Genomic DNA, 57671 nt, shown 5'->3' with positions numbered 1-57671 from the left:
GCAACCCCTTGTGACACGTCAAGGTGTGCCAATCAATATTAGAGGTCAAATTGACCGCATTGATACTTACACCAAAAATGATGAAAGCTTTGTTAATATTATCGATTATAAATCGTCAAAATATAGTGGCACTTTAGATTTAACAAAAGTATACTATGGCATGCAAATGCAAATGATGACGTATATGGATATTGTATTGCAAAATAAAACGCGTTTAGGGTTGAATAAAGTTACGAAACCGGGCGGCTTATTATACTTCCACGTGCATGAACCACGAATTAAATTAGCTTGGAAAGAACTGCAAGAAGAAAAAAGGACATCCGAATTTTTAACTGCATTTAAATTAAATGGGTTATTAAACAGTGATACCAATGTATTAGATGCGTTGGATGATAGAATTGAACCAAGTTATACTTCCGACATTGTACCAGTAGGATTGAAAAAAGATGGCACTGTTAAAAGTAGTAGTAAAGTGGCAGACGAATCAACGATTTATAAATTTATTGCTCATAATAAACAAAACTTTATAGATACTGCAACGAATATTATGGATGGTCATACAGAAGTCGCTCCACTTAAATATAATCAAACATTACCATGTCAATATTGTAACTATAAATCTGTCTGTCACGTTGATGGTATGATTGATCAAAAACGTTACCGTCAAGTAGACGAAACCATCAACCCTCTTGAAGCAATTCAACAAGTTGAGATAGAAAGTGAGGAAGACGAGCAAAATGATTAATATACCAACAAAGCCAAGTAATGCACAATGGACCGATAATCAATGGAAAAGTATTTATGCTAAAAATCAAGATATTTTAGTGGCTGCAGCCGCTGGTTCAGGGAAAACTGCGGTATTAGTAGAACGCATTATTCAACGCATATTACGTGATGAATTAGATGTTGATCGCATGCTCGTCGTTACCTTTACTAATGCTAGTGCGCGTGAAATGAAACATCGAGTCGAAAATAGAATTAAAGAAGCTGCTTTAGAAGACCCGTCGAATGAACATTTAAAAAGTCAACGCGTCAAGATTCACCAAGCACAAATTTCAACATTACACAGCTTTTGTTTAAAATTAATTCAACAGCATTATGATGTGTTAGATGTGGATCCAAACTTTAGAACGAGTAGCGAAGCGGAAAACATATTACTATTAGAACAAACAATTGATGAAGTGTTAGAACAGCACTATAACAAATTAGATGCTGATTTTGTAGACTTAACAGAACAACTGTCATCCGATAGAAATGATGAACAGCTGAGAGAAATTATTAAACAGTTATATAACTTTAGTGTAGCCAATCCTTATCCTTTTGAATGGTTAAATTCGCTTGCAGAACCATATCACAATGAAGACCAACAAGACAACTTGTTACAATTACTCAGTGACTTGGCTAAAATATTTTTAACTTCGGCAGAAGAATCAATAAATAAAAGTTATGATTTATTTATGATGTTAGAAGAGGTTGATAAGCAAGTAGGTGTTGTGCAAAGAGAACGTCAATTTTTAACGCAAGCCATGGAAGATGGCGTATTAAACACTGAATTAATTGCGAACCATCAATTTGAGCCGCGTTTTCCTGCTAAAAATAAAAAAATTAAAGAAGCTAATGAAGCAAACATAGCAGCATATGATAGTGCTAAAGCGCATTATGACAACTACAAGTCTTTAGTGACAAAAGTGCAGGATGATTATTTCTCAAGAGATGCAGATAGTCTTAAAAGCGATATGCAACAATTAAAACCACGTGTGCGTTATTTGGCTCAAATTACAGCCGATGTTATTGAACAATTTAATCACAAAAAAAGAACTAGTAATCTTATTGATTTTGCTGATTATGAGCATTTTGCGTTGAAAATATTAACAAATGAAGACGGTACACCATCTGAAATAGCACAACAATTAGCTACACAAATTGATGAAATACTCGTAGATGAATATCAAGATACGAATAGAGTACAAGAGCATATTTTAGCTTGTATTAAAAAAGGAAACGATCATAATGGTAATTTATTTATGGTTGGGGACGTCAAACAATCAATTTATAAATTTAGACAGGCTGACCCTAGTTTGTTTATAGAAAAGTATAATCGCTTTAATGTAGAAGGTAAAAATAGTGGTTTACGTATTGATTTGTCCCAAAATTTCAGATCGCGTAAAGAAGTATTAAGCACGACTAACTATTTATTTAAGCATATGATGGATAGCCAAGTAGGTGAAATTGAATATGATGAAGCAGCACAATTATATTATGGTGCCAACTTTGATGATGCTAATGTACCATTGCACCTAGACATGTTAATAGAAGATGGTGAATCTGATTTAACAGGTGCTGAGCAAGAAGCTGAATACATCGTCCAACACGTACAACAAATTATGAACGAACGTGAAGTTTATGATGTGAAGTTAGGCAAGTATCGTCAACCTACATATAAAGATATTGTGATTTTAGAACGATCATATGGTCAGGCTAGACGTATCCAACAAGCCTTTAAGGACCATGACATTCCTTTCCATGTAAATAGCAAAGAAGGCTATTTCGAACAGACTGAAGTGCGATTGATATTGTCATTTTTAAGAACTGTCGACAATCCTTTGCAAGATATTTATTTAGTTGGGTTAATGCGTTCTGTAATTTATCAATTTACTGAAGATGAATTATCTAATATTAGAGTGTTTAGCCCTAACGATGATTATTTCTATCAATCAATTCATAATTATATGAATAATGCACTTGCTAATAAAAAGCTCGTACAAAAATTGCAATACTTTATGGACGACTTAGCTATGTATCAAACCTATAGTCAAAGTCATCCAGTTTACCAATTAATTGATAAATTTTACAATGATCATTTTGTTATTCAATATTTTAGTGGATTAATTGGCGGTAAAGGTAGAAGAGCTAATTTATATGGTTTGTTTAATAAAGCAATAGAATTTGAAAACTCAAGTTTCAGAGGATTGTATCAATTTATTCGTTTTATTGACGAATTAATAGAGCGCGGTAAAGATTTTGGTGAAGAAAATGTAATTGGACCGAATGATGATGTAGTACGAATGATGACAGTCCATAGTAGTAAAGGACTAGAGTTCCCATTTGTAATATATTCAGGACTTTCAAGAAAATTCCGAAGGGACGCTTTAAGTAAACCTGTCATTTTAAATCAACAATATGGTTTAGGAATGAGTTATTTTAATGTCCAACAAAACGTAAGTTATCCTTCGTTGGCTTCTGTTACTTTAAAAGCTATTGCAGAAAAAGAATTAATTTCTGAAGAGATGAGACTTATCTACGTTGCATTAACGAGAGCAAAAGAACAATTGTATTTGATTGGTAGAGTGAAAGATAGTAAAGAATTGGAACAATGGGAGCAAGTATCAGTTTCCAATGATTATTTACCTGTGAGTTATAGATTGACGGCTCAGCGACCCATAGACCTTATCTACACAATATTAGCAAAATATCAATCAACTGCTATTCCAGCAGATCTTCAATTCGAAAAAGATATCGATGCGTTAGACGCGAGTATAAGACCGAATGTGAATATTAACATTCACAATTATGAAGATATCGCTAGTGAATATGTCGCTGACACATCATCGCAACGTACTGTTCATGATATATTAAACGAAGCAACAAATGATAAAACGTTACAAGCGCAAATTCATGAACAATTAAGTTATGAATATCCATATCAAAAAGACATGCATAAAGCGTCTAAACAATCTGTTTCAGAATTGAAGCGACAACTCGAAACTGAAGAAGCGGGTACGGATTACAATCGTGTTAGACAATATCGTGTTGGTTCAACTACGTATGAACGACCAAACTTTTTAAATCATTATACCAAGCGTAAGGCAAATGAAATTGGAACTTTAATGCATACGGTTATGCAACATTTACCGTTCAAAGCAGAACGATTAAATACTGAAGAAGTGAACGCATATATCGATGACTTAATTAGCAAAAACATCATAGCTGAAGATGCTAAACAAGACATCAACATTACTGAAATAGAACAATTTATTGACAGTGATTTATATTTAGCTATCGCTAATAGCGACGCAGTATATAGAGAATTACCATTCATTGTAAATCAAGGCAGAGTTGATCACGTACCAGAGGATGAAGCAGATAGTTCTATAATTCAAGGTATGATAGATTTAATTTTCGTAAAAGAGGGTTTGTATTATTTTGTAGATTATAAAACAGACGCTTTTAATCGACGTAGAGGTATGACCGATGAAGAAATAGGTAAACAACTAAGAAATCGTTATAACATACAAATGACTTATTATAAAAACACTTTAGAAACAATATTAAATACAGAAGTGAAAGGTTATTTATATTTCTTTAAATATGGTCAATTATCATTAGATGAATAAAGGTTAACTGATAGTTACGAATACTTCTGGAGCGTTTAAATTACACCGAAATATACATTTTCTTTAAAAATTAACGCATAAAAAATTGAACTTAGGGAAAGATGAATAATAATAGGATACGATTGTGTTATTCATTAGATTTGATGTTAAATTTTAATGATTTCAACCTATTCATTTATTTGTTATTTACTTAAAATTATAGTTATAATATGAAGTAAGTTAAAAGTTGAGGAGCTGATATTGAATGAAATTTTTATCATTCAGACATGAAGGACAAACATCCTATGGCGTTAAAGTAAAACGTGAAGAAGCAGCATGGGATTTAAAACGTGTATTTGCAGACTTTGCTGAAGGTGAATTTCATCCGAAGACGTTGTTAAATGGTTTACAACAAAATCAATTAGTTGATTTCCAAGAACAAGTTAGAAAAGCAGTAGTCGCTGCTGAAGATAGTGGTAATGGTGATAATTATAAAGTGCCATTTTCAGATATAGAATTTTTACCACCAGTAACACCAACGAATAATGTGATTGCTTTTGGACGTAATTATCAAGATCATGCTAATGAATTAAATAATGAAGTTCAACGTTTATATGTCTTTACTAAAGCGGCATCTTCATTAACTGGTGATAACAGCACAATACCAAATCATAAAGATATTACTGATCAATTAGATTATGAAGGTGAGTTAGGTATTGTTATCGGTAAAGATGGTGAAAAAATTCCTAAAGGCTTAGCTTTAGACTATGTTTATGGTTACACTATAATCAATGATGTGACTGATCGTACTGCACAAAAAACGCATGCGCAAGCTTTCTTATCTAAAAGTTTAACAGGCGGTTGCCCAATTGGACCATATATCGTAACTAAAGATGAATTACCAACACCTGAAGACGTTAATATCGTCACTAAAGTAAATAACGAAATACGTCAAGATGGCAATACTAGCCAAATGATTTTAAAAATAGATGAACTTATAGAAGAAATTTCTAAATATGTAGCCTTACATCCGGGAGATATTATTGCTACAGGAACGCCAGCTGGTGTAGGTGCAGGTATGAATCCACCTCAATTTTTACAACCAGGTGATGAAGTAAAAGTAACAATCGATAATATTGGCACATTAACAAATTATATTGCTATAGATGAATAATGGGTATATGACGAGTCTGGGACATAATTCCTAACTCAAATTAAATAACACCTCATTCTACTGATTTATTCAGTATAAATGAGGTGTTATTTTTTATAATCTACGATTTTGTCGTGCATGCTTGCCTTGATGTAGGATAGTATGGCTCGAACCTGTAGTCTCTCACTCATACGATTCCCTCAGGCGTCAGCACTTTACAAAAGCGTTACAAATTTCCAATTTTATACAAAAAAAGCACGCTCATATAATTTAATTAATCATGACAAAAACAAATTAACGAGGTGCCTTATGTATAGAGGTTATAACATGCCAAAATATTTCCGTCTCGTAATCGTTTGTTCATCAGTAATCAAAAAGACCGATTGAGTAATAGGGGATATATGATAAAATAGCTGTAGAAAGATAAAGTTGTGTGGAGGGATAGCATGATACACATGCACATACTAAGTTGGGTATTAGCGATTATTTTATTTTTCGCTGCTTACTTTAACTTATCACAGACGCAAGGGCCAACACCTTTCTATAAACCAGTACATATGTTGTTAAGACTATTTATGGTTTTGGTGTTGTTCTCAGGATTATGGTTACTTATCCAAGAGTTTTCAGCTGGAAGCAATGGTGGAGGCCATATGTTATTAACATTTAAAATGGTAGGCGGTTTTGCAGCAATTGCTTTAATGGAAGTGACATTAATTAAAAGAAAAAAAGGGCAACCGACGACAAGTTTGTTATGGTGGACAATAATTGTTATCGTCATCACTATGGCATTAGGCGTTATTTTACCATGGGGACCAATAACAAAGCTTTTCGGGCTATAATTAAAAAGTGTGGATATTGTGACCACTTTAAATGGCAATCAATGTATTTGATTTATAAATGCGTTGATTGTTTTTTTTCATCTATAATGCTTTTGACAATGTATAAAACAATGTTTATAAATAAATACAAAAAAATCAATTTCTACAAAAAGTAGAAATTGATTATAAATATTTTATTTTTCACGCGCGGAGTAACCAATGAGATTAATTAAATCTTTAGGATGGCTATAAGGTGGGGCATAAGCTGTTTCAACTTCTGTCAATTCATCGACGGTTAGGCCATGCATCATTGCCATTGTTAGAATGTCTATCCGTTTATCTACATCCGCTAAGCCTGTTGCTGCTGCGCGAATAATTTTCCTAGTCTGTTTATCGAAATACACACGCAAGTGTATTTTACTATTTCCTGGGTAATAATTCGCATGCTTACCAGCATTAATTTCAAGCATCTCATAATCAAAGTTTGATAATTCTTGTGGATTTACGCCCGAACTAGCTAATGTATAATCAAAAAATTTAACGATATTAGCGCCAAGATATCCTTTGAACCGAATATCACTGTTACCAGCGATTTGTTCAGCAATGATACTTGCTCCACGATGTGCGCCCCAAGCAAGTGGTACATGTGCACGTAAATTCACATGTCTATAATGTGATGTAATAATATCGCCTAATGCATATATACTCTCCACGTTAGTTTCGAATTTATCATTGACAGGGATGTATCCTTTATCGTCAAGTCGTACATTTGATGATTTAACAAAGTCAGAATTTGGTGTAATACCTACACCAGTAATAATGATGTCGTATGATGCTTCCTTTCCAGATTTAAAGGTAACTTTATTGCCATCAACTTTACTTATTTCTTCATTTAAATGGTAGGTGATGTTTCTATTGTTTAATTCATCAAAAATAGGCTGATTCATATCTTGGTCCATTAATTTATTGACTTGAGTTGAACGATGAATAAGTGTCGTGTCAATTCCACGATAATGTAGATTATCTAAAACTTCTAAGCTTATATAGCCAGCACCTACGACTAAGGCACTTTGAACATTATTAGTGGTAATAAAGTTTTCGATAGCGTCAGTATCTTCCATATTGCGTAAAGTAAATACAATATCACTATTTAAAGGTAGCGTATTTGCACTACAACCTGGGCTTAATATTAATTTATCGTAGGGTACTATTGTGCTTTCTGAAGTTAAGTGATTATAAACTGACACTGTTTGATTTACATCATCAATCGCGGTAACTTCATGGTGCGTTTTAACAGTAATATTTTTCTTTTCATAGAAAGCTTCAGGTGTTGTAGCAAGTAGTTTATCTCTTGAATCGACGACATTGCCAAGATAGTACGGTAAACCACAATTGGCAAAACTCATGTCTCTATCTTTTTCGAAAATAGTAATGTTACTTTGTTTATCTATTCTACGTATTTGACTTGCGACAGTTGCACCTCCCGCTACAGCGCCTACGACAATTATCTCGGTCATATAATAACCTCCTACTAATGGTAAGTATAAAATTTAGTGATTGGTAATAAATGTTAAAATTCTAAAATTATACTTTACTATTTATATATTGTTCCTGTTTAATGTTTAACTTAAAGAAGTCATTTAGATAATGAGCAACGCCATCTTCATTATTAGTAAATGTAGTAGCATTGGCTATATTTTTTAAATCAGTTAAACCGTTACCCATAGCAATGCCGTGCTCTGCGTATTTAATCATTTCTAAATCATTGTCTTCGTCACCAAAGGCGATAATGTGTTGTTGATCAATGTCTAAGTGTGATGTTGATGTTTCTATACCACGTGCTTTGTTGATGTTTTTACCTACGATTTCAATTACTGGAAAAGGTGAGCCCCAGCGACGATGTTCTATGCTTTCTGTATAAAAGCTTGATAACATTTGCTTAATCCTAGGAATCATTACTTCTTCAGCTTCTACTAAAATTGACGTAGGTGACGTATTTAAATTTTGTAGTAAATTACCAGTTTCTATTTTAGGATTACCCATTGAAAAACCGTCAAATAATTTTTGGTCAAAATTTTCGATAAATACATGGTCTTTAATTTCGGCTATCATATTACTAACACCATAGTCTTTTAAAGATTGAATGATACTTGTAGCTAAGTTTAAATCAAGTACTTGATGTTGTTCTTTAAACGCTTTGTTTTTAGGGTGGTGAACGTACGCACCATTAAAATTGACGATAGGTGTATCCATATTTAATTCATGGTAATATATTTGACTTGCACGGTATGGACGACCTGTAGCAATCATTAATTTATGGCCTTGTGCTTGTAAAACAGTTAGTACTTTTTTTGTGTAAGGTGTAATGATTTTTTCATCATTTAATAACGTTCCGTCTAAATCTAGACAAATTAAATAAGGTTGCATAACTTTCTCCTTGAAATGAGTATATTAGATTGTAACAACATCATAGCATTTTATTGGCGTTTTGTAAGATATTTGATATATTGTTAAGTAAGATTAAATACAAAGAGGTGAGACAAATGGATGAAGGTTTAAAAGATAATATTTTAAATGCCTTAGAAATGGTAATTGACCCTGAGTTAGGTATTGATATCGTTAACTTAGGTTTAGTATATAAAGTAGATGTAGACGATGAAGGTTTATGTACGGTAGAAATGACATTGACTTCTATGGGCTGTCCTCTTGGACCGCAAATTATTAATCAAATTAAGATGGTATTAGCTGAATTACCTGAAATTCAAGACACAGAAGTAAATATCGTATGGAATCCACCATGGGATAAAGAAATGATGTCTCGCTATGCAAAAATAGCATTAGGTATTGGATAATAATTTAATTGATACATGATAAAGCTTAGATGATAATTGCAGTCATTTGTGATTATTATCTAAGCTTTTTATGTTTAAAAGTAGAAGATTTAAATTTTAGTTGTGCAATTCATTAAAATAATTGCAATTTCATTACAAAAACATTACAATTTATAAATGCCTGACATTCAATAAATTTTAAGGAAAGATGTTTATTAATGAAAACAAACAATACAACTAACAATCGTAAACGTTATCCTAAACGCTATATGCCTGGTTTAGATGGATTAAGAGCGATTGCCGTTATTGGTATTATAATTTATCACTTAAATAAGCAATGGCTTAGTGGTGGCTTTTTAGGTGTTGATACCTTTTTCGTGATTTCTGGGTATCTTATTACCAGCTTATTACTTAGCGAATATGAAGCAACAGGAACGATTAAAATAAAGCAATTTTGGCTCAGACGTATACAACGACTATTACCAGCTGTGTTGATTTTAATTTTTACAGTTATCATAGCTACTCTTATTTTTAAACCTTCTCACATTGTCCAAATTAAACACGACGCATTTGCAGCCCTTTTCTATATGTCAAACTGGTGGTACATAGTAACTGATGTAAATTATTTTGAACAATTTGCATTTATGCCATTGAAACATTTATGGTCATTAGCTATTGAGGAACAGTTTTACTTATTTTTCCCATTCATTTTAATATTATTATTATTTAAATTTAAAAGTTATAAAAAAGTAACGCTTATATTATGGATTGTGTCGCTATTATCATTCATTTTGATGATCACAATTTCACTAATGACGACGGGAAATTCACGTGTTTATTTCGGTACTGATACACGTTTACAAACAATATTATTAGGAGTGATTTTAGCTTTTGCTTGGCCTCCATTTAAATTAAATGCTCAACCACCAAAAATTTTACAAATAATAATTGGTGCTGTTGGAACAAGTGCGTTGCTTATTTTAATAACTTTATTTTTCACTGTGGAGGATGACAGTGCGTGGATTTATCATGGTGGCTTTTATTTGATTTCAGCCCTTACTTTATTAATTATTGCAAGTGCCGTACATCCTTCAAATATTTTTGCTCGCGTATTAGGCAATAAAGCATTTGTATACATAGGGCAAAGATCATATAGTTTATATCTCTGTCATTTTCCTATAATAAGCTTTATTCATTCATATTACGTAGCAGGGCAATACCCGCTTTATGTCTTTGTTTTGGATATGATGCTAACTGTCGCTTTTGCAGAAATATCATACAGATATATAGAAGTACCATTTAGAAAACATGGATTCCGTATATTTAGCTTTAACCGCTTATTAAAGAGTTCTTTAATTAGAACAATTGTTGCATTATGTGTTTGTGTGCCTACGATATTAGTATTTTTAGGCGCTTTCGACAAATTAGGTAAAGATGATATAACACATAAAAAAACAACATTTCAGTCAACTCATAATGATAAGAAACTTGTAAAACCCAAACATATAGATAACAATGAAGCTACAGATAAGCAATCGACATCTAAAAAAGATGTAAAAGATTTATCTCCATTATTATTAGGCGATTCTGTAATGGTAGATATTGGAGATACATTCAAAGACAAAGTACCTCATGCAGATATAGATGGCAAGGTAGGAAGAAACTTATATGAAGCATTGCCATTAGTTACTAGTCAGTATAAAGATAAAAGTCAAAAGGGTGACCAAGTTGTGCTCGAATTGGGTACGAATGGAGATTTTAGTAAGCGTCAATTAAATGAATTAATTAAAAGATTAGGTGAGGCAAATATTTATTTAATTAATGTTAGAGTGCCAAGACCGTACGAACAACATGTGAATGATGTGCTAGCTCAAGCTGCTAAAGAACATTCAAATGTTAAATTAATAAATTGGTATGAAGCTTCAGAAGGTCATACTGAATACTTTGCTCCAGACGGCATCCATTTGGAACAAAAAGGTGTAGATGCGTTAACAGAACAAATCATTAATGCGCTAAAAAAATAACAGTAAACCGGTAATCGTGTACGTTAAACGTTACCGGTTTATATATATCGTAATGAGGAAATAAATATGATAAGAATGATGTAATTTTTAATGCTTTCGAGTTGATTCTTTATACAAAAGGGTCTATAATAAAACTAAGGTCAAAGAAAGTCAAAGTCAAAAATAATTTGATCTAACGCTAATTGTATAGGGGTGAAAATATTGGATATAAATCAAATGACCTACAAAGTGCAAAGCGTATTACAAAATGCGGTTGAGCAAGCTCAAACATATGAATTACAAAATATTGAAATTGAAGCCATACTCATATCAGCAATGTCTGAAACTGATAGTTTATATCATAATGTTTTAGAAAGAGCCAATATTGATACAGAACAATTGACAACACAATATGAAAATAAATTAAAAAATTATCCTTCTGTGCAAGGAGATAATATTCAATACGGACAGTACATTAGTCCAAAAGCAAATGAGCTTTTGACTAAAGCCGAATCATATATGAAAGACTATGATGATGAATATATATCTATGGAACATCTACTGTTAGCTGCAATAGCAATAGACGACACAACAAAACAAGCAGTAGCAAATAAAGCAGAAGTAGTAACAGAAATTATTAAAAAAATTAGAGGAGGGAATCACGTGACATCACAAAATCCAGAAGTAAACTATGAAGCTCTAGAGAAATATGGACGTGATTTAGTTGAAGAGGTCCGTCAAGGTAACATGGACCCTGTTATAGGTAGAGATGAAGAAATTCGAAACGCTATAAGAATTTTAAGCAGAAAAACGAAAAATAACCCAGTATTGATCGGTGAACCTGGTGTAGGTAAAACTGCGATAGTTGAAGGCTTAGCGCAAAGAATCGTACGTAAAGACGTTCCAGAATCATTACTTGATAAAACAATCTTTGAATTAGATTTAAGCGCACTTGTAGCCGGCGCTAAATATCGCGGTGAATTTGAGGAACGATTAAAAGCAGTACTTAAAGAAGTTAAAGATTCAGATGGCAGAATTATTCTATTTATCGACGAAATACACATGCTCGTTGGTGCAGGTAAAACAGAAGGAGCAATGGATGCTGGCAACATGTTAAAACCAATGCTAGCTAGAGGGGAATTACATTGTATCGGTGCGACAACTTTAAATGAATATCGTGAATATATCGAAAAAGATTCTGCATTAGAACGTCGTTTCCAAAAAGTAAATGTTTCAGAACCAGATGTTGAAGACACAATTTCTATTTTAAGAGGTCTAAAAGAACGTTATGAAGTATATCATGGTGTTAGAATTCAAGACCGTGCATTAGTGGCTGCGGCTGAATTGTCAGATCGTTATATTACAGATCGTTTCTTACCGGATAAAGCTATCGACTTAGTCGACCAAGCTTGTGCGACGATTCGTACTGAAATGGGTTCAAATCCAACAGAATTAGACCAAGTTAATCGTCGCGTAATGCAATTAGAAATCGAAGAAAGTGCACTGAAAAATGAATCTGATAATGCGAGCAAACAACGTTTACAAGAATTACAAGAAGAATTAGCTAACGAAAAAGAAAAACAAGCTGAAATTTCGTCTCGTGTAGAACAGGAAAAAGAAAAAATTGCAAAACTTCAAGAAAAACGTACAGAACTTGATGAAAGTAGAAAAGCACTAGAAGATGCTGAAAATAATTATGATTTAGCACGTGCTGCAGAATTACAACACGGTAAAATTCCTGAATTAGAAAAAGAATTAAGAGCGTTAGAAGCAGCATTTCAAGATGAACAAAATGAAGACAATGACCGCATTATAAGAGAAATCGTTTCTGACGAAGAAATTGGTGATATTGTCAGTGCTTGGACAGGTATTCCAGTTTCAAAATTAGTTGAAACAGAACGCGAAAAACTTTTAAACTTAGCTGATATTTTACATGAACGCGTTGTGGGTCAACATAAAGCAGTAGACTTAGTATCTGACGCAGTAGTAAGAGCGCGTGCAGGTATTAAAGATCCTCAAAGACCTATAGGTAGTTTCCTATTTTTAGGACCAACGGGTGTAGGTAAAACTGAGTTAGCTAAGTCATTAGCCTCAACTTTATTTGATTCAGAAAAGCATATGATTCGCATTGACATGAGTGAATATATGGAAAAACATTCAGTGTCACGTTTAATTGGAGCGCCTCCTGGTTATGTAGGCCATGATGAAGGTGGTCAATTAACCGAATCAGTGCGTCGTAATCCATATTCCGTAATTTTGTTAGACGAAATAGAAAAAGCTCACAGCGACGTATTCAATGTGTTACTTCAAATATTAGATGACGGTCGCTTAACTGATTCTAAAGGTAGAAACGTTGATTTCAAAAACACAATCATTATTATGACGAGTAACATTGGTTCACAAGTCTTACTTGAGAATGTGAAAGATACTGGTGTTATTACAGAAACAACTGAAAAGGCTGTGATGGAGAGTTTAAATCAATACTTTAAACCAGAAATATTAAACCGTATGGATGATATAGTATTATTCAAACCATTATCAGTCGATGATATGGGTATGATTGTAGATAAATTATTAACACAATTAAACATTAGATTATTAGATCAACGCATATCTATTGAGGTTTCAGATGAAGCGAAAGAATGGTTAGGTAAAGAAGCGTACGAACCACAATTTGGTGCACGACCATTAAAACGTTTCATTCAATCTCAAATTGAAACACCATTAGCACGAAAAATGATAAGAGAAAACTTACCTGAAGGAACTGTCGTAAATGTTGATTTAACTGAAGATGGATTAACTTTCGACATAGAAAATAACGAAGCAACTAATGTGTAAGTACAAAAAAGACACCAACATGTTTAACATGTTGGTGTTTATTAATGTTCATTTTTAGTTTGGTTGTTCTTAGGTTTGATTACTAAATCAAATAACATTATAAGAATGGTGAAAATAACAGCGATAATAATAGGTGTAACAAAGTTTAATGCTCCGCCACCCTCTAGACTATTTAAGACAAAATTAACCATTTCTAATAATACGATTGCCCAAACCAATACTGCGAGGTATTTCATTAGTAATGCCTCCAATAATTTATATATAATTACATTATAATTAAAAGAGTGATATTTGTATAGTATAAATCGCTTACATCGTTATTTTTGCTTTGAGATAATAGGGCGTGTAATTTATAATGTATAAAGCATAATTACTTTTGCAGCAAGATAAGTTCTTGTATTTAGATTAAAATTTATGTTAAATTAATACCTGGTATTAAAATCGAAAATAAGAAGGTGTACGACCATGAATGTGGGTATTAAAGGTTTTGGGGCTTACGCACCTGAAAATGTTGTAGACAATGCCTATTTTGAATCATTTTTAGAAACTTCAGACGAATGGATTTCAAAAATGACAGGTATAAAAGAAAGAAGATGGGCCAATGAAGATGAAGATACATCTGATTTAGCTTACAAAGCAAGTTTAAAAGCAATTGAAGACGCTGGAATTAAAGCGACTGATATAGATATGATTATGGTTGCTACTTCAACAGGAGACTACGCTTTTCCAACTGTAGCAAACATGTTGCAAACTAAATTAGGCATAGGTAAAGTTGCTTCTATGGATCAATTAGCCGCTTGTAGTGGCTTTATGTACGCTATAATTAATGCGCAACAATTTATAAAATCAGGCGATTATAAAAATATTTTAGTTGTAGGTGCTGATAAATTATCTAAAATAACTGATATGACAGACCGTTCGACAGCAATTCTTTTTGGCGATGGCGCCGGTGCTGCTATAATTGGTGAAGTATCTGAGGGTAGAGGCATATTAAGTTATGAACTTGGTTCAGATGGTTCAGGTGGAGAATATTTATATTTAAATCCAGAAAATGGTAAAATTTTCATGAACGGTCGAGAAGTATTTAAGTTCGCGGTGAGAATTATGGGCGAGGCTTCGAATAAGGCTGTTGCTAAGGCAGGCTTACAACCAGAAGATGTTGATATGTTTGTGCCGCATCAAGCTAACATACGTATTATGGAGTCTGCACGTGAACGTTTAGGACTAGATAAATCTAAAATGAGTGTTTCTGTAAATAAATATGGAAATACGTCTGCTGCATCGATACCATTAAGTGTGGCTCAAGAATTAGAAAATAATAAAATAAAAGATGATGATGTCCTTGTTTTTGTAGGATTTGGTGGTGGCCTTACTTGGGGTGCCATTACATTAAGATGGGGTAAATAGGAGGTAAATTTATGAGTAAAGCACAACGTGTCGTTATTACGGGTGTAGGTGTCTTATCACCAATTGGTAATGATGCCAAAACTTCTTGGGAAAATGCTTTGAATGGCGTTAACGGAATAGATAAAATAACTCGCATTGATACAGATCCTTATAATGTGCATTTAGCAGGTGAATTAAAGGATTTCAATATTGAGAACTTTATTGAGAAAAAAGAAGCGAGACGTATGGATCGTTTCACTCAATATGCGTTAGTTGCGGCTAGAGAAGCGGTGCAAGATGCTAAGTTAGAAATTAATGAAGATAATGCTAACAATATCGGTGTTTGGATTGGTGCTGGTATTGGTGGTATGGAAACATTTGAAAATGCGCATAATACATTATTAAATAAAGGACCTAGACGTGTTAGTCCTTTCTTCGTTCCGATGTTAATTCCAGATATGGCGACAGGACAAGTTTCAATAGACCTAGGTGCTAAAGGACCTAATGGTTCAACAGTTACAGCTTGTGCAACTGGAACCAACTCAATTGGTGAAGCATTCAAAATTATACAACGTGGCGATGCTGATGCCATGATCACAGGTGGTACCGAAGCGCCGATTACTGATATGGCAATAGCTGGCTTTAGCGCAAGTCGTGCATTATCAACAAATGACGACCCTGAAACAGCTTGTAGACCATTCCAAATTGGTCGTGATGGCTTCGTTATGGGCGAAGGTGCTGGAATAGTTGTACTTGAATCATTAGAAGCTGCTCAGGCAAGAGGGGCTAATATTTATGCAGAAGTTGTGGGTTACGGTTCAACAGGTGATGCTTATCATATTACTGCGCCAGCACCAGAAGGTGAAGGCGGTTCACGTGCAATGCAAGCAGCAATTGAAGATGCTGGTATCGAAGCTAAAGATATTCAATATTTAAATGCGCACGGAACGAGTACACCAGTAGGCGATTTAACAGAAGTACAAGCAATTAAAAATACATTCGGTGACGCTGCTAAATCACTTAAAGTGAGTTCAACGAAATCAATGACTGGTCACTTATTGGGTGCAACAGGTGGTATTGAAGCAATTTTCTCAGCATTATCTATTAGAGATAGTCGTATTGCGCCAACAATTCACGTTGAATCACCTGATCCAGAATGTGATTTAGACTTCGTACCTAACACAGCACAAGACATAGACATTACTTATGCTATGAGTAACAGTTTAGGCTTTGGTGGGCACAACGCTGTATTAGTATTTAAAAAATTTAGTGAATAATTGATATAAAAGTAGAGTCTGAGACATCATAGTTGTCCGTAGGCTCTACTTTTATATGGGCAGTAGGTGACTGAATTGAACATGCGCTTATATCAAGCTGCTTTCAACGCTAGTCATCCATGCCGGGGTGGGGCTACAAAATCTTCTTATAAAAATAAGATTTTTGCCCCGCTCCTTTTTAGTTTATAGCATTAAAGTGGCATTTAATTGTGCGATATAAAGCATGTTTTCATAACTCGTAATTAATGATAAGATAAGCTAACTACTAAAGGGCGGTACAGAGGTGTATACAACATGGGGAGATTTTCTACATTATCTACAACTTTACAAACGAGATTACTGGCCGATTTTGTGCTTATTATTGCGAGTCAGGCGATTATGCCATTTATCGCACTTTATTTAACGAGTAAAGTTAATGCGGTGTTTGCAGGGACATTTTTAATCATCAATATTATCGTTGGTTTCTTGGTCACTTTTATTGGTGGTTACATAGGTGATAATTTGTCGCGGAGGAAAGTATTAAATTGGGCGCATATTTTGTATGCAGTGTGTTTAATTATTCTAAGTATAACTGTGACGATGGATGGTATTGGGTTGGTCATATTCTGCATTGTTATTTTTCTTTTCGAATTATTGTTCGCTGCGAGTGAACCTGTTTTCGAGGCGGCCGTAATGGATGCAATTTATGAAGAAGTAAGAGAATATGTTTATCAATTAATGTATTGGATGTTTAATATTGGCACGGCTATCGGCATGATGATAGGTGCTTTGTTATATTTAAGTCATAAACGGTTGTTATTCATATTATTTTTAGTTGCTATGTTAATCAGTTGGTATTTATTTGCTAAATTTTATCAAGTAGGACAAGTATTTAAACAAAAAGATGATTTAACGTCAAAATTAAAGCACTTTTTACAAAGCTATCACATAGTAATCAAAGATAAGTATTACATGATATTAACATTAGGCTATTTAATGGTTATGATGGCGGAATTAAGCTTAAATTCTTATGTTGTCGTGAGATTAAAAAAACAATTCGAACCATTTCAGTTACTTGGGTTTACGGTTGATGGCGTAAGAATGTTTACGTTAATTATGATTATTAATACAGTTGTGGTAGCGACTTTGACTTTTACTGTTAATAAAATGATAGCAAGTACTTCTAAAAAAGACGTTTTTAAAATTGGTATCGTATTGTATACGCTTGGTTATGCTATTCTGACGTCTTCGAATAATGTATGGGTGCTGTGTTTATTTGCGATAATAGCGACGTTAGGTGAATTAATTTATTCTCCTATCCAAAATGCACGTCGATTCTTAATGATTCCAAACGTTCAAAGAAGTACATACGCAACTTTTAATATGGTTTCTAACAATGGAGCGCAAATTTTAGCTAGATTCGGTTTAATACTTGGTGCATTTTTAGCGCCTTGGATGATGTCCATCTATGTTGCTGCTGTAGTATTAATAGGCTTTATTTTGTTATACTATGCCTTGTTTATGAATCCTAATATAGATGAATCAAGCTAATAATAATAAATGGAGTGACGATATCAATACGATGTCGTTACTCCATTTTTTATATTAAGAAACTGATAATAATAGTAATAGCAAAATAGCTTAAATTGATCAAAAAGGCATATTTGACCCATGATGTGACGATATAATTGTCTTTTTTTACTTGTTGCGGATTGAAAAAGTCATCGTTTGACATAGATGCACGCTGTTTTTTTGTGGAAAATTGATATTTTAATTTACGGAAACCATAACTTGTTACGTCAAACACACCATCTTGTACAATAATGAGCACGAAAGTAATGATACTTATTACGGCTGATGTATAAAATAATATATTTAAAAAATCTATAAAAGATTTTTCGCTGAAAAACCATATTAAACAAGAACATAGTGGCGCTAATAAAATCCAAATTATTAATGTACGTAGTAACTGCATAAAAATCCTCCCAAACCTTAGTATATTAATTGTAACCGAATGCAAATTAAAACTGAATAGATTTTTATATGAAGAATAAAATAAGCTGATAATTCAAAAATATTTCGTTGATATAAATTGTTTGCTTTAATAATGTGAAGCAAAACTATATTGATTAATACGTAAAAGAAATATATAATAATATTAATATTTCTGAAAATTATGAAAGGAATGTTAATTTTGAAAAGTTAAGGGGGATGAATTTATGATTAAATATGTTTTAAAACGATTAGGTTATATGGTGTTGTCATTGTTTATTATTATTACAATCACCTTTTTCCTAATGAAGCTTATGCCAGGTTCACCATTTAATGATCAAAAATTAAATGATGAACAAAAACACATACTGAATGAAAAATATGGGTTGAATGATCCAGTTGCAGTACAGTATGGTCATTATTTGAAAAACGTTGTAACTGGAGATTTCGGTAATTCGTTCCAATATAATAATCAACCAGTTTGGGACTTAGTTAAACACAGATTAGTACCATCGATGGAAATGGGTCTTTCAGCAATGGTTATAGGCATTGTGTTAGGTCTGTTTTTAGGAGTAGTTGCTGCGGTACGGCAAAACACTTGGGTAGACTATACTGCCACCGTAATATCGGTTATTGCAGTGTCAGTACCATCATTCGTATTAGCCGTATTATTACAATACGCATTCTCAGTAAGATTGAATTGGTTTCCAGTAGCAGGTTGGGAAGGCATTTCAACAGCTGTACTACCATCATTAGCACTTTCAGCTACTGTTTTAGCAACCGTTGCGAGATACATAAGAGCAGAGATGATAGAGGTATTAAGTTCCGATTATATTTTAATGGCTAGAGCGAAAGGGAACTCTACGATGAGAGTATTATTCGGACATGCGTTAAGAAATGCATTGATACCAGTTATTACAATAATCGTACCTATGTTAGCAGGAATTTTGACAGGGACATTAACAATTGAAAATATTTTTGGTGTGCCTGGTCTAGGGGATCAATTTGTTCGTTCTATAACTACAAACGATTTTCCAGTGATTATGGCGACAACTATATTATTTAGTACATTATTCATTGTTTCTATCTTCATTGTAGACATATTATATGGCGTGATTGATCCACGTATACGTGTACAAGGAGGTAAGAAATAATGTCAGAAAATAAAAATAATTTCGAAAATAATGAACCTTCTAACGCTGTAATGGCAAATGCCTCAAATGCTATTATGGCCGAGGACTTTGTACGTAGTAATACAGATATAGAGAAAGAACCTGAGATTCAAAGAGAAAGTAAAAACTTTTGGCAAGATGCTTGGAGCCAATTAAAAAGAAATAAATTAGCTGTAGTTGGGATGATTGGATTAATTGTAATTATTATCTTAGCATTTGTTGGCCCAATGATTAGTTCACATGGTTATGCAGATCAAAATGTGCAAGGAAGAAATTTGCCACCTAAAGTGCCAGTGTTAGATAAAGTGTCTTTTTTACCATTCGATGGTGAAGGCGCGCAAGGTGTAAATGCTTATAAAGAGGCTGGCGTTAAACAAAACTATTGGTTTGGAACAGACCAATTAGGAAGAGATTTATGGACAAGAACTTGGCAAGGGACACAAGTATCATTGTTTATCGGTGTCGTGGCTGCCTTATTAGATATTTTTATCGGTGTGGTCTATGGTGCGATTTCAGGATTTTTTGGCGGAAGAATTGATAATATTATGCAACGTATCATTGAAATTATTGCCTCAATACCTAACTTAATCGTCGTTATTTTATTCGTATTAATATTTGAACCATCAATTTGGACAATTATTTTAGCGATGGCTATTACCGGTTGGATAGGGATGAGCCGTGTCGTACGTGGAGAATTTTTAAAATTAAAAACACAAGAATTTGTATTAGCTTCTAAAACATTAGGTAGTTCAAAGACTAAATTAATTTTTAAACATATTTTGCCTAATACATTAGGTTCAATAGTTGTAACTTCAATGTTTACTGTGCCAAGTGCAATCTTCTTCGAGGCATTTTTAAGTTTTATCGGTATTGGTGTTCCGGCGCCTAGAACTTCTCTTGGTTCGCTCGTGAACGATGGACGTTCTATGTTACTCATAAACCCACACGAATTATTTATACCGGCAATTATTTTAAGTTTATTAATTTTATTTTTCTATCTATTTAGTGACGGCTTACGCGATGCGTTTGACCCTAAAATGCGTAAATAACAAAGGAGGCATTTATTATGTCAGAAAGAATATTAGAAGTGAGCGACTTGCATGTTTCCTTTGACATTGGCGCAGGGGAAGTGCAAGCAGTAAGAGGTGTAGATTTTTATTTAGACAAGGGAGAAACTTTAGCTATCGTAGGGGAATCTGGTTCTGGGAAATCAGTAACAACAAAGGCGATAACTAAATTATTCCAAGGAGACGCCGGGAGAATTAAAAAAGGTAAGATAGATTTTCTTGGCGAAGACTTAGCGAAAAAGAGTGAGCAAGAACTTATTAAATTGCGTGGTAAAGATATTTCGATGATTTTCCAAGATCCTATGACCTCATTAAATCCAACGATGAAAATTGGTAAACAAGTCATGGAACCACTGATGAAACATAGAAATTATACAAAATCTAAAGCTAAAAAAAGAGCACTTGAAATTTTGAATTTAGTTGGTTTACCTAATGCAGAACAACGATTTGGCGCTTATCCGCACCAATTCTCTGGTGGCCAAAGACAAAGAATTGTTATTGCAACAGCATTAGCTTGTGAACCTAAAATCCTTATTGCAGACGAACCGACGACAGCATTAGACGTAACAATGCAGGCGCAAATTTTAGACTTGATGAAAGAGTTACAAGATAAAATTGATACTTCAATCATCTTTATAACGCATGATTTAGGTGTAGTCGCAAATATTGCTGATAGAGTAGCCGTTATGTATGGTGGACAGATGGTCGAAACTGGCGATGCGAGTGAAATATTTTATGATCCTAAGCATCCTTATACTTGGGGACTATTATCATCAATGCCAGACTTAACAACTGGTGCTGATACAGAACTATTAGCTATACCAGGAACACCACCGGATCTATTACATCCGCCTAAAGGAGATGCATTCGCGCAACGTAGTAAATTTGCATTGGATGTTGATTTTAAAGAAACACCACCGTGGTTTAAAGTGTCACCTACACACTTTGTAAAATCTTGGCTTTTAGATGAACGTGCGCCACATGTTGACCCGCCTTTAATGGTACAGCAACGTTTGCGTAGCATGCCTAATAATTACGATAAGCCTCAACAGGTAGAAAGGGTGTCGTTCGATGGTCAATAATAATGAAACTTTATTAGCAGTTAAAAATCTTAAACAATATTTTAATGCAGGAAAGAAAAACGAAGTACGTGCAATTGAAAATATTTCATTTGATATTTATAAAGGTGAAACATTTGGATTAGTTGGCGAGTCAGGTTGTGGTAAATCAACGACTGGTAAAGCGATTATTAAATTAAATGATATTACGGATGGCGAAATTCTATATGAAGGCGTCGACATTCAAAAGATTAAAAATAGAAAAGATTTATTGAAATTTAATAAAAAAATTCAAATGATTTTCCAAGATCCATATGCATCATTAAATCCTAGATTAAAAGTCATGGATATAGTTGGCGAAGGTATCGACATTCATAAATTAGCTTCCTCTACGAGAGAAAGAAAAAAACGTGTTTATGACATGTTGGAAACAGTAGGTTTGAGTAAAGAACATGCGAATAGATACCCACACGAATTCTCAGGTGGCCAACGACAAAGAATCGGTATTGCTCGTGCATTAGCAGTAGAACCAGAATTTATAATTGCAGATGAACCGATTTCGGCTTTAGACGTATCAATTCAAGCGCAGGTTGTTAATTTATTATTAAAACTACAACGCGAACATGGTATTACGTTCTTGTTCATTGCCCATGATTTATCAATGGTGAAATATATTTCTGACAGAATTGCGGTAATGCACTTTGGGAAAATTGTTGAATTAGGACCTTCAGATGAGATATATCACAATCCATTACATCCTTATACGAAATCTTTATTATCAGCCATTCCACAACCAGATCCTGATTCAGAAAAAGAACGTAAAAGAATCGTTTATAAAGAAGATGCATCAAAAAATAATGAGCGTTCATTGCAAGAAATAACACCAGGACATTATGTGTTTGTTACTAACGACGAAGCGAACAATTTAACAGCGGCATATACGCAAACTCAACAATAAAGGGGAAGGGGGAGTTCGATGAAAAAATTCAAATTACCGATAATAATAATTGCATTTGTAACTTTTCTAGCAGGTTGTGGTAATGGAAACGGTATTTATTCAGACAAGGGACAAGTATATAGAAAAGTTATATCACAAGATATGGCATCTTTAGATACATCTCAAGTATCAGATAATGTATCTTTCACAATTTTCAACCAAGTCTTTGAAGGTTTATATACATTAGATAAAAATGATAAGGCAATACCAGGTGTTGCTAAAGAAATGCCCAAAAAATCAAATGGTGGTAAAACTCTAACAATTAAATTACGTAAAGATGCCAAATGGTCTAACGGTGAGCCACTTACTGCTCAAGATTTCGTTTATTCTTGGAGACGAGCTATAAATCCTAATACAGGTGCTGAATATGCTTACATAATGTATGATATTAAAAATGCTGAAGAAGTAAATATGGGTAAAAAGAAAGTTAAAGATTTAGGTGTTAAGGCAGTAGACGACCATACACTAAAAGTAGAATTGACTAAACCGATACCTTATATTGATGAGTTATTATCGTTTGGTATATTTATGCCCGTTAATAAACATGCGGTAGAAAAATACGGTGAACAATATGGTACAAAAGCTGATAAAACAGTTTATAATGGTCCATTCAAAATAAAAGATTGGAGAGTTGAAGATAAAATCCAACTTGTAAAAAACAATGATTATTGGGACAAGAAACACGTCCGTTTAGATCGAGTAAACTATAAAATTCTTAAAGACCAACAAGCAGGTGCCTCACTATTTGAAACAGGTTCTACAGATGATACTGGTATTACAGCTGATCAAGTAGATAAATATAAAGGTAAGCCCGCACTTACGAAACGTTTATTGGCAAGTACATTCTTCATTAAACTAAATCAAAAAGAAATACCAGCATTTAAAAATAAACAAATGCGTTTAGCGATTTCACAAGCAATTGATAAGCAAGGTTATGTTGATAGCGTTAAAAATGATGGTTCAGCACCATTTGATGGTTTCACTTCTAAATTAACTGCGACAACGCCAGATGGTAAAGACTTTGCTGACACAATTAAGTCACCATTAAGTTATAATCCTAAAGCAGCTAAGACGAATCTTGAAAAAGCTAAAAAAGATTTAGGTATCAAAAATCTAACCTTTACACTTAATACTGAAGATACGCCAGATTCAAAAATTTCGGCTGAGTATATTAAATCTCAAATTGAAAAGAATTTACCTGGTGTAACGATGAAAATTAAACAGTTACCGTTTAAACAAAGGGTAACAAGAGAACAGTCAGGCAACTACGAAGCATCATTATCAGGTTGGGGACCTGACTACCCAGACCCATTAACATTCTTAGATACAATGACAACTGGTAATTCTCAAAATAATACTGGTTGGAGTAGTAAAGAATATGACAAATTAACTAAAGAAGCGAATGGCCCGTTATTGAAAAAGCCAAAAGAACGTAACGCGGCAATGAAAAAAGCTGAAGAGTTACTTTTACATGAAGCACCAATCGCTCCTATATATCAAAAAGGTGAAGCCCATTTAACTAATCCACAAGTTAAAGGTATTCATTACCATCAATTTGGTGGCGATTATACACTCAAAGATGCTTACATTGATAAAAGCATCGATAGAAAAACAGGCAAAAAGAAAAAAGATAAATAACTAAAATAACCCTTCGAGAATTTTCTCGAAGGGTTTTTAAATTAAAAAAGGGGTTTTGGACATATCATATTGTCTTCAGGCTCTACCTTTATATTGGCAGTAGATGACTGAATTAAAAATGCGCTTGCATCAAGCTGCTTTCAACGCTAGTCATCTTTGCCGAGGCGGGGCTACAACATCTTCTTATAAACATAAGATTTTTGTCCCGCTCCCTCATGTTTGTTATCTTTTGCGCCCTAAACCCATTGCTTTTTCCATTTTCTTTAATGTTTTGAATGAAGCCTTATGTGCTTTGTCTCTACCATCATCTAATATATCGTCTAATTTATCTGAATGATAATAGTCATTATATCTTTCTTGGAAAGCTGTAAGGAATTCTTTGACGACTTCTGCTAAATCGGCTTTGAATGTACCATAATTTGAATCTTTATATTTTGCGACTAATTCGTCTATAGATTCATCAGTTAAACTGGAGTAAATAGATAATAAGTTCGTAATGCCAGGTTTTTGTTCACGGTCAAACTTAATCACACCATCAGAGTCTGTGACTGCACTTTTAATTTTCTTAGCTGCAACATTAGGTTCGTCTAATAATGAAATGAAGTTTTTCTGGTTATCATCACTTTTACTCATTTTTTTAGTTGGGTCTTGTAAACTCATTACACGACCGCCAACTTTTGGCATACGTATTTCAGGCTTAATAAGGATATCATTATAACGACTATTAAAGCGATCCACCAAATTACGTGTTAATTCCATATGTTGTTTTTGGTCTTCACCGACAGGCACAATATTCGTATTGTAAATTACAATATCAGCAGCCATAAGTGGTGGATATGTAAGTAATCCTGCTGGGACACCGTCAACTTGCTTTTGTGATTTATCTTTAAATTGAGTCATGCGTTCTAGCTCACCTATAGATGCAATTGTCGTTAACATCCAACTTGCTTGTACATGTGCAGGAACTTCAGATTGAATAAATAGCGTTGATTTTTCAGGATCAATACCTGAGGCTAAATAGATTGCTGCGAGTTGTCGAATTTGCTTACGTAGTTTTAAACGATCTTGAGGTACCGTAATGGCATGTTGATCAACGATACAAAAATAACAATTATAGTCATCTTGTACTTCGCTAAATTGCTTTAATGCACCGATATAATTTCCTATTGTTGGTATACCACTAGGTTGGATACCTGAAAAAAGAGTTTCCATTAATGATGCCTACTTTCTATTTTTTCTAATTTATTATACATTATAACAGTATTTCAATCATTTGTAAGTTATGTTACACTTAATACATAGTGTTTCTACGTGTAAATTAGACAAAGAAATTTTACTAATTTCTAAAAAAATTTAGAAATTAAAGAAATTCTCATTTAATTTTAATCTTAGGGCATTATAATATAGTTATGTAAGGTTAAGATATAAATTTTAACTCGTTTTCAGCTAAATCTTAATCATATAAATAATTTAAACAATGAATTTTATTCATGATAATAGGAGAGTGAGATGTATGGTAACATTATTTACTTCACCAAGTTGCACATCTTGCCGTAAAGCGAAAGCATGGTTACAAGAACATGACATTCCGTATACGGAGCGTAACATTTTTTCTGAACACTTAACAATTGATGAAATTAAACAAATTTTAAAAATGACTGAAGATGGTACAGATGAAATTATCTCTACACGTTCTAAAACTTACCAAAAATTAAACGTGGATATTGATGCACTTCCACTTCAAGACTTATATGCAATTATTCAAGATAATCCTGGATTATTACGTCGTCCAATTATTTTAGACGACAAACGTTTACAGGTTGGTTATAATGAAGACGAAATCAGAAGATTCTTGCCAAGAAAAGTCCGTACTTTCCAATTGCAAGAAGCGCAACGTCTGGTTGATTAATTTTAATATATAATAAGGAGTCATAAGACAACGTTTGATGATTTTAATCTTTAATTCGTAGTTTTATGGCTTTTATTGTATAGTTTGAAATATAAATCACTTATATAACGTAACTAATTGTAACAGCACCGGGATGATGAGTGCTGTTTTTTTGGTATATTTTGGGGTATATGTTAATATAAGGAATCGATAGAAAATAGTAAAAATTAATCAAACAAATTTATTGTAATTCTTACTACGTTCTACTACAATATGATTACTATTCATCGACTGTAAGGAGTGAGATGATATGAGAATAGAGCGTGTTGACGATACAACAGTTAAATTATTTATTACGTATAGTGACATAGAAGCTAGAGGTTTTAAACGCGAAGATTTATGGACTAATCGTAAGCGTGGAGAAGAATTTTTTTGGAATATGATGGAAGAAGTTAATGAAGAAGAAGACTTTGTCGTAGAGGGTCCTTTATGGATTCAAGTTCATGCTTTTGAAAAAGGCGTAGAAGTTACAATTTCTAAATCTAAGAATGAAGATTTAATGAATATGTCAGAAGAAGAAGCCAATGAACAAATGGACTATCAAGTTAGTGATATCTTATCACAAACATTTGACCAAGAAGAAAGTCTAGAAGACCTATTAGAACAAAAAAGTGAAGCCTCAAGCGATGATAGTAAAAAACAAAATGAGTCTAAGCGACAAAATATACGCACAGTTATAGTGAAATTTAATGACTTAGAGGAAGTTATTAGTTATGCTTATCATAACAATATCAATGTATCAGAGTTTGAAGACTTACTATTCAGTCTTAATAATGAATATTATTATGCAATATACTTTGATAAGTCAGTAGACCAAGAAGTTATCAACGATAGTTATAGCCAATTATTAGAATTTGCTTCTCCTACAGATAAATCTGAAGTGTATTTAAATGATTATGCTAAGGTTATTATGAGTCATAACGTGACTTCTCAAGTACGTCGTTATTTCCCTGATACAGTACAATAAATTGATATAAACACGTAGAAGAGCCAAATATTTGGCTCTTTTTTTATCTTTATAAAGTAATGGTGCCAATAACCACGTGTAACATTAAGAGGTGATGATTGTGTTATACGGTAAGACGAAACGAGGCACTATCGAACATGCCACTAATGCCACGAAAGATCGTAATTATTATTGCCCGTTATGTTATCAAAAATTAATGCTCAAGCAAGGAAAATATAAAAGGGCTCATTTTGCGCACCGTAAAATCAGTTGTGCGTATAAAGAAGAGTCGTATGTACATTATCAGGCTAAATATAGTTTAGGACGGGCTATTAAAGATTTAGGTATGGCCGTTCAAATTGAACCTTATTTAAAAGCATGTCATCAAATTCCTGACATTTTAATAAATAATAAAATCATTTTAGAAATTCAATGTTCTCCGATTACAGTAACACAGTTACAAACTAGAACAGATGACTATAATAAGTTAGGTTATATCGTCATATGGGTTATAGACGATACGTTTAAAGATAAAAGTGTGATATCACTTAATGCATTTCAATCCGCTTGTATCAATCCATATAAATCTCAACTATTTTTATGGAATGCTCAAAAACATGCTTTATATTGTTTTAACAATATCATTGCTATTGGTGGTAATAAATTTATTGCTGAAAAAAAGGGCGATGGCTTAACTCAAATATTTCAACCTAACTATATGAGAAAAGTAACTTATAAATTAAGTAGTGCGTATGGAATGAAATTTTTAACTCAATGTAGAAAAAAGCGTTCAGTATTAGAACCAAATCTCAGCGTAATGTATAATTTGAAACTAAGTGATCAATGGGTTTGTGAAAACTTAAATATTATTTTCTCTGAACAACTATTTTTGAAAACACACCCTATAAGTTGGCAATTACAACTATATAAATTGTTAAAATTAAATATCTACTCCTACGAAAAATTTACAAGTGTGATCAAATTTAGGCAGTTTGCAGATACAAATATTGATTATAAAAGCGAAGTTAATAATCTTGTACAACAATTTAAACGACAGTTTGTTAATTTTAGCAGTAATGACGTGCAAAAATAGCAATGTCATGAGAAAATTAATATAATTCGCTATTAGGAGGTTTACTTTATGAGTCAACAATTAACGAGAGAAGAACAAGAGCGTAAATATCCTGAATATACATGGGATTTAACTACAATATTTGAATCTGATGAAGCTTTTGAAGAAGCTTTTAAAGAAGTAGAATCTTATTTAGGACAAGAAGAACAATTTAAAGGACACTTGGGAGATAGTGCCGAAACACTTTATCAAGCTTTAGCATTAGAAGATGAAGCAGAAGCTAAACTTGAAAAAGTGTACGTATACGCTCATTTAAAACAAGACCAAGATACAGCAAACGATAAATATACAGGATTTGAAGCGAGAGCGCATCAACTAATCATTAAATTTAGTTCAAGTTGGAGTTTTTTAGTGCCAGAAATTTTACAAATAGATGAGGCTACGATAAAACAGTTTATTAGTGAAAATGACAAGTTAAAACGTTACGAATTTGATTTACAACTAATAAATGAAAACAGACCGCATGTACTATCTGCAGATAAAGAAAAGATGTTAACTGAAGCACAAGATGCTTTATCAACGCCAGATAATGTTTATGGTATGTTTAGTAATGCCGATTTAGAATTCGAAGATGCCGTCGACAGTGAAGGTAATCGTCATCCACTTACGCAAGGTACATTTATTAAATGTTTAGAGTCAGATGATCGCGTATTGAGAAAATCAGCATTTGATAATTTTTATAAGCAATATGGTGCATACAACAACACGTTAAGTGCGACATTAGCAGGTGAAGTTAAGAAAAATATTTTTAATGCGCGTACACATAATTTCAAAACTGCAAGAGAAGCAGCATTAAGTCGTAATCATATCCCAGAACAAGTGTATGATAATTTGGTAAAAACGGTTCATAAATATTTACCGTTATTACATCGTTACACTGAATTACGTAAAGAACTCTTAGGTTTAGATGACATGAAAATGTATGATCTATATACGCCACTTGTGAAAAACGTGAAGTTTGAAATGCCATATGAAGAGGCTAAACAATGGATGATAAAAGCATTACAACCTATGGGAGAAACTTATATGAATGTAGTCAATGAAGGTCTAAATAATGGCTGGGTTGACGTTTATGAAAATAAAGGCAAACGTTCAGGTGGTTATTCTTCTGGCGGACATTTAACAAATCCATTTATTTTACTTAACTGGTCTGATACAGTTTCAGATTTATATACTTTAGTACATGAATTTGGACATTCAGCACACAGTTATTTCAGTCGTCAAAATCAACCTTCTAATCTTAGTGATTATACAATATTTGTTGCTGAAGTAGCTTCTACTTGTAACGAAGCATTGTTAAGTGACTATATGGACAAACATTTAGACGATGAACGTCGCTTATTATTGTTAAACCAAGAATTAGAACGTTTTAGAGCTACTTTATTCCGTCAAACAATGTTTGCAGAATTTGAACATAAAATTCATGCTATTGAAGAAGCAGGAGAACCATTAACTGCTAACCGCATGAATGAAGAATATGCAAAATTAAATAAACAATATTTTGGCGATGCAGTGGAAACTGATGAGAATATTAGCAAAGAATGGTCAAGAATTCCTCACTTCTATATGAATTATTATGTGTATCAATATGCAACAGGTTATAGTGCAGCACAAAGTTTAAGCCATCAAATTTTGACAGAAGGGCAACCTGCAGTGGATCGTTATATCAATGAATTCTTGAAAAAAGGTAGCTCAGATTATCCAATAGAAATACTAAAAAATGCTGGGGTAGACATGACAACTCCTGAACCAATTGAACAGGCATGTGAAGTCTTTGAACAAAAATTAGACGCTTTTGAAAAACTTATGAAAGCTTAACATGAATGTATTCGTTTACAATTTGACGAGTTTATGACAAATAAAATTTATTGGAATTTTTAGGTTGAAAAGGGTATATGGGCGTGTTATATTAAGTACATGAAATTAATCACATAACAAACATACCCCTTTGTTTGAAGTGAAAAATTTCTCCCATCCCCTTTGTTTAGCGCCGTGTAATCAGACACGGCGTTTTTTTGTATAAATATAAAAAATGGGAGCGGGACAACACTTCTTATAAAAATAAGATTGTTGTCTCGCTCCATTTATTTATGCACTACTACTTTTCATTTTTAGATCTCCAAAAATTTCCTTCTGGTGCACTTAATTTTTCAATTTTTTGTTGAATTGCTAACTTTTTCAATTCCTTATTTAATACCTTTTCAGGCCATTCATATATCGTTAATAATTCTTCTTTAGTTACGAGTTGTTGTTGTTCAATATATGTTTCTAAACTTGGTGGCAATTCTTTTTCTATCGACGTGCCCATAAGTTCATTGATGATATAAGTGTATATATGGTATGGGTATAAACCTTCGACTTTTAATCCTTCTTCTTGTACATCTTCATTAAAGAATACTAGAGAAGGGGCTTCTTCAATATCCATCTCTCTTGCAATATGCAAATCTACTTGTAAACTTTCTTTAATCGATGCGTTATGCAAGTCTTCTTTAAACACGTCTTTATCTAATCCTGCATTACAGATACAATTATTAACCATAGATTCAGTTATTATATCTTTTTTAGGAATAATTTCATTTTGCAGTAAATGAATAAATCGTTCTGCACGAATCCTACCTTGTAATTCTGCTGCTTTGTATGCTAAAGCAATATTATCTAAATCAGAACTACTCTGCGCTTGGCATTTGGTCAGTATGCGTAAAGAAGGATTTAATATATGGCGTATGCGGATATATTGTTTGTATTCTAAACGCAATTTAGATAGTATAGCTGAAAGCTTAAAGCATTCTTGACTAAATGGGTCAAAGAAAGAATAAATTTCAATTTTGCTTACAGGTGAAAGATTAGCATCTTCACGACTATTCGCTTGTATGAGTCTTAATTCTTGAGTCATGTCATTTCACCTACAATTAATTTTCAGAGTTTACCATGTGATTGGCTGTTAACCGTAAACGTTCATATAAGTAATCACCGACGCCTGCTGGTAGTTGCGCGTTTGTTATTGCTTGGTGCATATTTTCTAACCATGCATCACGTTCGAAGTGTGTAATGGTAAATTCTAAATGGCGTCTTTTAAGCATAGGATGACCATGTTCTTGCGTGTAAAGATTAGGACCTCCAAGAAATTGTGTTAAAAATTGTTTTTGCTTACGACTTGTTTCACTTAAATTCGTTGGGAATAGATGATTTATTCTCGTATCTTGCGCAACGAGAGCATAAAAGTTATCTATAAGGTCGTATAATGCTTCTGCACCAATTACTTCATAAGGTGTTTGTGTCATTTTTTTCATCACCATACTCAATTTATATATATAATAATATAACACGAATATTGACATTTGGAAGTAATTCGACTTCTGTACGTATAGTGAAATTAATTAGATATTTGGGACTTACGATCGAAGAAACGTTGTACTTTATTCGCAGGTTGTTCATAGACTATGCCAAAGTTTTCCAAAATAGCATTGAACTTTGCTAAACCTGAATCATAGTCAACGACTTCAAATTCTAATTCGTAGTCTTCTGTGTCTAAATAAGTGCTTTTATCTAATACGATTAAATCTTGACCATCAGGTGTTTCTAAACGTTCTGTAGTTAAATCGCCCAATATAACTAATGCAGTCAAATCGATATTTAATTTTTTGAGTTGACTTTCGATATCATTAGGTAAGTCATCCAAAGTAAGCCGATAGTTCATTTCAGGATTAATCGTCGTATCAAAGTTGTATTCAAGTAATCCGACGTCGGCAGGTACTTTTAATGTCATTTCATTTCCACCGTCTTTAACACGAATACGTAATGCACTTTTATGTGACTTTAATTGAAAATCTGGAGTGTCAATATAGTAATTCGTTTGTGTGAAGGGTTCTTTACTTGGAAAATAGTGTTGTGCAAATTGATTATATTGCTTTGCCGTTAATAGTTGCTTGAATTCAATTTCGTTATTTGTGGCCATTGTTGTCACTCCTTTACTAATATTATGCAAAATTTACTTTTAATTTAAAAGCAATACTCATTAAAATATGATAAATTTTAATGTCAAAATAGTTGCTAAAAGTTATAATATAGAATGGTCATGTCACGTGTTATGTCGTGGAAAATTATGTTAAACTAAGTAGGAATAAGGAGGAGCAAGCATGCGAATTTATGTTAATGAAATTAAGATAACAGAAGATAGTATAAATTGTTATACAGAAGAATCTACAGAAGGGTTAGTAGAAGCAGGTCAAATGCTTGTTGATAGTGATAACTATGCCTTCGCGTATATACTAGATGATGGGCAATCATACTCATATTTGATTTTTGTTCAAGAAACATGGTCAATGATACATGAAAACAAAGATAAGAAAATTATAGTTAATGACAATATAGAATTAAAAGAATTTAATAATGAACTAACTTACATATTAGATAATATAGAGGGTAATTCAAACTATGGTAAGGAGTTTGTTGCTAAAGTAGAAGAAATATTTGAATTATAGTGAAGCGGAGTGAAGCACGATGAATCAATGGGACCAATTTTTATCTCCATACAAACAAGCCGTAGATGAATTAAAAATTAAGCTAAAGGGGTTACGGAAGCAATATGAAGTAGGAGAAAATGCTTCACCGATAGAATTCGTCACAGGTAGAGTTAAACCGATGACGAGCATTATCGATAAGGCAAACAAACGTAACATTCCTTTTGATCGCTTGCATGAAGAAATGTATGACATTGCAGGTCTTAGAATGATGTGTCAATTTGTTGATGACATTGATATTGTCGTTAATTTATTACGACAAAGAGAAGACTTTAGAGTCATAGAAGAAAGAGACTATATTAGTAATACTAAACAAAGTGGATATCGCTCTTATCACGTAATAATTGAATATCCAATTGAAACATTAGCAGGGAAGAAAAATATTTTAGCAGAAATACAAATACGCACTTTAGCGATGAATTTTTGGGCAACAATAGAACACACTTTAAGGTATAAATACGATGGAGATTACCCACCAGAAATACAACATAGGCTAGAGCGAGCTGCCGAAGCGGCATACCTGTTAGATGAAGAAATGTCCGAAATTAAAGAAGAGATACAAGAAGCTCAAAAATATTACTCAAAAAAAAGAGCTAAGAAGCACAATAATGACTAGTGGGGTGTAAGCATGCGTTATACAATTTTGTCTAAAGGGGATTCAAAATCAAACGCTTTAAAGCATAAGATGATTAATCATATGAAAGACTTTCAAATGGTGGAAGATCCTGAAAATCCAGAAATAGTAATTTCTGTAGGTGGAGATGGTACGCTATTACAAGCTTTTCATCAATACAGTCATATGTTATCTCGTTGTGCTTTTGTAGGTGTACACACTGGTCATTTAGGTTTCTATGCCGATTGGCTACCACATGAAGTTGAAAAATTAATTATTGAGATTAATAACTCTCAGTTCCAAGTTATTGAATACCCACTTTTAGAATTGATTGTACGCTATAATGACAATGGTTATGAAACCCGATATTTAGCTTTGAATGAAGCAACGATGAAAACAGAAAATGGTTCTACACTTGTTGTGGACGTTAATATTAGAGGTAAACAATTTGAACGTTTTAGAGGTGATGGGTTATGTGTGTCCACGCCATCTGGATCTACGGCGTATAACAAAGCGTTGGGCGGCGCGTTAATACATCCATCTCTAGAAGCAATGCAAATAGCTGAAATTGCGTCGATTAATAATAGAGTCTTCAGAACGGTTGGATCACCACTTGTCTTACCTAAACACCATACTTGTTTAATCACTCCGGTAAATCATGACACGATTTTAACTACAATTGATCATGTGAGTATTAAACATAAAAATGTTAATGCGATTCAATTTAGAGTAGCAAATGAAAAAGTTCGCTTTGCTCGATTTAGACCATTTCCTTTTTGGAAAAGAGTTCATGATTCATTTATCTCAAGTGGAGACGATGAATAGTGCACTTTCTTTATAATATTCAAGGTGAAGAATCGGTTAAAGCCTTTTTGCAACGTCATTCATATTCAAAAACAACAATGAGCGCCATTAAAAATAATGGCGCTTTACTAGTTAATGGTCGTCAAGTTACTGTTCGTGCTGTGATGTATAGGGGTGACCAATTAAAAGTACAATTACCCAAAGAAATTCCGAGTAAAAATATCGCGCCATTTGATGCACCATTAAATATTTTGTTTGAAGATGATTTTTTAATTATTGTAGCCAAACCTGCGCATCAAAATATCGCGCCATCTAAAGAACATCCACATGAAAGTTTATTGGAACAAGTATACGCATATACTTGGCAGAACAATGAGGTTATACCGCATGTCGTTACTAGATTAGATAGAAATACTTCAGGTATAGTTATTTTTACAAAACACGGATTTATCCATCATTTAATGTCACAACGATCAATCGACAAACGTTATTTATGTATTTGTCATGGTAATGTACAAAGTAGTGACGTTATTGAAGCGCCTATTGCACGTGATCCATCAAGCATTATTCAACGACTAGTTTCACCTAATGGTAAATACGCTCGCACAAGTTATACGTCATTAAAGCAAAAAAATGGGTATAGTTTATGTGAAGTTAAATTAATGACGGGAAGAACGCATCAAATTAGAGTTCATTTCCAACATATCGGGCATTCACTTGTAGGTGACGATTTATACGGTAGTACACGTAAAGATATGCAACGTCAATTATTACAGTGCTATCAAGTTGCGTTCCTACATCCTATCACGAATGAGCAAATAAATATTGTTGATAAAGATACGTCGATGATGACAATTTTTGATATGCTATAATTTAAAATAAAGCGCGGAGGTGAGACATATGTATAACGAAAATGAGTCAGTAAAATTAGATGATGAAACAGTTTATGATCAAGAATTACTTGATAAATTATTATTAGATAATGAGATAGATAAATTTAGAACCGAATTTTTATCTATGCATACATATGAACAAAGTGAGTACTTTGAGGATAGTAGCGATGATATAAGGCAACGTATTTTTGAAGTCTTATCTCCTGAAGAAGTAGCAGATTTCTTTGATCAATTAGAAATTGATGAAGAAGCATACGAAGATTTATTTGATACGATGAATGCTACTTATGCTAGTAAAGTATTAGAAGAAATGTCTTATGACAACGCAGTAGATATAATGAATCAGTTGTCTAAACAAAAGTTAGTTAGTTTATTAACTTTAATGAATAAACAAGACGCGAAAGAAATTAAAGCGTTATTACATTATGACGAAGACACTGCTGGTGGTATTATGACCACTGAGTACATATCTTTAAAGGCGACAATGCCAGTTAAAGAAGCTTTGATTCAAGTAAAAGATCAAGCACCAGATGCGGAGACAATTTATGTTATTTTCGCAGTTAATGATGATAAAAAGTTAATAGGCGTCTTATCTTTAAGAGACTTAATTATTGCTGAAAATGATGCTTATATTGAAGATATAATGAGTGAACGTGTTATTAGTTCTAATGTCGCAGAGGACCAAGAAGATGTAGCGCAAAGAATGAGAGACTATGATTTAATCGCAATGCCGGTATTAGATTATCAAGATCATCTACTAGGTATTATTACGATTGATGATATTTTAGACGTAATGGACGAAGAAGCGAGTGAAGACTACTCTCGTTTAGCCGGTGTTTCTGACGTCGATGCAACGAATGATTCTGTTTTAAAAACTGCTACAAAGCGTTTACCATGGCTAATTATTTTAACTTTCCTTGGTATGATAACGGCGTCCATTTTAGGCTCATTTGAAGATACATTATCTCAAGTAGCGCTTTTAGCTGCATTTATCCCGATTATAAGTGGGATGTCTGGTAACTCAGGGACGCAATCATTAGCAGTTTCTGTACGTAATATTTCTACAGGTGAAATTGATGAAAAAAGCAAATTTAAAATTGCTATAAGAGAAGCAGGTAGTGGTATGTTAAGTGGCTTTGTATGTGCATTGATATTAATATTAATCATTATCATTATATATAGACAACCATTTTTAGCATTTATCGTCGGTTTGAGTTTAACGATTGCAATGACGGTAGGAACACTAGTTGGTTCGGTTATACCATTGGTAATGAATAAATTAAATATTGACCCAGCGGTTGCAAGTGGTCCATTTATCACAACGATAAATGATATTGTAAGTATGCTGATTTATTTTGGTTTAGCGACATCATTTATGACTTATTTAACTTAAGGAGGCAACATGGAGTTTTTATCACTCGTTATCGTTGTATTAGCAGCATTTTTTACACCGATCCTTGTAAATAGACTTAGAATTAATTTTATCCCCGTGGTTGTTGCCGAAATCGTCATGGGTATCATTATAGGTCATTCATTTTTAAATTTAGTTGAGAAAGACTCAATGTTAAAAATACTATCAACGTTAGGCTTTATCTTTTTAATGTTTTTAAGTGGTTTAGAAATTGATTTTAAAGCTTTTAAAAAGAAGTCAACTAACAACAACAGTAATGACTCAGACACACAAAAGATGCCTGGCCATTTCCAATTAGCTATTACGGTATTTGCTTTAATTATGATTGTATCAGTAATTTTAGCTTACTTATTCAAATGGTTTGGACTTATCGATGATGTATTATTAATGGTTATTATTATTTCTACCATATCGTTAGGCGTTGTCGTGCCAACGTTAAAAGAAATGAATATAATGAGAACGACTATAGGACAATTTATATTATTAGTAGCCGTTTTAGCAGATTTAGTAACGATGATATTATTAACTGCATACGGCGCTCTTCATGCCACAGGTAGTGGCTCATTATGGCTAATCGGTATTTTAGTTATATTTGCCATTATATTTTATTTCCTTGGCGGTATATTTAAACGCGCAAGATTTTTACAAAAGTTGATGGACGGTACGACGCAAATCGGTATTAGAGCCGTCTTTGCACTTATTATTTTATTAGTGGCACTTGCAGAAGGTGTAGGTGCAGAAAATATTTTAGGTGCTTTTATCGCTGGCGTAATTGTTTCGTTATTGGGACCTGATGAAGACTTAGTCGATAAGTTAGATTCGTTTGGTTACGGTTTTTTCATCCCTATCTTTTTCATTATGGTAGGTGTTGACCTTAATATCCCATCGTTAATTAAAGAGCCATCAATATTAGTGATCATTCCAATTTTACTTATTGCATTTTTAATATCAAAATTACTTCCAGTATTTTATATTCGACGATGGTTTGATCAGAAGACGACGATTTCTTCAGCATTTCTTTTAACATCGACATTATCGCTTGTTATTGCTTCAGCTAAAATCGCTGAACAATTACATACGATAACACCTGAAATATCTGGAATTTTAATTTTAAGTGCAGTGATTGCATGTTTAATTGTGCCAATTATTTTTAAAAAATTGTTCCCGATACCAGATGAAGTAACGAAACGTATCGAAGTGAGCATGATTGGTAAAAATCAGCTAACAATACCAATTGCACAAAATCTTGCTTCTAATTTATATCAAGTATCACTTTATTATAGAACTGATTTAAGTGATCAACGTAAATTGGCAGATGAGATTTCAATGATTGAAATTGCTGATTATGAGCCTGAAATGTTAGATAGACTTGGCTTATTTAAACGAAATATCGTAGTTTGTTCTACTAATGATGATGAAATCAATAGAAAAGTTGCTTTAATGGCTAAGGAGAAAGGTGTCGAGCGTGTTATTTGTCGTTTAGAATCTAGTTCTGAAGATGCTGAATTACATGATCAAGGTATTGAAGTATTTAGTAGTTACATGAGCAATAAAATTTTACTAAAAGGACTTATTGAGACACCTAACATGCTTAACTTATTAAGTAACGTAGAAACATCATTATATGAAATTGCGATGTTAAATCATCAATATGATCAAATTCAATTACGTAATTTCCCATTCGATGGTGACATTATTTTCGTACGAATTATTAGAAATAACGAATCTATTGTGCCACATGGTGATACGCAATTACGTTATCGTGATAGATTAATCGTTACAGGTTCTAAAGAATATGTGGATGAATTAAAACGCGAATTAGAATTATATTATTAAAAAGGTTACTATTTGGATGTTTGTTATTCATACAAACATCCAAATTATTTTGTCTTTCTTATAATAAAGAATTGTTCATTCTTTCATAGCAATGTTAAAATATATAGTGTTATAATTAAGCATTTAATTATGAGTAATAGCAAAGGTACTTATAAAAATAGTAGTTGCTATATAAAAATAATAATTAAAAGGAGTTCATCTCATGATTAGTTTAGAAAACAAAACTTTTGTCATTATGGGTATTGCAAATAAACGTAGTATTGGTTTCGGCGTAGCAAAAGTTTTAGACAGTTTAGGTGCAAATTTAATTTTTACTTATCGTAAAGAGCGTAGTAAAAAAGAATTAGAAAAATTAGTAGAGCAATTAGATCAAAAAGAACGACATATGTATCAAATTGATGTACAAAATGATGAAGACGTAGTTAACGGTTTTGCTAAAATTGGTGAAGAAGTAGGTAACATCGATGGTGTTTATCACTCAATCGCTTTTGGTAATGTTGAAGACTTACGTGGACGTTTTTCAGATACATCAAGAGACGGCTTTTTATTAGCGCAAGACATTAGCTCATATTCATTAACAATCGTAGGTAGAGAAGCTAAAAAGTTAATGCCAGAAGGTGGTAGTATCGTGGCTACGACTTATATTGGTGGTGAATATGCCGTTCAAAACTACAACGTAATGGGTGTTGCAAAAGCGAGTTTAGAAGCAAACGTACGTTACTTAGCTGCTGACTTAGGCGCTGATAACATTCGAGTTAACGCTATTTCAGCAGGCCCAATACGTACTTTAAGTGCGAAAGGTGTTGGCGGTTTTAATACTATCTTGAAAGAGATTGAAGAACGTGCACCGTTAAAAAGAAATGTAGACCAAGAAGAAGTAGGTAAAACAGCAGCTTATTTATTAAGTGATTTCTCAAGTGGTGTAACTGGCGAAAACATCCACGTTGATAGTGGTTTCCACGCAATCAAATAATAAAATCAAAACGAGTTTGATACAGAAATATTATAGAAAGTAAAAATACAGTGGAAATTCATTAGTAAAATTAAATTTCCACTGTATTTCATTTTTAAAGTTTTTATGGTAGCTCTTAGAGCTACCATTTTTCTTATATTTGTTGTCATCAAGACTATTCCAAGTTCGCGTTTAACATTGGATTTCCCCCGTAATGACATATCTTATTTCATCATAAGTACAATTTTGAGTGTTAAATTCATTTTCTTTATATTGCTGCGTTTGTTCTTTTAAATACATAGTGTATATTATGAGTGGTGTTCGATTAAAAGAATCTAATACATTTTTATAGTTTTCTTCACTACCATAACTAGCATCTACAGCAATGTACGCAGGTAAATCAAAATAGTTATTTGTGATGTTATTTAAAAATAGGATTAAAGTTCTAATATCTGTAGAATTCTTCATTAGGTATAGACACTACAATTTGATTCACACAATGTGCAATATCATTTTCTGGAATCAATACTTCAATATCTAGTGGTAGAGCTATTTGAGACATATTGTTATCTCTATACATAAGGCAACTCGTTAATTTGGTTTTTGTCATGATTAATTAAATTATACGAGCGTACTTTTTTGTATAAAACTTTAAATTTGTAACGATTTTGTAAGGTGCTGTCGCCTGAGGGAATCGTATGAGTGAGAGACTACAGGCTCGAGCCATACTATCCTAAATTAAGGCAAGCATGCACGACAAAATCGTATATTATCAAAAATAACACCTCGTTTTTACTGAATAAATCAGTAGAATGAGGTGTTATTTAATTTTGAGTTAGAAGTTATGTCTCAAACTCTATATTTTTTTGAAATATCAAGCTTAAATGTAAAGTTTATTTTAAACCTATTAATTTACTCAAAAAGAAAAAGCAGATAACTACTTAAATTCAAAGTAGTCATCTGCTTTATTTTAATTACGACTAATCCACAACATTGCTATTAGCTTTATCGACGATTTTCTGACGATAGTTAAAGACATTACGTACAATACATTTAATCACTGCGTATAATGGCACAGCTACTAATATGAGTGCGAATCCGCCAAGGTTACCTGCAGCTAGTATTACTACGATAATTGTTAGTGGGTGAATGTTTAATGATTTACCCATAACATTTGGCGTAATAACGTTACCTTCTAATTGTTGTGCAATCAATGTAATAATACAAACCCAAATAAATGAACTTGGTCCTTGGATAATTGAAATAATTGCAGCTGGCGTAAAGGCCATCCATGGCCCTAGGAATGGAATCATGTTAGCTACAATTGCAAACATTACTAGTAGTAATGTATATTTTAATCCAACGATAGAGTAACCGATGTACAGAATAAGTCCTAGAATTAAACTTACTGTTACTTGACCTTGTATATAAGATTTTAAAGTTTCATTTAAATCTTTTAATAAATCTACAGCAAATACTTTTCTATCACCTTTAAATAATCTTGCGATAAAAGGAATGAAACGTTCATGGTCTTTCAACATATAAATTAAGAAGAAAGGAACCATGATGAGTAAGAATAAAGTTGAAATAAATGACGTAATATAACTTAATGAATTTGATAAAATACCAGTGACATTATCGCCCATTGATTTCACGACTTTATTAATTCTTTCCGTGACATCACTTGGTAATCGCTCCATTTGGCTTAATGCATAGTTGATTAGATTTTGGACTTCATGTTGTAACGATGGAATTTGTTGGATTAAGTTATTAATTTGATCAACTATAAGTGGTCCGACGATTCCAACGACAATACCAATAATAATGATAAGGCCGATGAAAATAATCAATATACTGCCCCATCTAGGAACATTATTTTTTTCTAAGATTTTTTGAAATGGTAAACAAATATAAAATAAAAATCCACTAAGTATAAAAGGGATTAGTACGGATTGCATGATAATTAAGAATGGTAAGAAAATGACATGCACTTCCATAATTAATTTGATGATTAGAAACAGTATGATTAAACCTATACCTGTTCTAAACCACACCTTATTTAGCATAAATGGTGCCTCCTAAAAATTTACTATAGCTAAGTATATCTTATATACATTGTTAACAAAAGTCGAAAATCAATAAAGATTAAAATAAAATTTTTATTTGAAAATACATAACTATTAATCACAGCAATCGACAACTTAGTATTGAAAATGAATGAATTTTTTTAACAATTTCCCTAAATATAGTAATTTAATGCATAAAATTGTTAAGTGAATCAATTGTTGTAATTTTAATTTTTATATATCAAGAGTGTGGCAAAATTATAACATAAATAGGATATAAATTATAAAATTCATTATAAAAAATATAACTTTATAAATACATTGTGCGGATTATAGTTTGTGTGTATAATAATAAAAAATATGTCATAAGGGATATATAATAAAGGGGATGAAGTTATGTTAGAGAATTTCGTAACTTGGTTAAATAATATTGTATGGAGTAAAGCACTTGTTTATGGCTTATTACTTACAGGGATACTCTTTTCACTAATGATGCGTTTTTTCCAAGTCAGACACTTTAAAGAAATGATTCGTTTAATGTTTCAAGGGGAGAAATCACCAACTGGTATATCTAGTTTCCAAGCAATTGCATTGTCATTAGCAGGTCGTGTTGGAACAGGTAACATTGTTGGTGTTTCAACGGCAATATATATTGGTGGTCCTGGTGCTATTTTCTGGATGTGGGCTACTGCATTTCTAGGTGCCAGTAGTGCATTTATCGAATCTACGTTGGGACAAATTTTCAAACGTGAAGAAAAAGGAGAATATCGTGGTGGACCTGCATTCTATATTGAATATGGGATTAAAGGTAAAGTTGGTAAAATTTACGGCTTAATTTTCGCGATTGTTACTATAATTTCAGTGGGCTTGCTTCTACCAGGTGTGCAGTCAAATGCCATTGCAAGTTCTATGAAAAACGCTTTTAGTTTAAACCCTTGGATCATTGCGATTGGTTTAGCTGTGTTATTAGCTTTAATTATATTCGGTGGTATTAAATCAATTGCAAATGCGGCAACAGCTATCGTTCCATTTATGGCTATCGCATACATACTAATGGCGGTTATCATTATTTTTATAAATGTTGATCAAGTTCCAGCATTGTTCGCACTGATCTTTAAATCTGCATTTGGGATGGAAGCAGCATTTGGAGGTATTGTTGGTGCGATGATAGAAATTGGAGTTAAACGTGGCCTTTATTCTAATGAAGCTGGTCAAGGTACGGGGCCACACGCGGCTTCTGCGGCAGAGGTATCACATCCAGCTAAACAAGGTCTAGTTCAAGCATTCTCTGTTTATGTTGATACATTATTTGTGTGTACGGCAACTGGGCTGATTATTTTATTATCCGGTACATATAATGTTACTGATGGTGGCACTACGAGTAGTGGTGGACCTAGATTAATAGAAAATAATGGTATATTCCAGCCTATGTCTGATGGTGGTAAAGATTACACAGGTACAGCCATGTACGCGCAAGCGGGTATTGATAAAGCGTTCCAGGGAAGTAATTTCCATTTTGATCCAAACTTCTCAGGTATTGGTTCTTACTTTATTGCGATAGCGTTATTCTTCTTTGCCTTTACAACTATACTAGCTTATTACTATATATCTGAAACTAACATTAGTTATTTAACACGCAATCAAAGCAATACTGTCACACAAATTTGGATAAATATTACGCGAATTGTCTTGATTGCTGCCACAGTATTTGGTGCGGTTAAAACAGCAGAAGCTGCATGGGGCATGGGGGATTTAGGTGTAGGTTTAATGGCTTGGTTAAATATTATAGCTATTTGGATATTGCATAAGCCAGCTATCAGCGCCTTAAAAGACTATGAAATCCAGAAGAAAAAATTGGGCAGTGGTAAAGAAGCAATTTATAAACCAGACGCTAAAAAATTACCTAACGCAGTATTTTGGCTTCACGATTATCCAAATCGTTTAAAAAAGGAAAGCAATCAAAAATAGAATATTTTAAATTATAGCGTCTCTTGATACAATAGCGATAAGATATCTAGGAGGCGCTATATTTATGACCGAATTTCAAGCAGGAAAGATTAATAAAATAGATTTTAAAAGTGAAATATTAGAAAGAGATGTCACATTATCTATTTACTTACCTAAAGATTACACATCGCTATTCAAATACAAAGTGATATTTTGTTTTGATGGCAAAGATTTCTTCAGCTTTGGTCAAATTCATAGAACTTATGAAAAGTTAAGAGAAGCAAATAAAGTAGAACGTGCAATTATAGTTGGTTTTCACTATGAAACAGTAGACAAAAGAAGAGCCGAATTTCATCCACAAGGTGAGAGAACGCCGCTAACAGTTAAAGCGATGGCGAAAGAAATTTTGCCATATGTTGATCAACATTTTCCTACATTTAAAGTTGGTAATGGACGTATTTTATTCGGTGATAGCCTTGCAGGGAGTGTCGCATTGATTACTGCACTTTCATATCCAAGAATATTTAGTCAAGTTGGCGTATTGAGTCCTCAACACGATGATGTGATAACAGAATTATTGGAACGCTGTCAGCTTAAAGATAGTTTATCTATATGGCATGCTGTAGGCTTGGAAGAAGATGATTTTAAATTACCAACAAATGGTAAACGGGCTAACTTTTTAACGCCGAATAGAGAATTAAATCAATTATTAAATGCATATAACCTTAGTTACCATTATGAAGAATACGATGGGGGACATCGTTGGAAATCATGGAAGCCATTACTAAATGATATGTTGACATATTTTTTGTCGGATAATATTTCATTTTAAATATATATAAATTTTTAGACTAATTGATGTTTAAAGTAACGAAATTTTCTAAAATTTGATATAATGATAATATGTTAAACAAAGGAGGAATTTCAATGATTTTAGGATTAGCATTAATTCCGTCAAAGGCATTGCAAGATGAGGTAAACGCATACAGAAAGCGTTATGATTCTCACTACGCAACGATTATGCCACACATTACTGTAAAGGGACATTTTACTATTGATGATAGTGAATATGAAGCAGTAAAAGAGGACATTAAAAAACGAATTGAAGGTAGCCCGGCAATCGATGTACATGCGACGAAAGCATCTACATTTGCCCCAATTAATAATGTAATTTATTTCAAAGTTGAAAAAACTGATGCATTACAACAATTGTTCGATAAATTTAATACTGAAGATTTTTATGGGAGAGCAGAGCATCCATTTGTGCCACATTTTACAATTGCACAAGGCTTGACTAGCCAAGAATTTGAAGATATATATGGACAGCTAAAATTAGCTGGTATTGATTATAAAGAAACAATTGAATCATTATCATTAGTTAAATACAATGATGCTGATGAAAAATGGGAAGTTGAAGAAACGTTTAATTTTGCTTAATTCCCGATATAAGTTTGAATAGAAAAAAGCAATTGCTATTGAAATCATATAGCAATTGCTTTTTTCATTATCGTTGTGATTATAGTTAGCACGTCGTGCTACTACTTTTATTATATTCAATGCTATTCATACAAAGCCAAGTCTATTTTGATTTTAATGTAAAATTATATATAAACGTGACGTGTCTTGGCGAAACTTGTGAGGGGCAGGACAAGCTGAAGACTATAGGCTTCAGCTGTTCTATAAAAAAGCGAGCCAACAATACTAAGTATTGAATAAAAAAACATAGCTAATCTTAGTATGTTTTTAATGTGATTGCTTGCTTTTATTTGAGATAAAGTAATAACCATAAAATATTGCCAGTAGTAAAAAGACTGCTGCTGAGAAATAAAATGTGTTATTAACACTTTTAGTGAATTCTTTAATAAGTCCACCAACGATAGGTCCTATCATAGAACCAAAGCCTTGAATACTATTAAAGACACCCCATGTTTCTTCTTGTTCATCAGGATGTATGTGACCAGCCATAAACGTATTCCATGCTGGTAATAATAAGCCATACATTAAACCGATAAATATTGCTAATCCCCATACTATATAAATATTTGTAATAAGAGAGAGTGCAAATATCATAATGGCGTATAACACAAATCCACCAAAAATCATGACATACATAAATGTCTTGCCGTTGTTATCAATGATTTTGGATAAGAATAACATTGAAATCGCACAACCGACGCCACCTATAATAATGGCGATGGTATATTCGACAGTAGAGACGCCAACAACTTTCGTAGCATAAATAGGCAAAATGGGTACTAAAGCAGTTATTGAAGCACCTTGCAACAAGATACCTGGAAATAAAATTAAATGCTTTTTAGTAACGTCTACAATTTGTCCTAATTGTTCTGATACAGGGCGCGTATTATAATTAGTTAGTCTAATTTTGACGAAGTAATATAATATCCATGCGATTAAAACTACTAAGGACATCATAAATGCAAAGTTTGTTGGATCGAACTTAAAGATAAGATTCATAACGATCATACCAACAAGTAAACCTAACAACCATGCGAAATAAACGTAGCCCATTTGTTTACCACGGCTTTTTTCTTCGACGCTAGCAAGCATGATAACCCAAATCGGGCTAACTGCGATACCGAGCAACATTGCGCTGACAATTAAAACGATAGGATTGGTTGGTAGCCAAATAACTAAAAATAAACTAGCAAAGGCGAGTAAAAATCCAGATGTTAATACTATTTTAGAGCCAAATCTTTTGAGTAGAAAACCAATAACAAAATTAGTTGCCGCATCCGAAATAAAATGAATAGAAATAGCAGTAGATGTAATACCTACCGCTATAGTAGTTGCCGTGGGTAGTAGTGATAAATAACTTAATATGTACATACCACGAGCAAATTCCATTAAAAATAAGATGACAAGCATAATAATGAAATTGTTACTTTGTTTAAAATTATTTAACGAAGAATTTTGCATATAAAGGTACCTTTCCATACACTTCTTCATATTGTGTAGAGTGATGTAATAAATCTAATAAATCACGACATAATTTATAAGTTGAATAACTTACACGAGATTCATCCATATGTTTAGCCATAGCTGCCAATTGTTCTGGATGATTTGTTAAGTCTGATACGATATTAATTGCATCATTTGGCGTATAAGCAATCTTGCCGTAGCCTTTGTCAGTGAAATAATGTGCATTTTCTAATTCTTGTCCTGGAGCAGGATTTAAAAAGACCATTGGTATTTGACGTGTCAAAGCTTCTGATATTGTGATACCACCTGGCTTTGTAATCATTAATTGACTAGATGCCATCCATTCATTCATATGTTGTGTGTAGCCTAGTATTAAAACATTAGCGTAATTTTTAAATTGTGCAGCTAAGTTACGCTTTAATTCTTTACTTTTACCACAAATCATAACAATTTGAGAATGCGGGCTTTGTGCTAATATCTCTTTGATCATTTGATCAAATCCTTTAGAAACTCCAAAAGCACCAGCAGACATTAAGATAGTTGGTTTGGTTGGATCTAAGCCATTTTGTGTTAACCAATGTTCTTTGTCGATATCTTCTTCAAATTTATCAGCAATAGGTATACCAGTAACTTTTATTTTATGCTGTGGTATACCGATAGAAGCAAATTCGTCTTTTAAGTCTTCAGTTGCTAAATAATATCTTTCTGAGTATGGTGTAATCCAGTTTTTATGCATTCTATAATCTGTCATTACAGTTGCAATTGGAATATTAATATTAAATTGCTCAGTTAATACAGACATTACCGGCGTAGGGAATGTTAATAGAATTAAATCCGGCTTCTCTTTTAATAATAAATTGATTAATTTATTTAACCCATAATATTTATAAAAACATTTATCCAATTCTTCTGGTCTACTATAGTAAAAGTTTTTATACATATTTCTAAAGTATTTAAAACTATTGATATACCATTTTTTGCATATAGTCGTTAATATCGGGTGAGCTTCCAAAAACAAATCATGTTCAATGACTGTTAAGTTTTCAAGGTTCATCGAATTAAGTTCATTGACAACACTTTGTGTAACTTGTAAATGGCCATTACCAAAGGAACCAGTAATTATCAATAATTTTTTCTTTTGAGTAACCATTTCAGTCACCCTCCATTATATTTATTTAACTTATCTTTATCTTATCGTAATTTTTTGTTACGAGAAAGAAAATAAGCACATTTTGTCAAGATTATATCATTTTACAAGATGAATTGAAATAATTCATACTATTAAGTACGAAATTTAAATAATTTAGTATTAGCGTATCACTATTGTCATTAAAAGTAATGCCAAAATCATTCGCTACACAAAATCTACAAATTTAATGACCATAAATTAACATTAAGTTAAACTAACATATTAATAGGAAAAAATAAGTATTTTACAGATGAATTTTAACAATAATAATTCATCATTATAAAATGAAGTGAAAAAGTGTATAATAGCTATAAGCGAATTAAAGGAGCGATTGATGGTGAATGCGAATGCACTGTTCGAAAAAATCAAAGTTAAACAAATAATTGGAATGTTAGATTGTGACGTTAATGATATAACAACGGACTCTAGAACTGCGACAAAAGATAGTATTTTTGTTGCGTCTGAAGGATATACGGTAGATAGTCATAAATTTTGTCAAAATGTGGTAGAACAAGGCTGTAAAATCGTAGTGGTTGATAGAGAAGTTACGGTTACTGGTGACGTCACTCAAGTAATCGTACCTGATACATTACGCGTAGCTAGTTTATTAGCAAATGAACTATTTAATTATCCAAGCCAACAACTTATTACATATGGCGTAACAGGCACAAATGGTAAAACGTCAGTTGCTACGATGATTCATCATATTTATAGAAAGTTAAATAAAGGTAGTGCTTATTTAGGTACCAATGGCTTTCAAATTAATGAAACAAAGACTAAAGGGGCAAATACTACGCCTGAAACTGTGTCACTAACTAAAAAAATAAACGAGGCTGTAACGGCTGAAGCTGAAGCAATGACGTTAGAAGTATCAAGTCATGGCTTATCATTAGGACGTTTGCGTGGTGTAGAATTCGATGTTGCCATCTTTACAAATTTAACGCAAGATCATTTAGACTTCCATGGCACCATGGAAGCTTATGGTCATGCTAAATCATTATTATTTAGTCAATTAGGTGAAGATTTATCTAAAGACAAATATGCTGTTGTTAACAATGATGATGACTTTTCAGAGTATTTACGTACTGTAACGCCATTTGAAGTGTTTACTTATGGTATAGACCATGAAGCACAGTTTATGGCCAAGAATATAAATGAAACTTTACAAGGTGTGACCTTCGATTTAGCAACGCCATTTGGTGACTATACTGTTAAATCCCCTTATGTAGGTAAATTTAATATTGCCAATATAATGGCAGCTATTATTGCAGTATGGAGTAAAGGTGTCAGTTTAGAACGTGTGATTAATGCGGTTGAGTATTTAGAACCGGTAGAAGGTAGATTAGAAGTATTAGATCCATCACTACCTATAGATTTAATTATAGATTACGCACATACTGCTGACGGTATGGATAAATTAATCGATGCGGTTAAACCATTTGCGCAACAAAAATTAATATTCTTATGTGGCATGGCAGGTGAACGTGATTTAACTAAAACACCTGAAATGGGTAGAGTTGCAAGTCGAGCGGATTATGTTATCTTTACACCTGATAATCCAGCTAATGACGACCCCAAAATGCTTACTGCAGAATTAGCTAAAGGAGCGACACACAATAATTATGTAGAATTTGATGATCGTGCAGAAGGAATTAAACATGCGATAGAAATAGCGCAGCCAGGTGATACAGTTGTACTTGCTTCTAAAGGTAGGGAACCGTATCAAATTATGCCAGGGCATATTAAAGTACCTCACAGAGATGATTTAATTGGTCTAGAAGCAGCTTATGAAAAATTTGGTGGTGGTCCTAGTGGCGATTAGATATTTAAAAGATGAAACGCGAGTTTATTTATATATTAACGAAGAAAATAATGTCTATTTCGTAGGTATACCAGATTATAATTGGTCTGTAGAAGTATCAACTTTATTAGATACAATAGGTATTAAAGAAGAATTTATAATGCATTTATTTACTATTTTCGATGAACAAAAATCTACACATATCACCAATCAAATCATTGAATGGTTAGAAGTATTAAAGGAGAATATAGATGAGTATTAAAGAAGAAATAGAATCGAGAAAAACCTTTGCGATAATTTCTCACCCTGACGCCGGTAAAACGACGTTAACTGAAAAGTTATTATTATTTGGTGGTGCCATAAGAGAAGCCGGTACCGTTAAAGGTAAAAAAAGTGGCAAGTTTGCAACGAGTGATTGGATGAAAGTAGAACAAGAACGTGGTATTTCAGTTACGAGTTCGGTTATGCAATTTGATTACGATCATTATAAGATTAATATTTTAGATACACCTGGTCACGAAGACTTTTCTGAAGATACTTATCGTACATTAATGGCGGTAGACAGTGCAGTCATGGTTATTGACTGTGCCAAAGGTATCGAACCACAAACGTTGAAATTATTTAAAGTTTGTAAAATGAGAGGTATTCCAATCTTTACTTTTATTAATAAATTAGACCGAGTTGGTAAAGAGCCATTCGAATTATTAGAGGAAATTGAAGAAACATTAGAAATTGAAACATACCCTATGAACTGGCCTGTTGGTATGGGGCAAAACTTTTTCGGTATTATCGACCGCAAAGACAAAACAATCGAACCATTTAGAGATGAAGAAAACATACTTCATTTAAATGAAGACTACGAACTAGAAGAGGATCATGCTATTACTAACGATAGCGCATACCAGCAAGCAATCGAAGAATTAATGTTAGTTGAAGAAGCGGGCGAAAACTTTGATGAAGAAGCATTATTATCTGGAGATTTAACGCCAGTGTTTTTCGGTTCTGCATTAGCTAATTTTGGAGTAGAAAACTTTTTAAATGCATATGTCGATCATGCACCGATGCCAAATGCAAGACAAACAAAAGAAGATGTTTCTGTATCCCCATTTGATACAGATTTCTCTGGCTTTATTTTTAAAATACAAGCCAATATGGATCCAAAGCATAGAGATAGAATTGCCTTTATGAGAATTGTAAGTGGTGCATTTGAACGTGGTATGGATGTATCATTACAACGCACAAAGAAAAAACAAAAGATTACTCGTTCTACATCGTTTATGGCGGATGATAAAGAAACATTAAATCACGCTGTTGCAGGCGACATTATTGGTTTGTATGACACAGGGAATTACCAAATAGGTGATACATTAGTTGGAGGAAATCAAAAATATAGTTTCCAAGAATTACCACAATTTACACCTGAAATCTTTATGAAAGTATCTGCTAAAAATGTTATGAAACAAAAGCATTTCCATAAAGGTATAGAGCAACTTGTACAAGAAGGTGCCATTCAGTACTATAAGACGTTACACACAAATCAAATTATATTAGGTGCAGTAGGGCAGCTACAATTTGAAGTATTTGAACATAGAATAAAAAATGAATATAACGTCGATGTAGTAATGGAACCGGTGGGTCGTAAAATAGCACGTTGGATTGAAAATGAAGAAGATATTCAAGATAAGATGAACTCTACACGTTCTATATTAGTTAAAGATCGCTATGACCAATATGTCTTCTTATTCGAAAATGAGTTTGCCACAAGATGGTTTGAAGATAAGTTTCCAGAAATTAAACTATATAGTTTGTTATAATTAACTACATTGTGTATAATGAGCTTACAAAATTAAAGACCGATGACTGTATAGTCAGAGGGGAGTAACTTAACTTTTAATAAAATCAAGCGAAGTATTAATCTTGAATTTATATAAGTCGCTATCATCGTCATTACGAAAGTATGACTTTCCGGTGAAGCGGGTGGATAAATATTCACAGAGTGAGACCTTTGCTATAGATATATTTATGCTTTTCGGCGTTTATGTCTATATTGCTAAGGTCTCTATTTTATGTACAAAAATAAAGGAGTTGTAATTCATGGATCCGAGTTTGATTTTACCTTATTTGTGGGTACTTGTAGTTTTGGTATTCCTAGAAGGTCTATTGGCAGCAGATAATGCTGTAGTTATGGCAGTTATGGTGAGGCATCTGCCACCAGAACAACGTAAAAAGGCTTTGTTCTACGGTTTGTTAGGTGCTTTTATCTTTAGATTTATCGCGTTGTTTTTAATTAGTATTATTGCAAATTTTTGGTTTATTCAAGCAGCCGGAGCACTTTATTTACTATATATGTCTTCTAAAAACCTCTATGAATTTTTTAAGCATAAAGACAAAGAAGAACCGGAATCCGGTGATGATCACCACTATGGTGAGGATGGAGAAGAAATTAAAGCTAGCCCTAAAGCGTTTTGGGGCACAGTCTTTAAAGTGGAATTTGCAGACATCGCCTTTGCAATAGATTCAATGCTTGCTGCGTTGGCAATTGCAATGACAATTCCGACAGTCGGCATACATTTCGGTGGTATGGATTTAGGTCAATTTGTTGTTATGTTCTTAGGTGGTATGATTGGCGTAATCATTATGCGTTTCGCTGCAACTTGGTTTGTTGAATTACTCAATAAATATCCGGGTTTAGAAGGCGCTGCCTTTGCCATTGTAGGTTGGGTAGGTATTAAATTAGTCGTATTAGTGTTAGCGCACGAAGATATTGGTATACTACCACATGAATTCCCACATGGTATGTTATGGCAGTCGATATTCTGGTCAGTTATGATATTACTCGTAATCATTGGCTGGTTATCATCAATGAGACACAATAAAAAACAAAACAAATAATAATAACTGTTTAAAAACCCTGACAACATTCGTGTTGTCAGGGTTTTATTATGACCTCTAATTTATCAATAATATTGCGCAACCACAGTAAAAATTTTATGATTATGTTGAAAGTAATGATGTTGTGCAATTTTAAAAATATTTCACATAGTATAATGCAGAAATTTTTAACTTTATATGTCATAATATAAATTAATGAAGCGTGTAAGATAGGGGGAATAATGGTGGATAAAGATAAAAAACATGTAATACCAAGAAATAAGTATCGTCGCTCACGCCGCCAGTTTTTTCATAATGAAGAACGTGAACAACGTGTAAAACAAGAACAACAGCTCCGTGAGCAACAAGCTCAAAAAGATGCGACGTTAGCACAAAACAATAAAGAACGTGTGAAAGAAAATTTACAAAAATCACGTATCGAAAAACTAACGCAAGAAGAAATACAACATCAACAAGAAATTGCCAAACAACGTAATAAAGCGCCAGCAACTGATTTGGATGAAACAAAGCATGATACAGCTAGTAGAGATACAAGCGAAGAACAATTAGATAAATCATCAGCTAATGAACAACAAGAACAACCAATAACCGAACAACACGACGTTGCAGACGATGATAAGCAGCTTGATGCTACTACTGATGAAGGTACGATGGCTGACAATCATCAGTCTAAAGATGATAAAAGCTTCAGCGATACGTCAACAAATGAAGGTGAAACGGTAGCGAAAGAAAACCATAAAAAAGAGAGCAATCAACCATTCTACACTGAAGCATCACAGCAATCACGAGTTAATCAATTTATTTCAGATGATGAACATTATAAAGAACCTGAGGATGATTCGACTGAAATATATGGCGCAAAATCAAATAGTACTAACCAGAACAATTTACCTTCACGTACGAAAGTTTTCTTTTCTCAAAACTGGGCGAAACTATTAATTGTCATAGGCGTTATTGTATTGTTAACGTTAATGAACGCTATATTTAATAATGTAGATCATAATGGTCACGAAAGTAACGCATTATTTAAATCAAATACCCATCATAAGCCTAAATATACAGCTACTATGAAAAGTGCTAATAGTGCGATTCGTTCAGTAGTAACTGTTGAGAATGATACCAGCAATAATTCATCTTCTGTGCAAAAGGAAACTAAGGAAGCTAGAAAAGATAGTGAGTTAGGATCCGGCGTCGTCTACAAGAAAGTGGGCGACTCCATTTTTATTATTACTAATGCTCACGTTGTTGGTGATAAAGAGGAACAAAAAATTACATATGGTGAAAATAAAGCAGTTACAGGTAAGGTTTTAGGAACTGATAAATGGTCAGATATTGCAGTAATTAAAGCAAAATTAACTCAAGATTCAGATGTTAAAGCTATAAAAATGGGCGATTCTAAAAACTTAATATTAGGGGAACCCCTTGTCGTAGTTGGTAATCCGTTAGGAACTGAATTCAAAGGTTCAGTGTCTAAAGGGATAATTTCTGGTTTGAACAGACATGTGCCGGTAGATATCGATAAAGATGGACATTATGACGTTTTAATGGACGCATTTCAAATGGATGCCCCTGTAAATCCAGGTAATTCAGGTGGTGCAGTTGTAAATAGCGATGGCAAACTTATAGGTATTGCATCTATGAAAATAAGTATGAAAAACGTTGAAGGTATGGCGTTTGCTATACCAGTGAATCATGTTCAGTCGATTGCCGAACAACTTGAGAAAAAAGGTAAAGTTAATTATCCTAATACAGGCGTTAAAATTGCTAGTACAAATGAATTAGATAATATAGCTAAGCAATCAATAAACTTACCTAGTAAAGTAGATAATGGCGTAGTAGTAGGGGAAGTCAAGCCTGAAGGCCCTGCAGATAAATCAGGGTTGCAAAAAAATGATGTCATAGTAAAATTAGATGGAAAACAAGTGGAAGACACGCTTAGATATAGACAAATTATTTTCAGTCATAAAAATGATCTGAAACCTTTATCAGCTCAAATTTATCGTGATGGAAAATTAAAAAATATCAAGCTTAAACTGAAGTAACGTTGAGGTGAAGTAACGCTTTGTCCATTTTCAATCAATTATTTAAAAGATCCAGCCCTCAACAAGGGATAGTGATGTACTATTTAGTTGCGATTATCATATCGTTTTTATTATTAAATTTACCTTTTGTACATAAAGCAGGTGCACATGTAAATCCTATAGATACATTATTTGTAGCTGTATCAGGAGTAAGTGTTACTGGTCTTTCACCCATTAATATAGCAGAAACTTATACTACGTTTGGTCAAGTCATCATAATGATTATATTGAATATAGGTGGCATTGGTGTCATGGCTATTGGTACGCTATTATGGGTGGTCTTAGGTAAAAAAATTGGTATTCGCGAGCGTCAACTCATTATGCTAGATAACAATAAAGATACAATGAGTGGTACTGTAAAATTGATATTAGACATTGTAAGAACAATGTTGATTATTGAACTTATCGGTGCAGTATTATTGACATTTTATTTTTATAGAGACACACCTGATATAGAATATGCAATTATGCAGGGGCTCTTTGTTTCTGTATCAGCAACAACTAATGGTGGTTTAGATATTACAGGACAATCTTTAATACCATATGCTAATGATTATTTTGTACAAACGATTGTTATGTTTTTAATCATACTTGGCTCCATTGGTTTCCCAGTATTATTAGAAATTAAGGCTTATATTAAAAACAGAATACCGAACTTTAGATTTTCACTTTTTGCAAAAATTACTACTGTGACTTATTTATTTTTATTTGTTTTTGGTGTGATTATTATTTTACTAATTGAACATAATCATGCTTTCCATAATATGTCATGGCACAAAAGTTTATTTTATGCACTATTCCAATCAGCCACGACTAGAAGTGCAGGTTTACAAACTATTGATGTTAGTCACTTTAGTGAAGGAACAAACCTAATTATGGGCTTCTTAATGTTTATTGGTTCTTCACCGAGTTCTGTAGGTGGCGGTATTCGCACGACGACATTTGCGATATTAGTCTTATTCCTATTAAACTTTAATAACAACACTGAAAAATTATCTATTAAAGCATTCAATCGTGAAATTCATACTACAGATATTCAACGTTCATTTGCAGTGTTCACGATGGCTTCATTTTTAACGTTTATTAGTACAGTACTTATTTTAATTATAGAGCAAGGGAAATTAACATTTTTACAAGCGTTCTTCGAAGTGATGTCATCATTCGGTACTTGTGGGTTATCGCTAGGCGTAACAGATCATGTACACGGGGCAACAAAGGTTATATTAATGATCTTAATGTTTATTGGCCGTGTGGGATTGATTAGTTTCGTTATTATGATAGCTGGTAGAAGAGAACCTGATAAATATCATTATCCTAAAGAACGCATACAAATCGGTTAATATTGTGACATTATGATAATATTTTTAAAGTAAATAGCCAATCAACAACTTTCATTGAGCAAAGTGTTGATTGGTTATTTTTTATATCAACGCATTATTGTTGCTATCCAAATAATAAGAAAACATGTTAAACTAGCATTGATAAAGGGGCGAGATATATGACACAGAGTGAAAAAATATCTATAGACATTATTGCGACTTCGGATATGCACAGCTACTTTTTAAACGGGCAACATGGTTCTAACATTTATCGTGCTGGAACGTATGTGAAACAAATGCGAGAACAAGGTAAAGAGGTACTATTACTAGATAGTGGTGGTAGTTTAGCGGGTTCTTTAGCAGCTTTTTATTATGCGGTCGTTGCACCATATAAACGTCATCCAATGATTAAGTTAATGAATGCGATGAGTTATGATGCTAGTGGTATAAGTCCCAATGAATTTAAATTTGGGTTATCATTTTTCTCTAGAGCTGTGTCGCTCTCTAGATTTCCATGGCTATCAGCAAATATCGAATACAAACAAACACGCGAACCATATTTTTCTACGCCATATACCATTAAAGAAATAGGAGGTATTAAACTAGCAATTGTAGGTTTGACTTCTGATGGTTTAATGGATCGTGAGTATTTTGAAATGGAGCCAGATGTGGCGATTGAAAAAACATTATTATCTGCCAAACGTTGGATTCGATATATTCATGAAGTAGAAGCGCCGGACTTTTTAATCGTCATTTACCATGGCGGTATTAATCAGTTAAATAAATCATCTAACGAACGTGAACAAAATGTTAATGAGGCAGAAAAGATTATGCAAGAAGTCGGTGTGATAGATTTATTAATAACGGGGCATCAACATCAAACTTTTATTGGTAAAGATGAACAAACTGTTTACGTTCAAGCTGGTCAAAATGCCAAGAACCTTGTCCATATTAATGTTGATTTTAAAAAGCGCACAAGTTCTTTTGAATTAGAAGACATAACTTCTGAAATTATCGACTTAAATGACTATGAAGAAGATGAAGCATTATTAGCCGAAACATATTATGATAGAAAGGCAGTCGAACATTGGAGTGAAGCAATTATTTCTGCTCAAGATATCGATGCTAAGGTGAATGGTTTGGAAGATGTTATCACACAGCCACACCCATTTACGCAATTGTTACATGACAGTATTAGACTCGTTTATGATTTTGAAATCTCTTGTGTACATTTACCTAAAAGTGGTGAAGAAGGATTATCAGGACAAGTAGCAAACGTTGATTTGTATAATGCTTATCCACATCCAGATATTCCAATTAATTTAACACTAAAAGGACAGCAAATTAAAGATATGTTGGAATATAGTTATGCACATATTGAATTTACAAATGGCACACTCAGTGTGACAATTATTGATGAAACATTATGTACATTTTGGCAAGGTATAGATTATGAAGTTGATATGACTGCAGATCCTTTTGACAGAGTGACATTGCATAAGATTAATCTGGACCATATGTATCGCGTAAGCATGACAGATTATTGTTATCGTAATTTCCGTCAATATTTAGAAAACACAGTTGTGCATGGCACAGAAAATGTGACAATGAACGATTTAATAGCGCGAAATTTAAAGGATAATACTTTCACAATACAAAATAAACAGAGTTTTAATGTAAAAATGTGATAAATAAGTAAAAATCATATAATAATATTTTAATATGTTGTTATTAAAGACCCTTTTTGATAGAAATTGGGTCTTTTCTCTATATAAATTAGTTATTCAGAGAATTTTTAA

48 protein-coding genes (1 of these 48 running past the window's edge) are annotated in these 57671 nt (G+C 33.1%); 36 read left to right on the top strand and 12 right to left on the bottom strand.

Features of this window, described 5'->3' with window-relative positions:
* The 4 genes from addB to RPL90_RS10415 form a co-directional block, all read left to right on the top strand.
* A protein-coding gene (gene addB / locus RPL90_RS10430) for a helicase-exonuclease AddAB subunit AddB (protein ID WP_313548946.1) crosses the window boundary here: on the top strand, positions 1-745 show its 3' portion. Its footprint begins 2729 nt before the window's first position; 745 of the gene's 3474 nt are visible here — the last part of the coding sequence; the start codon falls outside the window, past its left edge; the stop codon is at positions 743-745.
* Positions 738-4394 carry a helicase-exonuclease AddAB subunit AddA gene (gene addA, locus RPL90_RS10425; protein ID WP_313548942.1) on the top strand — a complete coding sequence of 1219 codons (3657 nt, stop codon included), beginning with the start codon at positions 738-740 and terminating at the stop codon, positions 4392-4394. The genes addB and addA overlap by 8 nt, the downstream gene beginning before the upstream one ends.
* A gap of 244 nt (positions 4395-4638) precedes the next feature.
* The gene (locus tag RPL90_RS10420) at positions 4639-5547 is read left to right on the top strand and encodes a fumarylacetoacetate hydrolase family protein (protein WP_313548937.1); all 909 of its coding nucleotides are present in this window, start codon (positions 4639-4641) and stop codon (positions 5545-5547) included.
* Between the two features lie 425 nt (positions 5548-5972).
* On the top strand, positions 5973-6365 hold the full coding sequence (locus tag RPL90_RS10415) for a YisL family protein (RefSeq protein ID WP_313548934.1): 393 nt from the start codon (positions 5973-5975) through the stop codon (positions 6363-6365).
* A gap of 173 nt (positions 6366-6538) precedes the next feature.
* On the opposite strand, the gene RPL90_RS10410 is transcribed toward RPL90_RS10415, so the two are convergent.
* Positions 6539-7861 carry a CoA-disulfide reductase gene (locus RPL90_RS10410; RefSeq protein ID WP_313548932.1) on the bottom strand — a complete coding sequence of 441 codons (1323 nt, stop codon included), beginning with the start codon at positions 7859-7861 and terminating at the stop codon, positions 6539-6541.
* Between the two features lie 67 nt (positions 7862-7928).
* Entirely contained in the window at positions 7929-8771 is an 843-nt protein-coding gene (locus tag RPL90_RS10405; RefSeq protein WP_313548929.1) for a Cof-type HAD-IIB family hydrolase, read from the bottom strand.
* 116 nt (positions 8772-8887) lie between these two features.
* Here RPL90_RS10405 and RPL90_RS10400 point away from each other — a divergent pair, with 116 nt between their 5' ends.
* The 3 genes from RPL90_RS10400 to clpB all read left to right on the top strand — a co-directional run bounded on the left by RPL90_RS10400 (position 8888) and on the right by clpB (position 14016).
* Entirely contained in the window at positions 8888-9196 is a 309-nt protein-coding gene (locus RPL90_RS10400; RefSeq protein ID WP_048792698.1) for a metal-sulfur cluster assembly factor, read from the top strand.
* 197 nt (positions 9197-9393) lie between these two features.
* Positions 9394-11199: an acyltransferase family protein gene (locus tag RPL90_RS10395; protein ID WP_313548924.1), complete on the top strand. Its 1806-nt coding sequence runs from the start codon at positions 9394-9396 to the stop codon at positions 11197-11199.
* A 201-nt stretch (positions 11200-11400) separates the two neighbouring features.
* Positions 11401-14016, top strand: coding sequence for an ATP-dependent chaperone ClpB (gene clpB, locus RPL90_RS10390; protein WP_313548921.1), 2616 nt, complete (start codon positions 11401-11403; stop codon positions 14014-14016).
* Positions 14017-14057: 41 nt separating this feature from the next.
* Here clpB and RPL90_RS10385 read toward each other — a convergent pair whose 3' ends face one another.
* On the bottom strand, positions 14058-14252 hold the full coding sequence (locus tag RPL90_RS10385) for a YjzD family protein (RefSeq protein WP_048792701.1): 195 nt from the start codon (positions 14250-14252) through the stop codon (positions 14058-14060).
* Between the two features lie 229 nt (positions 14253-14481).
* Between RPL90_RS10385 and RPL90_RS10380 the strand changes: the two genes are divergently transcribed.
* The 3 genes from RPL90_RS10380 (at position 14482) to RPL90_RS10370 (ending at position 18209) form a co-directional block, all read left to right on the top strand.
* Positions 14482-15423, top strand: coding sequence for a beta-ketoacyl-ACP synthase III (locus tag RPL90_RS10380; RefSeq protein ID WP_313548917.1), 942 nt, complete (start codon positions 14482-14484; stop codon positions 15421-15423).
* 11 nt (positions 15424-15434) lie between these two features.
* Entirely contained in the window at positions 15435-16679 is a 1245-nt protein-coding gene (gene fabF / locus RPL90_RS10375) for a beta-ketoacyl-ACP synthase II (protein ID WP_313548914.1), read from the top strand.
* A 294-nt stretch (positions 16680-16973) separates the two neighbouring features.
* Complete coding sequence (locus RPL90_RS10370; protein WP_313548911.1) at positions 16974-18209, top strand: MFS transporter; 1236 nt, start codon at positions 16974-16976, stop codon at positions 18207-18209.
* A 49-nt stretch (positions 18210-18258) separates the two neighbouring features.
* On the opposite strand, the gene RPL90_RS10365 is transcribed toward RPL90_RS10370, so the two are convergent.
* A complete protein-coding gene (locus tag RPL90_RS10365; RefSeq protein ID WP_313548906.1) occupies positions 18259-18633 on the bottom strand; it encodes a DUF3899 domain-containing protein in 375 nt (124 codons plus the stop codon).
* Between the two features lie 244 nt (positions 18634-18877).
* On the opposite strand from RPL90_RS10365, the gene opp3b reads away from it, so the two are divergent.
* From opp3b to RPL90_RS10340, 5 genes are read left to right on the top strand one after another with little or no spacing between them, the layout of a single operon-like run.
* Positions 18878-19804, top strand: coding sequence for an oligopeptide ABC transporter permease (gene opp3b / locus RPL90_RS10360; protein WP_313548902.1), 927 nt, complete (start codon positions 18878-18880; stop codon positions 19802-19804).
* Positions 19804-20871: an oligopeptide ABC transporter permease gene (gene opp3C / locus RPL90_RS10355; RefSeq protein ID WP_313548896.1), complete on the top strand. Its 1068-nt coding sequence runs from the start codon at positions 19804-19806 to the stop codon at positions 20869-20871. The genes opp3b and opp3C overlap by 1 nt, the downstream gene beginning before the upstream one ends.
* A gap of 17 nt (positions 20872-20888) precedes the next feature.
* Complete coding sequence (locus RPL90_RS10350; RefSeq protein ID WP_313548890.1) at positions 20889-21971, top strand: ABC transporter ATP-binding protein; 1083 nt, start codon at positions 20889-20891, stop codon at positions 21969-21971.
* Positions 21961-22905, top strand: coding sequence for an ABC transporter ATP-binding protein (locus RPL90_RS10345; protein WP_313548883.1), 945 nt, complete (start codon positions 21961-21963; stop codon positions 22903-22905). The genes RPL90_RS10350 and RPL90_RS10345 overlap by 11 nt, the downstream gene beginning before the upstream one ends.
* Positions 22906-22923: 18 nt before the next feature.
* A complete protein-coding gene (locus RPL90_RS10340; RefSeq protein WP_313548877.1) occupies positions 22924-24582 on the top strand; it encodes a peptide ABC transporter substrate-binding protein in 1659 nt (552 codons plus the stop codon).
* Positions 24583-24804: 222 nt separating this feature from the next.
* On the opposite strand, the gene trpS is transcribed toward RPL90_RS10340, so the two are convergent.
* The gene (gene trpS, locus RPL90_RS10335; protein WP_313548873.1) at positions 24805-25794 is read right to left on the bottom strand and encodes a tryptophan--tRNA ligase; all 990 of its coding nucleotides are present in this window, start codon (positions 25792-25794) and stop codon (positions 24805-24807) included.
* Positions 25795-26095: 301 nt separating this feature from the next.
* Between trpS and spxA the strand changes: the two genes are divergently transcribed.
* From spxA to pepF, 4 genes are all read left to right on the top strand, one after another.
* On the top strand, positions 26096-26491 hold the full coding sequence (gene spxA, locus RPL90_RS10330) for a transcriptional regulator SpxA (RefSeq protein WP_021458876.1): 396 nt from the start codon (positions 26096-26098) through the stop codon (positions 26489-26491).
* Positions 26492-26780: 289 nt separating this feature from the next.
* Positions 26781-27497: an adaptor protein MecA gene (gene mecA / locus RPL90_RS10325; protein WP_313548864.1), complete on the top strand. Its 717-nt coding sequence runs from the start codon at positions 26781-26783 to the stop codon at positions 27495-27497.
* 100 nt (positions 27498-27597) lie between these two features.
* Positions 27598-28569, top strand: a complete 972-nt coding sequence (locus RPL90_RS10320; protein WP_313548862.1) for a competence protein CoiA — start codon at positions 27598-27600, stop codon at positions 28567-28569.
* A 48-nt stretch (positions 28570-28617) separates the two neighbouring features.
* Complete coding sequence (gene pepF, locus RPL90_RS10315) at positions 28618-30426, top strand: oligoendopeptidase F (protein ID WP_278675934.1); 1809 nt, start codon at positions 28618-28620, stop codon at positions 30424-30426.
* A 280-nt stretch (positions 30427-30706) separates the two neighbouring features.
* Here the strand turns inward: pepF and yjbH are convergent, their stop codons facing one another.
* From yjbH to RPL90_RS10300, 3 genes are all read right to left on the bottom strand, one after another.
* Positions 30707-31501 (bottom strand): protease adaptor protein YjbH, encoded by a 795-nt coding sequence (gene yjbH, locus RPL90_RS10310; RefSeq protein WP_313548855.1) that lies wholly within the window; start codon positions 31499-31501, stop codon positions 30707-30709.
* 16 nt (positions 31502-31517) lie between these two features.
* Positions 31518-31889, bottom strand: a complete 372-nt coding sequence (locus RPL90_RS10305) for a truncated hemoglobin YjbI (RefSeq protein ID WP_313549190.1) — start codon at positions 31887-31889, stop codon at positions 31518-31520.
* Positions 31890-31981: 92 nt separating this feature from the next.
* Positions 31982-32563 carry a CYTH domain-containing protein gene (locus tag RPL90_RS10300; protein WP_313548852.1) on the bottom strand — a complete coding sequence of 194 codons (582 nt, stop codon included), beginning with the start codon at positions 32561-32563 and terminating at the stop codon, positions 31982-31984.
* Positions 32564-32744: 181 nt separating this feature from the next.
* Here RPL90_RS10300 and RPL90_RS10295 point away from each other — a divergent pair, with 181 nt between their 5' ends.
* From RPL90_RS10295 to fabI, 7 genes are all read left to right on the top strand, one after another.
* Complete coding sequence (locus RPL90_RS10295) at positions 32745-33089, top strand: UPF0738 family protein (RefSeq protein ID WP_313548849.1); 345 nt, start codon at positions 32745-32747, stop codon at positions 33087-33089.
* A 19-nt stretch (positions 33090-33108) separates the two neighbouring features.
* On the top strand, positions 33109-33744 hold the full coding sequence (gene yjbM, locus RPL90_RS10290; protein WP_061855098.1) for a GTP diphosphokinase: 636 nt from the start codon (positions 33109-33111) through the stop codon (positions 33742-33744).
* A 12-nt stretch (positions 33745-33756) separates the two neighbouring features.
* Positions 33757-34566, top strand: a complete 810-nt coding sequence (locus tag RPL90_RS10285; protein ID WP_195715875.1) for an NAD kinase — start codon at positions 33757-33759, stop codon at positions 34564-34566.
* Complete coding sequence (locus RPL90_RS10280; RefSeq protein WP_313548840.1) at positions 34566-35417, top strand: RluA family pseudouridine synthase; 852 nt, start codon at positions 34566-34568, stop codon at positions 35415-35417. Before RPL90_RS10285 ends, RPL90_RS10280 begins: the two co-directional genes overlap by 1 nt.
* Before the next feature lie 28 nt (positions 35418-35445).
* Positions 35446-36831: a magnesium transporter gene (gene mgtE, locus RPL90_RS10275; protein WP_313548835.1), complete on the top strand. Its 1386-nt coding sequence runs from the start codon at positions 35446-35448 to the stop codon at positions 36829-36831.
* Positions 36832-36840: 9 nt separating this feature from the next.
* Complete coding sequence (locus tag RPL90_RS10270; protein WP_313548830.1) at positions 36841-38685, top strand: monovalent cation:proton antiporter family protein; 1845 nt, start codon at positions 36841-36843, stop codon at positions 38683-38685.
* 202 nt (positions 38686-38887) lie between these two features.
* Positions 38888-39658: an enoyl-ACP reductase FabI gene (gene fabI, locus RPL90_RS10265; protein ID WP_313548826.1), complete on the top strand. Its 771-nt coding sequence runs from the start codon at positions 38888-38890 to the stop codon at positions 39656-39658.
* Between the two features lie 171 nt (positions 39659-39829).
* On the opposite strand, the gene RPL90_RS10260 is transcribed toward fabI, so the two are convergent.
* On the bottom strand, positions 39830-40105 hold the full coding sequence (locus RPL90_RS10260; protein ID WP_313548822.1) for a hypothetical protein: 276 nt from the start codon (positions 40103-40105) through the stop codon (positions 39830-39832).
* Between the two features lie 512 nt (positions 40106-40617).
* The gene (gene cozEa, locus RPL90_RS10255) at positions 40618-41703 is read right to left on the bottom strand and encodes a lipoteichoic acid biosynthesis protein CozEa (protein ID WP_313548817.1); all 1086 of its coding nucleotides are present in this window, start codon (positions 41701-41703) and stop codon (positions 40618-40620) included.
* Positions 41704-42099: 396 nt separating this feature from the next.
* On the opposite strand from cozEa, the gene RPL90_RS10250 reads away from it, so the two are divergent.
* The 3 genes from RPL90_RS10250 to RPL90_RS10240 all read left to right on the top strand — a co-directional run bounded on the left by RPL90_RS10250 (position 42100) and on the right by RPL90_RS10240 (position 45087).
* A complete protein-coding gene (locus RPL90_RS10250; protein WP_313548813.1) occupies positions 42100-43671 on the top strand; it encodes an alanine/glycine:cation symporter family protein in 1572 nt (523 codons plus the stop codon).
* Between the two features lie 64 nt (positions 43672-43735).
* The gene (locus RPL90_RS10245; RefSeq protein WP_313548810.1) at positions 43736-44482 is read left to right on the top strand and encodes an esterase family protein; all 747 of its coding nucleotides are present in this window, start codon (positions 43736-43738) and stop codon (positions 44480-44482) included.
* 95 nt (positions 44483-44577) lie between these two features.
* Positions 44578-45087 (top strand): 2'-5' RNA ligase family protein, encoded by a 510-nt coding sequence (locus RPL90_RS10240; RefSeq protein ID WP_313548807.1) that lies wholly within the window; start codon positions 44578-44580, stop codon positions 45085-45087.
* Positions 45088-45393: 306 nt separating this feature from the next.
* On the opposite strand, the gene ltaA is transcribed toward RPL90_RS10240, so the two are convergent.
* Both ltaA and RPL90_RS10230 read right to left on the bottom strand, forming a co-directional pair.
* The gene (gene ltaA / locus RPL90_RS10235) at positions 45394-46587 is read right to left on the bottom strand and encodes a lipoteichoic acid biosynthesis MFS flippase LtaA (RefSeq protein ID WP_313548804.1); all 1194 of its coding nucleotides are present in this window, start codon (positions 46585-46587) and stop codon (positions 45394-45396) included.
* Positions 46565-47740, bottom strand: a complete 1176-nt coding sequence (locus RPL90_RS10230; RefSeq protein WP_313548801.1) for a diglucosyl diacylglycerol synthase — start codon at positions 47738-47740, stop codon at positions 46565-46567. Before RPL90_RS10230 ends, ltaA begins: the two co-directional genes overlap by 23 nt.
* 376 nt (positions 47741-48116) lie before the next feature.
* Between RPL90_RS10230 and RPL90_RS10225 the strand changes: the two genes are divergently transcribed.
* The 7 genes from RPL90_RS10225 (at position 48117) to RPL90_RS10195 (ending at position 57560) form a co-directional block, all read left to right on the top strand.
* Positions 48117-49601, top strand: a complete 1485-nt coding sequence (locus RPL90_RS10225) for a UDP-N-acetylmuramoyl-L-alanyl-D-glutamate--L-lysine ligase (RefSeq protein WP_313549187.1) — start codon at positions 48117-48119, stop codon at positions 49599-49601.
* A complete protein-coding gene (locus RPL90_RS10220) occupies positions 49591-49842 on the top strand; it encodes a YueH family protein (RefSeq protein ID WP_313548799.1) in 252 nt (83 codons plus the stop codon). Before RPL90_RS10225 ends, RPL90_RS10220 begins: the two co-directional genes overlap by 11 nt.
* Positions 49832-51394, top strand: a complete 1563-nt coding sequence (locus RPL90_RS10215) for a peptide chain release factor 3 (protein WP_313548794.1) — start codon at positions 49832-49834, stop codon at positions 51392-51394. The genes RPL90_RS10220 and RPL90_RS10215 overlap by 11 nt, the downstream gene beginning before the upstream one ends.
* A gap of 280 nt (positions 51395-51674) precedes the next feature.
* Entirely contained in the window at positions 51675-52472 is a 798-nt protein-coding gene (locus tag RPL90_RS10210) for a TerC family protein (protein ID WP_313548789.1), read from the top strand.
* A 221-nt stretch (positions 52473-52693) separates the two neighbouring features.
* Positions 52694-54514 carry a trypsin-like peptidase domain-containing protein gene (locus RPL90_RS10205; protein WP_398573867.1) on the top strand — a complete coding sequence of 607 codons (1821 nt, stop codon included), beginning with the start codon at positions 52694-52696 and terminating at the stop codon, positions 54512-54514.
* A 20-nt stretch (positions 54515-54534) separates the two neighbouring features.
* Complete coding sequence (locus tag RPL90_RS10200; RefSeq protein ID WP_313548787.1) at positions 54535-55893, top strand: TrkH family potassium uptake protein; 1359 nt, start codon at positions 54535-54537, stop codon at positions 55891-55893.
* A gap of 158 nt (positions 55894-56051) precedes the next feature.
* On the top strand, positions 56052-57560 hold the full coding sequence (locus RPL90_RS10195; protein ID WP_313548784.1) for a bifunctional metallophosphatase/5'-nucleotidase: 1509 nt from the start codon (positions 56052-56054) through the stop codon (positions 57558-57560).
* Positions 57561-57671 lie beyond the last annotated feature (111 nt).

It is taken from the genome of Staphylococcus kloosii (assembly GCF_032139365.1).
GTDB lineage: Bacteria > Bacillota > Bacilli > Staphylococcales > Staphylococcaceae > Staphylococcus > Staphylococcus kloosii_A.
This window is presented reverse-complemented; position numbering and strand designations above follow the sequence as displayed.

Coding starts and splice junctions, on each gene's coding strand:
- RPL90_RS10350 (WP_313548890.1), top strand. CDS start 20,889: ATGTCAGAAAGAATATTAGAAGTGAGCGACTTGCATGTTTCCTTTGAC.
- cozEa (WP_313548817.1), bottom strand. CDS start 41,703: ATGCTAAATAAGGTGTGGTTTAGAACAGGTATAGGTTTAATCATACTG.
- RPL90_RS10305 (WP_313549190.1), bottom strand. CDS start 31,889: ATGACACAAACACCTTATGAAGTAATTGGTGCAGAAGCATTATACGAC.
- fabI (WP_313548826.1), top strand. CDS start 38,888: ATGATTAGTTTAGAAAACAAAACTTTTGTCATTATGGGTATTGCAAAT.
- pepF (WP_278675934.1), top strand. CDS start 28,618: ATGAGTCAACAATTAACGAGAGAAGAACAAGAGCGTAAATATCCTGAA.
- RPL90_RS10340 (WP_313548877.1), top strand. CDS start 22,924: ATGAAAAAATTCAAATTACCGATAATAATAATTGCATTTGTAACTTTT.
- RPL90_RS10195 (WP_313548784.1), top strand. CDS start 56,052: ATGACACAGAGTGAAAAAATATCTATAGACATTATTGCGACTTCGGAT.
- RPL90_RS10260 (WP_313548822.1), bottom strand. CDS start 40,105: ATGAAGAATTCTACAGATATTAGAACTTTAATCCTATTTTTAAATAAC.
- opp3C (WP_313548896.1), top strand. CDS start 19,804: ATGTCAGAAAATAAAAATAATTTCGAAAATAATGAACCTTCTAACGCT.
- RPL90_RS10395 (WP_313548924.1), top strand. CDS start 9,394: ATGAAAACAAACAATACAACTAACAATCGTAAACGTTATCCTAAACGC.
- fabF (WP_313548914.1), top strand. CDS start 15,435: ATGAGTAAAGCACAACGTGTCGTTATTACGGGTGTAGGTGTCTTATCA.
- opp3b (WP_313548902.1), top strand. CDS start 18,878: ATGATTAAATATGTTTTAAAACGATTAGGTTATATGGTGTTGTCATTG.
- trpS (WP_313548873.1), bottom strand. CDS start 25,794: ATGGAAACTCTTTTTTCAGGTATCCAACCTAGTGGTATACCAACAATA.
- RPL90_RS10380 (WP_313548917.1), top strand. CDS start 14,482: ATGAATGTGGGTATTAAAGGTTTTGGGGCTTACGCACCTGAAAATGTT.
- spxA (WP_021458876.1), top strand. CDS start 26,096: ATGGTAACATTATTTACTTCACCAAGTTGCACATCTTGCCGTAAAGCG.
- RPL90_RS10345 (WP_313548883.1), top strand. CDS start 21,961: ATGGTCAATAATAATGAAACTTTATTAGCAGTTAAAAATCTTAAACAA.
- RPL90_RS10295 (WP_313548849.1), top strand. CDS start 32,745: ATGCGAATTTATGTTAATGAAATTAAGATAACAGAAGATAGTATAAAT.
- RPL90_RS10365 (WP_313548906.1), bottom strand. CDS start 18,633: ATGCAGTTACTACGTACATTAATAATTTGGATTTTATTAGCGCCACTA.
- RPL90_RS10410 (WP_313548932.1), bottom strand. CDS start 7,861: ATGACCGAGATAATTGTCGTAGGCGCTGTAGCGGGAGGTGCAACTGTC.
- RPL90_RS10215 (WP_313548794.1), top strand. CDS start 49,832: ATGAGTATTAAAGAAGAAATAGAATCGAGAAAAACCTTTGCGATAATT.
- RPL90_RS10230 (WP_313548801.1), bottom strand. CDS start 47,740: ATGGTTACTCAAAAGAAAAAATTATTGATAATTACTGGTTCCTTTGGT.
- RPL90_RS10300 (WP_313548852.1), bottom strand. CDS start 32,563: ATGGCCACAAATAACGAAATTGAATTCAAGCAACTATTAACGGCAAAG.
- RPL90_RS10245 (WP_313548810.1), top strand. CDS start 43,736: ATGACCGAATTTCAAGCAGGAAAGATTAATAAAATAGATTTTAAAAGT.
- RPL90_RS10205 (WP_398573867.1), top strand. CDS start 52,694: ATGGTGGATAAAGATAAAAAACATGTAATACCAAGAAATAAGTATCGT.
- RPL90_RS10405 (WP_313548929.1), bottom strand. CDS start 8,771: ATGCAACCTTATTTAATTTGTCTAGATTTAGACGGAACGTTATTAAAT.
- RPL90_RS10210 (WP_313548789.1), top strand. CDS start 51,675: ATGGATCCGAGTTTGATTTTACCTTATTTGTGGGTACTTGTAGTTTTG.
- yjbH (WP_313548855.1), bottom strand. CDS start 31,501: ATGACTCAAGAATTAAGACTCATACAAGCGAATAGTCGTGAAGATGCT.
- mgtE (WP_313548835.1), top strand. CDS start 35,446: ATGTATAACGAAAATGAGTCAGTAAAATTAGATGATGAAACAGTTTAT.
- RPL90_RS10400 (WP_048792698.1), top strand. CDS start 8,888: ATGGATGAAGGTTTAAAAGATAATATTTTAAATGCCTTAGAAATGGTA.
- RPL90_RS10385 (WP_048792701.1), bottom strand. CDS start 14,252: ATGAAATACCTCGCAGTATTGGTTTGGGCAATCGTATTATTAGAAATG.
- ltaA (WP_313548804.1), bottom strand. CDS start 46,587: ATGCAAAATTCTTCGTTAAATAATTTTAAACAAAGTAACAATTTCATT.
- RPL90_RS10370 (WP_313548911.1), top strand. CDS start 16,974: ATGGGGAGATTTTCTACATTATCTACAACTTTACAAACGAGATTACTG.
- RPL90_RS10240 (WP_313548807.1), top strand. CDS start 44,578: ATGATTTTAGGATTAGCATTAATTCCGTCAAAGGCATTGCAAGATGAG.
- addA (WP_313548942.1), top strand. CDS start 738: ATGATTAATATACCAACAAAGCCAAGTAATGCACAATGGACCGATAAT.
- yjbM (WP_061855098.1), top strand. CDS start 33,109: ATGAATCAATGGGACCAATTTTTATCTCCATACAAACAAGCCGTAGAT.
- RPL90_RS10250 (WP_313548813.1), top strand. CDS start 42,100: ATGTTAGAGAATTTCGTAACTTGGTTAAATAATATTGTATGGAGTAAA.
- RPL90_RS10415 (WP_313548934.1), top strand. CDS start 5,973: ATGATACACATGCACATACTAAGTTGGGTATTAGCGATTATTTTATTT.
- RPL90_RS10270 (WP_313548830.1), top strand. CDS start 36,841: ATGGAGTTTTTATCACTCGTTATCGTTGTATTAGCAGCATTTTTTACA.
- mecA (WP_313548864.1), top strand. CDS start 26,781: ATGAGAATAGAGCGTGTTGACGATACAACAGTTAAATTATTTATTACG.
- RPL90_RS10285 (WP_195715875.1), top strand. CDS start 33,757: ATGCGTTATACAATTTTGTCTAAAGGGGATTCAAAATCAAACGCTTTA.
- RPL90_RS10420 (WP_313548937.1), top strand. CDS start 4,639: ATGAAATTTTTATCATTCAGACATGAAGGACAAACATCCTATGGCGTT.